The 57671-nt window shown below is 41.0% G+C and carries 58 protein-coding genes and 3 riboswitches (2 of these 61 cut by a window edge); of the genes, 14 read left to right on the top strand and 44 right to left on the bottom strand.

What is annotated here, in order from left to right; all coding sequences use genetic code 11:
- The 3 genes from MHB41_RS06720 to MHB41_RS06710 all read right to left on the bottom strand — a co-directional run.
- Positions 1-902, bottom strand: partial view of a chemotaxis protein gene (locus tag MHB41_RS06720; RefSeq protein ID WP_024424709.1) — the 5' portion only. Its footprint begins 7 nt before the window's first position; only the first 902 of its 909 coding nucleotides appear in the window; the start codon lies at positions 900-902; the stop codon falls past the left edge of the window.
- Between the two features lie 73 nt (positions 903-975).
- Positions 976-2286, bottom strand: a complete 1311-nt coding sequence (locus MHB41_RS06715) for an MFS transporter (protein WP_340898814.1) — start codon at positions 2284-2286, stop codon at positions 976-978.
- 119 nt (positions 2287-2405) lie between these two features.
- Positions 2406-2945: an RDD family protein gene (locus tag MHB41_RS06710; protein ID WP_024424707.1), complete on the bottom strand. Its 540-nt coding sequence runs from the start codon at positions 2943-2945 to the stop codon at positions 2406-2408.
- A 302-nt stretch (positions 2946-3247) separates the two neighbouring features.
- Here MHB41_RS06710 and MHB41_RS06705 point away from each other — a divergent pair, with 302 nt between their 5' ends.
- Positions 3248-3400 carry a hypothetical protein gene (locus MHB41_RS06705; RefSeq protein ID WP_162842519.1) on the top strand — a complete coding sequence of 51 codons (153 nt, stop codon included), beginning with the start codon at positions 3248-3250 and terminating at the stop codon, positions 3398-3400.
- A gap of 64 nt (positions 3401-3464) precedes the next feature.
- Here MHB41_RS06705 and MHB41_RS06700 read toward each other — a convergent pair whose 3' ends face one another.
- A complete protein-coding gene (locus MHB41_RS06700; protein WP_326134336.1) occupies positions 3465-4349 on the bottom strand; it encodes a cation diffusion facilitator family transporter in 885 nt (294 codons plus the stop codon).
- Positions 4350-4642: 293 nt separating this feature from the next.
- On the opposite strand from MHB41_RS06700, the gene MHB41_RS06695 reads away from it, so the two are divergent.
- On the top strand, positions 4643-5812 hold the full coding sequence (locus MHB41_RS06695; protein WP_024426854.1) for an aminotransferase A: 1170 nt from the start codon (positions 4643-4645) through the stop codon (positions 5810-5812).
- A 25-nt stretch (positions 5813-5837) separates the two neighbouring features.
- Here MHB41_RS06695 and MHB41_RS06690 read toward each other — a convergent pair whose 3' ends face one another.
- Together MHB41_RS06690 and MHB41_RS06685 are read right to left on the bottom strand one after the other, a co-directional pair.
- Positions 5838-7667 carry a PAS domain-containing sensor histidine kinase gene (locus tag MHB41_RS06690; protein ID WP_034281571.1) on the bottom strand — a complete coding sequence of 610 codons (1830 nt, stop codon included), beginning with the start codon at positions 7665-7667 and terminating at the stop codon, positions 5838-5840.
- A gap of 156 nt (positions 7668-7823) precedes the next feature.
- A complete protein-coding gene (locus tag MHB41_RS06685) occupies positions 7824-9950 on the bottom strand; it encodes a penicillin-binding protein 2 (RefSeq protein ID WP_340898820.1) in 2127 nt (708 codons plus the stop codon).
- A 337-nt stretch (positions 9951-10287) separates the two neighbouring features.
- Here MHB41_RS06685 and MHB41_RS06680 point away from each other — a divergent pair, with 337 nt between their 5' ends.
- Complete coding sequence (locus MHB41_RS06680) at positions 10288-11088, top strand: CAP domain-containing protein (protein ID WP_041108781.1); 801 nt, start codon at positions 10288-10290, stop codon at positions 11086-11088.
- Between the two features lie 61 nt (positions 11089-11149).
- Here MHB41_RS06680 and MHB41_RS06675 read toward each other — a convergent pair whose 3' ends face one another.
- From MHB41_RS06675 to MHB41_RS06630, 10 genes are all read right to left on the bottom strand, one after another.
- A complete protein-coding gene (locus MHB41_RS06675; RefSeq protein WP_340898823.1) occupies positions 11150-12022 on the bottom strand; it encodes an NAD(P)-dependent oxidoreductase in 873 nt (290 codons plus the stop codon).
- A 13-nt stretch (positions 12023-12035) separates the two neighbouring features.
- Positions 12036-12821 (bottom strand): SDR family oxidoreductase, encoded by a 786-nt coding sequence (locus tag MHB41_RS06670; protein WP_024424700.1) that lies wholly within the window; start codon positions 12819-12821, stop codon positions 12036-12038.
- Between the two features lie 73 nt (positions 12822-12894).
- Positions 12895-14856, bottom strand: coding sequence for a methyl-accepting chemotaxis protein (locus MHB41_RS06665; RefSeq protein WP_125586297.1), 1962 nt, complete (start codon positions 14854-14856; stop codon positions 12895-12897).
- Between the two features lie 113 nt (positions 14857-14969).
- Positions 14970-15998, bottom strand: coding sequence for a spore photoproduct lyase (splB, locus tag MHB41_RS06660; protein WP_024424698.1), 1029 nt, complete (start codon positions 15996-15998; stop codon positions 14970-14972).
- A gap of 82 nt (positions 15999-16080) precedes the next feature.
- On the bottom strand, positions 16081-16323 hold the full coding sequence (locus MHB41_RS06655) for a transcriptional regulator SplA domain-containing protein (protein ID WP_044331928.1): 243 nt from the start codon (positions 16321-16323) through the stop codon (positions 16081-16083).
- 100 nt (positions 16324-16423) lie between these two features.
- On the bottom strand, positions 16424-18142 hold the full coding sequence (gene ptsP, locus MHB41_RS06650) for a phosphoenolpyruvate--protein phosphotransferase (RefSeq protein ID WP_024426847.1): 1719 nt from the start codon (positions 18140-18142) through the stop codon (positions 16424-16426).
- Positions 18142-18408, bottom strand: coding sequence for a phosphocarrier protein HPr (locus MHB41_RS06645; protein WP_003211078.1), 267 nt, complete (start codon positions 18406-18408; stop codon positions 18142-18144). The genes ptsP and MHB41_RS06645 overlap by 1 nt, the downstream gene beginning before the upstream one ends.
- Before the next feature lie 93 nt (positions 18409-18501).
- Positions 18502-20601 carry a glucose-specific PTS transporter subunit IIBC gene (ptsG, locus tag MHB41_RS06640; RefSeq protein ID WP_340898829.1) on the bottom strand — a complete coding sequence of 700 codons (2100 nt, stop codon included), beginning with the start codon at positions 20599-20601 and terminating at the stop codon, positions 18502-18504.
- A 202-nt stretch (positions 20602-20803) separates the two neighbouring features.
- On the bottom strand, positions 20804-21658 hold the full coding sequence (locus MHB41_RS06635; RefSeq protein ID WP_024424695.1) for a transcription antiterminator: 855 nt from the start codon (positions 21656-21658) through the stop codon (positions 20804-20806).
- A 55-nt stretch (positions 21659-21713) separates the two neighbouring features.
- Positions 21714-22703: a LacI family DNA-binding transcriptional regulator gene (locus MHB41_RS06630; protein ID WP_034623345.1), complete on the bottom strand. Its 990-nt coding sequence runs from the start codon at positions 22701-22703 to the stop codon at positions 21714-21716.
- A 93-nt stretch (positions 22704-22796) separates the two neighbouring features.
- On the opposite strand from MHB41_RS06630, the gene MHB41_RS06625 reads away from it, so the two are divergent.
- Positions 22797-22940, top strand: coding sequence for a hypothetical protein (locus MHB41_RS06625; protein WP_162842493.1), 144 nt, complete (start codon positions 22797-22799; stop codon positions 22938-22940).
- A gap of 54 nt (positions 22941-22994) precedes the next feature.
- On the opposite strand, the gene MHB41_RS06620 is transcribed toward MHB41_RS06625, so the two are convergent.
- From MHB41_RS06620 to MHB41_RS06595, 6 genes are all read right to left on the bottom strand, one after another.
- Entirely contained in the window at positions 22995-24089 is a 1095-nt protein-coding gene (locus MHB41_RS06620) for a Xaa-Pro peptidase family protein (RefSeq protein ID WP_340898831.1), read from the bottom strand.
- Between the two features lie 104 nt (positions 24090-24193).
- Positions 24194-26113 (bottom strand): heavy metal translocating P-type ATPase, encoded by a 1920-nt coding sequence (locus MHB41_RS06615; RefSeq protein WP_340898833.1) that lies wholly within the window; start codon positions 26111-26113, stop codon positions 24194-24196.
- Positions 26114-26402: 289 nt separating this feature from the next.
- A complete protein-coding gene (gene stoA / locus MHB41_RS06610) occupies positions 26403-26891 on the bottom strand; it encodes an endospore biogenesis thiol-disulfide oxidoreductase StoA (protein ID WP_024426842.1) in 489 nt (162 codons plus the stop codon).
- Positions 26892-26945: 54 nt separating this feature from the next.
- On the bottom strand, positions 26946-28262 hold the full coding sequence (locus tag MHB41_RS06605) for a polysaccharide biosynthesis protein (RefSeq protein WP_024424690.1): 1317 nt from the start codon (positions 28260-28262) through the stop codon (positions 26946-26948).
- 113 nt (positions 28263-28375) lie between these two features.
- Positions 28376-29026: a cell wall hydrolase gene (locus MHB41_RS06600; protein ID WP_024424689.1), complete on the bottom strand. Its 651-nt coding sequence runs from the start codon at positions 29024-29026 to the stop codon at positions 28376-28378.
- Positions 29027-29333: 307 nt separating this feature from the next.
- Positions 29334-29528, bottom strand: a complete 195-nt coding sequence (locus MHB41_RS06595; RefSeq protein WP_326483656.1) for a hypothetical protein — start codon at positions 29526-29528, stop codon at positions 29334-29336.
- A gap of 167 nt (positions 29529-29695) precedes the next feature.
- Between MHB41_RS06595 and MHB41_RS06590 the strand changes: the two genes are divergently transcribed.
- Positions 29696-29884, top strand: a complete 189-nt coding sequence (locus MHB41_RS06590; protein WP_003211747.1) for a DUF2187 family protein — start codon at positions 29696-29698, stop codon at positions 29882-29884.
- A gap of 123 nt (positions 29885-30007) precedes the next feature.
- Here the strand turns inward: MHB41_RS06590 and MHB41_RS06585 are convergent, their stop codons facing one another.
- Both MHB41_RS06585 and MHB41_RS06580 read right to left on the bottom strand, forming a co-directional pair.
- Positions 30008-30226 (bottom strand): hypothetical protein, encoded by a 219-nt coding sequence (locus tag MHB41_RS06585; protein WP_024424687.1) that lies wholly within the window; start codon positions 30224-30226, stop codon positions 30008-30010.
- A 390-nt stretch (positions 30227-30616) separates the two neighbouring features.
- Positions 30617-31363 carry a glucose 1-dehydrogenase gene (locus MHB41_RS06580; RefSeq protein WP_041116458.1) on the bottom strand — a complete coding sequence of 249 codons (747 nt, stop codon included), beginning with the start codon at positions 31361-31363 and terminating at the stop codon, positions 30617-30619.
- 168 nt (positions 31364-31531) lie between these two features.
- Between MHB41_RS06580 and MHB41_RS06575 the strand changes: the two genes are divergently transcribed.
- Together MHB41_RS06575 and MHB41_RS06570 are read left to right on the top strand one after the other, a co-directional pair.
- Positions 31532-31888: a winged helix-turn-helix transcriptional regulator gene (locus tag MHB41_RS06575; protein WP_101677266.1), complete on the top strand. Its 357-nt coding sequence runs from the start codon at positions 31532-31534 to the stop codon at positions 31886-31888.
- Positions 31885-32103 (top strand): hypothetical protein, encoded by a 219-nt coding sequence (locus MHB41_RS06570; RefSeq protein ID WP_034281546.1) that lies wholly within the window; start codon positions 31885-31887, stop codon positions 32101-32103. The genes MHB41_RS06575 and MHB41_RS06570 overlap by 4 nt, the downstream gene beginning before the upstream one ends.
- Positions 32104-32365: 262 nt before the next feature.
- Here the strand turns inward: MHB41_RS06570 and queF are convergent, their stop codons facing one another.
- From queF to MHB41_RS06545, 5 genes are all read right to left on the bottom strand, one after another.
- On the bottom strand, positions 32366-32863 hold the full coding sequence (gene queF, locus MHB41_RS06565; RefSeq protein WP_024426839.1) for a preQ(1) synthase: 498 nt from the start codon (positions 32861-32863) through the stop codon (positions 32366-32368).
- 15 nt (positions 32864-32878) lie between these two features.
- Positions 32879-33610, bottom strand: a complete 732-nt coding sequence (queE, locus tag MHB41_RS06560) for a 7-carboxy-7-deazaguanine synthase QueE (RefSeq protein WP_056766298.1) — start codon at positions 33608-33610, stop codon at positions 32879-32881.
- A complete protein-coding gene (gene queD, locus MHB41_RS06555; protein ID WP_024424684.1) occupies positions 33603-34043 on the bottom strand; it encodes a 6-carboxytetrahydropterin synthase QueD in 441 nt (146 codons plus the stop codon). Before queD ends, queE begins: the two co-directional genes overlap by 8 nt.
- The gene (gene queC / locus MHB41_RS06550; protein WP_340900243.1) at positions 34044-34700 is read right to left on the bottom strand and encodes a 7-cyano-7-deazaguanine synthase QueC; all 657 of its coding nucleotides are present in this window, start codon (positions 34698-34700) and stop codon (positions 34044-34046) included.
- A 158-nt stretch (positions 34701-34858) separates the two neighbouring features.
- A riboswitch (PreQ1 riboswitch) is annotated at positions 34859-34903 on the bottom strand.
- Positions 34904-34974: 71 nt separating this feature from the next.
- Positions 34975-36018 (bottom strand): hypothetical protein, encoded by a 1044-nt coding sequence (locus tag MHB41_RS06545; protein ID WP_076840946.1) that lies wholly within the window; start codon positions 36016-36018, stop codon positions 34975-34977.
- 244 nt (positions 36019-36262) lie between these two features.
- On the opposite strand from MHB41_RS06545, the gene MHB41_RS06540 reads away from it, so the two are divergent.
- The 3 genes from MHB41_RS06540 to motB all read left to right on the top strand — a co-directional run bounded on the left by MHB41_RS06540 (position 36263) and on the right by motB (position 40300).
- Positions 36263-38365: an ATP-dependent Clp protease ATP-binding subunit gene (locus tag MHB41_RS06540; RefSeq protein ID WP_217008566.1), complete on the top strand. Its 2103-nt coding sequence runs from the start codon at positions 36263-36265 to the stop codon at positions 38363-38365.
- A gap of 377 nt (positions 38366-38742) precedes the next feature.
- On the top strand, positions 38743-39537 hold the full coding sequence (gene motA, locus MHB41_RS06535) for a flagellar motor stator protein MotA (protein ID WP_024424680.1): 795 nt from the start codon (positions 38743-38745) through the stop codon (positions 39535-39537).
- Positions 39530-40300, top strand: coding sequence for a flagellar motor protein MotB (gene motB / locus MHB41_RS06530; RefSeq protein WP_217008565.1), 771 nt, complete (start codon positions 39530-39532; stop codon positions 40298-40300). The genes motA and motB overlap by 8 nt, the downstream gene beginning before the upstream one ends.
- 193 nt (positions 40301-40493) lie before the next feature.
- On the opposite strand, the gene MHB41_RS06525 is transcribed toward motB, so the two are convergent.
- Positions 40494-40949 (bottom strand): MarR family transcriptional regulator, encoded by a 456-nt coding sequence (locus tag MHB41_RS06525; protein WP_034281539.1) that lies wholly within the window; start codon positions 40947-40949, stop codon positions 40494-40496.
- Between the two features lie 204 nt (positions 40950-41153).
- Between MHB41_RS06525 and MHB41_RS06520 the strand changes: the two genes are divergently transcribed.
- Positions 41154-42659, top strand: coding sequence for an ATP-binding protein (locus MHB41_RS06520; protein ID WP_034281538.1), 1506 nt, complete (start codon positions 41154-41156; stop codon positions 42657-42659).
- 46 nt (positions 42660-42705) lie between these two features.
- Here MHB41_RS06520 and MHB41_RS06515 read toward each other — a convergent pair whose 3' ends face one another.
- The 6 genes from MHB41_RS06515 to MHB41_RS06490 form a co-directional block, all read right to left on the bottom strand.
- The gene (locus tag MHB41_RS06515) at positions 42706-42948 is read right to left on the bottom strand and encodes an aspartyl-phosphate phosphatase Spo0E family protein (protein ID WP_217008564.1); all 243 of its coding nucleotides are present in this window, start codon (positions 42946-42948) and stop codon (positions 42706-42708) included.
- A 300-nt stretch (positions 42949-43248) separates the two neighbouring features.
- Positions 43249-43779, bottom strand: coding sequence for a cupin domain-containing protein (locus tag MHB41_RS06510; RefSeq protein WP_268480769.1), 531 nt, complete (start codon positions 43777-43779; stop codon positions 43249-43251).
- Between the two features lie 16 nt (positions 43780-43795).
- Positions 43796-44434 (bottom strand): methylthioribulose 1-phosphate dehydratase, encoded by a 639-nt coding sequence (locus MHB41_RS06505; RefSeq protein WP_034281536.1) that lies wholly within the window; start codon positions 44432-44434, stop codon positions 43796-43798.
- Positions 44398-45093 (bottom strand): 2-hydroxy-3-keto-5-methylthiopentenyl-1-phosphate phosphatase, encoded by a 696-nt coding sequence (locus MHB41_RS06500; protein WP_217008563.1) that lies wholly within the window; start codon positions 45091-45093, stop codon positions 44398-44400. The genes MHB41_RS06505 and MHB41_RS06500 overlap by 37 nt, the downstream gene beginning before the upstream one ends.
- Positions 45093-46343 carry a 2,3-diketo-5-methylthiopentyl-1-phosphate enolase gene (gene mtnW, locus MHB41_RS06495; protein WP_268480768.1) on the bottom strand — a complete coding sequence of 417 codons (1251 nt, stop codon included), beginning with the start codon at positions 46341-46343 and terminating at the stop codon, positions 45093-45095. The genes MHB41_RS06500 and mtnW overlap by 1 nt, the downstream gene beginning before the upstream one ends.
- Positions 46344-46415: 72 nt before the next feature.
- A riboswitch (SAM riboswitch) is annotated at positions 46416-46517 on the bottom strand.
- Positions 46518-46561: 44 nt separating this feature from the next.
- Positions 46562-47752, bottom strand: a complete 1191-nt coding sequence (locus MHB41_RS06490; protein WP_254001669.1) for a pyridoxal phosphate-dependent aminotransferase — start codon at positions 47750-47752, stop codon at positions 46562-46564.
- Between the two features lie 163 nt (positions 47753-47915).
- A riboswitch (SAM riboswitch) is annotated at positions 47916-48075 on the top strand.
- A 79-nt stretch (positions 48076-48154) separates the two neighbouring features.
- Here MHB41_RS06490 and mtnK point away from each other — a divergent pair.
- Together mtnK and mtnA are read left to right on the top strand one after the other, a co-directional pair.
- Positions 48155-49348: an S-methyl-5-thioribose kinase gene (gene mtnK, locus MHB41_RS06485; protein WP_041116443.1), complete on the top strand. Its 1194-nt coding sequence runs from the start codon at positions 48155-48157 to the stop codon at positions 49346-49348.
- A 6-nt stretch (positions 49349-49354) separates the two neighbouring features.
- Positions 49355-50416, top strand: coding sequence for an S-methyl-5-thioribose-1-phosphate isomerase (mtnA, locus tag MHB41_RS06480; protein WP_041116442.1), 1062 nt, complete (start codon positions 49355-49357; stop codon positions 50414-50416).
- Positions 50417-50440: 24 nt separating this feature from the next.
- Here the strand turns inward: mtnA and MHB41_RS06475 are convergent, their stop codons facing one another.
- The 3 genes from MHB41_RS06475 to MHB41_RS06465 all read right to left on the bottom strand — a co-directional run bounded on the left by MHB41_RS06475 (position 50441) and on the right by MHB41_RS06465 (position 53371).
- Positions 50441-50578: a hypothetical protein gene (locus MHB41_RS06475; RefSeq protein ID WP_162860203.1), complete on the bottom strand. Its 138-nt coding sequence runs from the start codon at positions 50576-50578 to the stop codon at positions 50441-50443.
- A gap of 89 nt (positions 50579-50667) precedes the next feature.
- Positions 50668-51159: a methylated-DNA--[protein]-cysteine S-methyltransferase gene (locus MHB41_RS06470; RefSeq protein WP_254001668.1), complete on the bottom strand. Its 492-nt coding sequence runs from the start codon at positions 51157-51159 to the stop codon at positions 50668-50670.
- A gap of 1 nt (position 51160) precedes the next feature.
- The gene (locus tag MHB41_RS06465; protein ID WP_034623371.1) at positions 51161-53371 is read right to left on the bottom strand and encodes a PAS domain-containing sensor histidine kinase; all 2211 of its coding nucleotides are present in this window, start codon (positions 53369-53371) and stop codon (positions 51161-51163) included.
- Positions 53372-53664: 293 nt separating this feature from the next.
- On the opposite strand from MHB41_RS06465, the gene MHB41_RS06460 reads away from it, so the two are divergent.
- The gene (locus tag MHB41_RS06460; RefSeq protein WP_024424667.1) at positions 53665-54684 is read left to right on the top strand and encodes an acyltransferase family protein; all 1020 of its coding nucleotides are present in this window, start codon (positions 53665-53667) and stop codon (positions 54682-54684) included.
- 222 nt (positions 54685-54906) lie between these two features.
- Here MHB41_RS06460 and MHB41_RS06455 read toward each other — a convergent pair whose 3' ends face one another.
- The 5 genes from MHB41_RS06455 to htpX all read right to left on the bottom strand — a co-directional run.
- On the bottom strand, positions 54907-55080 hold the full coding sequence (locus MHB41_RS06455; protein WP_170825835.1) for a hypothetical protein: 174 nt from the start codon (positions 55078-55080) through the stop codon (positions 54907-54909).
- The gene (locus MHB41_RS06450) at positions 55073-55237 is read right to left on the bottom strand and encodes a hypothetical protein (protein ID WP_087975542.1); all 165 of its coding nucleotides are present in this window, start codon (positions 55235-55237) and stop codon (positions 55073-55075) included. The genes MHB41_RS06455 and MHB41_RS06450 overlap by 8 nt, the downstream gene beginning before the upstream one ends.
- Positions 55238-55243: 6 nt before the next feature.
- On the bottom strand, positions 55244-55762 hold the full coding sequence (locus tag MHB41_RS06445) for a YetF domain-containing protein (RefSeq protein WP_046310749.1): 519 nt from the start codon (positions 55760-55762) through the stop codon (positions 55244-55246).
- 294 nt (positions 55763-56056) lie between these two features.
- Positions 56057-57403 carry a TrkH family potassium uptake protein gene (locus tag MHB41_RS06440; protein WP_080701186.1) on the bottom strand — a complete coding sequence of 449 codons (1347 nt, stop codon included), beginning with the start codon at positions 57401-57403 and terminating at the stop codon, positions 56057-56059.
- Between the two features lie 144 nt (positions 57404-57547).
- Positions 57548-57671 carry the end of a protease HtpX gene (htpX, locus tag MHB41_RS06435; RefSeq protein WP_041116432.1) on the bottom strand. It continues 776 nt past the right edge of the window, so only the last 124 of its 900 coding nucleotides appear in the window; its start codon lies off the right edge, out of view — the gene reads right to left on this strand; the stop codon is at positions 57548-57550.

Raw genomic sequence — 57671 nt, 5'->3', positions numbered from 1 at the left:
ATAAAATGATCGACTTTTTCAATCAGCTGATGAATTTCTGGTTTACTGATTTGATCATCTGCCCCGATCGTTTCCCCTTTATGACGCAAATCTTCAGTGATTAACGAAGAGAAAATAAGAATCGGAATGGAATTTGTTAAAGGATTGTCCTTCAGCAGTTTTGTTAGCCGGTGGCCATCCATTTTAGGCATTTCAATATCCGTAATAATCATATCAATTTCTTCTGTGACACTGATTCCTTTGCTGACAAGGTCCATGACATGATCATATGCCTGTTTGCCATCTTCAAAGGTCACAATGTTTTTATAGCCTGCTTCGGTTAATTCATTTGTTAATAAACGCATGAGAAGCGGAGAATCTTCAACGACATACAGCTTCTTCCCTGTTCTTCTCTCGTCTTTCTCACCGTCAAACATATGATACGTATCAACACCAGAAGCGGATTCAATATCATAAATGATTTTTTCGTAATCTGGAAGGAAAATCATTTTTTCATCAAGCTTAATGATGCCCGTTAAATGACGGTCCATCCCTTGATTGAGTGCAGTCGGCTTCTCAATCTCTTCCCAGCTGACGCGGTGAATTTGTGATACCGTTCCTGTATGGAACACAAATTTCCGTTGGTTGAATTCAGTCACAATATATTTCTCTTGTTCTGACTGATCTGACTCGACATTAAAAAAGGAAAATAGATTGATGACTGGTAAAATCTCGCCTCGTAAACTAATCATCCCTTCTACATCTTGGTGAGAGTGCGGTACAACCGTCACCTCAACCGGCTGAATGATTTCTCTTACTTTCATGACGTTAATGCCGAATTGATTTGCACCAATTTCAAACTTCACAATTTCCAATTCATTGGTACCAGAGTCAAGTAAAATTTCTTGTTTGTTTAAAGCCACGGAAATCCCTCTATTCTTCAATATAAGATTGTACTTTTTATATCGGCAGCATAGGTAAAAAGTTGACGTTTCTTTACGCTTTCTCTCGAACGAATTGATGAATCACAAGTCCTATCGCTGTAAGGATGAGCAAAGACCCTAGTGCAAGGCGGCTTGCGAGATTTCCGTGCTCTGCAAACAGCAGGGTAACTGAGCCATAAATGATCGGCCCGATAATGGAAGATACCTTCCCTGAGAATGCAAAGAGGCCAAAAAACTGTCCCCTTTTTTCCTTCGGTGTCAGTTCAATAATCAAGATTCGTGATGCCCCCCAGCTTGCGCCAAGTGAAATCCCGAATAAACTGCCCGCTATCCAGAAGACCCATTCGGTTGCCGCTGTCACAGCCAGAATCAGCGCCACAATCAAAATGACATACACAACTGTAATCGATCGCTTTGCCCCTATCGCTTTTGTGATATATCCAAACAGAAAGGAGCCAATGATACTTGAAATGGTCGACACAAGATAGAGCAAAATAAATTGCCCAGCTGTAAAGCCAATGATGATTTTGGCATAAACAGCCATCATCGCAATCGCTGTTTGTAAAGCATCATTCATAAAAAAGAAAGCAATCATAAAGATAAAAGCTGGCTTGTACTTTTTCATCTCTTTAAACGTGTGAATAATCTCTTTATACCCGCTGAAAAAAGACGCCTTTTTCTCTCGCTGTGGCAGCGGATGAGGATCTTTTACAAAAAAGAGAAAGGGTAGAAAAAAGAGAAGGAATAAAAGAGCTGTCGGAATAAATGCTTCATGAAACTGGTCATTGCCGACAAGTAAATAAACAGAGAGGCCGACAAGTGTTCCTAAATAGCCAACAGCGATACCAAATCCAGAAATAAGCGGGATTTCTTCCTTTGTCCCAAGATCGGGCAAAATGGTGTCATAGAAAACAAGACTAGAATGATAAAAAAACTTTGCGATCACAAACAAGGTGACCACGACCAATAAAGAAACAGGCAGCCCAAACCATTCACTTGAGAAATCAATCCCAGCAAAAATCCCCATCAAAAGCGTACAAGCAATACATATGAACGTAAACACCGTAATGTAGCGTTTCTTTTTTCCTGTACGATCAATCAGCACTCCGTATAAAGGTGTAAAAATGACGAGAAAAAAGCTGGCTAGTGCGTTTGCATAAGAAATAAAGGTGCTGGCGATCTGGTCCATTCTCGCACTGTCCCCGATCGTTTCCTGTAAGTAAAACGGGAAGAAAATGGTGATCATGTTTGATGAAAAGATCGTATTTGCAAAATCATACAACGCCCAGGCTAACACAGGTGCTGTCAAAAACAGCCCAAAGCCTGCCCCTTTTTTCTGTGCGGTTTTTTTTCCTGTTCTCAATCGATTGTCTCCCTTCCTCATTTTCACTATCATTCTATTTTATGTGCTGTTTCCCTCATCCATACAAGCGATCTATGAAAAAAAGCACCTCTTACCATATAGAAGAGGTGCTTTTTTCATTATTTCTTCACAACAATGGTACTTGCAATCAAATCGTGAAGTGCTTGTTTTTTTTCTGTGAAAAAAGCAATGATATAGCCAATATATAAGATCGGAGACAAAAAGCCTTTTGCAAAGAAGCGGCCAGTTGCACGTCCGAATGTGACCTTTTCGCCTGTGACTTTTGTTACTTTGATGCCGAGAGCCATCTTTCCAAGTGTTCCTTGCAATTTTGATGATTCCATGATGGCGTAATAAAGCCATGTCACCACGGTACCCATCAAGATTGCCCCTATATAGAAAAAGATCAGTCCCATAATAGCTTCCCATTCCTCATCCGTTATGACGGTTGAAGAATAGTAATAACTGTCGTCATCCATCATCATTGCTGCCTCTGGGCTTGAGATAAAAAAGACTGACGCCAAAATAAACATGATAAATGCAATTGGTACACCGATAATGATACCGTCCAAAAGGTGTGCAAGAAAACGATAGCCTACACCTGCTAGCTCAGGATGCTTCTTTTCTTGAATGTGTGGTTCTGTTATGTTGGTTTCCATCCTATTTCTCCTTTATTATGTATGTTTTCTATAAATTTCTTATAATCATTCGTTATTATATCCTATGAATATAGCAAGATCAATGGAGCTTTACACTTTTACATACATTTTAGATCAGTTTGATCTAAGCGATTTATGTGAATAAATACTGAAAATTTGTGAAAATCATGGCACTTCTAGTTCTTTTACCTCCTGATTTTTTAACATTTTGTGATATTTTCGTCTTGTTTCCATTCTTCTGTTGACAATGATTCTTCAAATGGTACAATAGTCAAGGATTTTTTTAAAGAAAGGTGTTCATGATGGGAACTGTCGTATTATTAAAGAACAACGAAATGACTGTAATTGAAGATATTTGCGAGGCTGATTTTTTAGATATGAAGCATGGTTTGTCAAATGATGACACAGCTTATATCTCTTGGTATGAAGACTACGATACTGCTTATGGATATTGATTTCATTTCATAGATGAAGCGTAAAAAAAGGCGATACAACCTGAGAATAGGTTGATCGCCTTTTTTACGTTTGTACGCTTCTTTCACTTTCAGGTTCCACATGAATAAAGATTTGTGCATGCGGAAATTCCAGCTGAATCTTCTCTTCAATTCGATCACATAATTGGTGAACATCTTCAATCGTTGTCTTTCCATCTACAATCAAATGAAAATCAATATATTCCTCGGCACCAGACCGCCTTGTTCGAAAGTCATGATATTCAATAAATTCTTGACTAAATCCTTGAATGATCGCTTCGATCGATTGTTCTTCCTCTGGTGTTAACCGAGCATCAACAAGCGGCGGAAAGGCTTCCTTCATGAGTTTAAACGCTTCACGCATAATAAAGAGGGCCAGAACCATTCCAATGATCGGATCTAGGAAATACCAGTCGGTTAATGCCACAAGCAATAAACTAAATGCCACCCCTAATGACGTAAACACATCCGTTAAAAGATGCAGTGCATTTGATTTCATGGCAACTGAATGTACTCGCTCAGCCTCTTTGTTCACAACCCTCGATACAACAAAATTGATGAGCGCGCCTAGCAGCATGACCACAATGCCAAGCACAGGCAGCTTGACTGGCTCTGGATGCATTAATTTGTGAACACATTCGTATATAATCCAAATGCCAGCAACGAAAATCAGCAGGGTCTCAATCGTTCCAGAAATATTTTCGACTTTTCCATGTCCATAAGGATGTTTAGAATCTGCTGGCTTTCTTGAAATACGAACAGAAATAAATGCAATAAACGACGCCATTAAATCGAGAAACGAATGAATGGCTTCTGATAAAACCGCAACAGATCCGGTTAAAAGACCCACAATGATTTTTAAGATGACCACAAATGTGTTGCTCAGCACGGATAGGAACGCGATTTTCGATGTCTTCGCTGATTGTTCCATCTATCGTCCTCCTTTAGGAGATCGTATGTCTATGAAAGCCATTCCCATGACCCTGATTCTCATGTTCTTTCAGTTTACGCAGTTTTGCCGTTTTCTAATCATCTTCATCACAGCCTGTATTTTCTCTTGAGGTTACGCTATAATAAATGTTGCTCTTTCTTCAATATATCACTCATGCGGTGATGGATAGGAGAATAGACTACATATAACGATATCCAGTGCCTTTCGCAGGTGACATTTATGCAGTGAATGGTAAAATAGGATAAAAACATAAATTTTTAAGGTGATGAGAAATGGAGCATTTGCTGAATCCAAGAGTAAAGGATATTGAAATTTCAGGCATTCGAACATTTTCAAATCTCGTATCGTCATATGAGGATGTCGTTTCATTGACGATAGGCCAGCCCGATTTTTATACGCCGCATCATGTCAAAACAGCTGCCAAAGCAGCCATTGACGAGAATTTCACCTCATACACTCACAATGCTGGTTTCCTAGAGCTAAGACAAGCGATCCAGCATTATATCAAGAAGAAAGTGAATCTTGATTATGATGCAGAGTCAGAAATCATTGTGACGACAGGTGCAAGTCAAGCAATTGATGCTGCGTTTCGAACCATTTTAACAGAAGGCGATGAGGTCATTTTACCTGGACCTGTATACCCCGGATATGAACCGATCATTCGAATGTGCGGTGCCATGCCCGTACATATTGACACAACGAATGCCGGCTTTAAATTGAATGCCAAGCTGATTGAGGATGCGTTAACGGAAAAGACAAAGTGTGTGGTTCTTCCTTACCCTTCAAACCCGACTGGGGTCACGCTTTCAGAAGAAGAATTGAAAGAAATTGCCCAGCTCCTTGAAGGAAAAGACATCTTTATTTTATCCGATGAAATCTACAGCGAGCTGACATTTGACCGGCCGCATCATTCAATTGCCTCTTTCTTAAAAGAACAGACCATTGTCATCAATGGACTGTCTAAATCTCATAGCATGACTGGATGGAGAATTGGATTTTTATTTGCTTCAGCTCCAATTGCTAAACATGTATTAAAAGTACATCAATATAACGTGTCTTGTGCCTCAGCTGTCTCACAAAAGGCGGCACTTGAAGCTGTGACAAATGGTGTGGATGATGCACTGATCATGAGAGAGCAATATAAGAAAAGACTCGATTATGTATATGATCGGCTCATTTCTATGGGGCTTCCGGTAATTAAACCTTCTGGCGCTTTTTATATTTTTCCATCCATTGAATCGTTTGGGATGAGTTCCTTTGATTTTTGCATGGAGCTGTTAGAAAGTACAAGACTTGCGGTCGTACCAGGCTCAGCCTTCTCTCCACTCGGCGAAGGGTACGTGCGCCTGTCTTATGCTTATTCACTTGAAACGCTGAAAGAAGGACTTGACCGGCTAGAACAATTTGTACTTGAAAAACGTTCCATTCATTCGCTAGATTGAAACAACGGCTCTCTTGCCGTTGTTTTTATTTTGCAGGAAACATGATGTGAAATACGGTGCCCTTTTCAGGCTGACTATCCACACGGATCGTCCCGTTATGATTTTCTAAAATATTAAATGTGACCATGAGGCCAAGTCCGGTTCCTTTTTCCTTTGTGGTTAAAAAGGGCTCTCCAATCCGCTTCATCACCGATTCAGGAATGCCAACCCCTTCATCACGAATGGTGACAAGTATTCCATCACCTTCTGCTTTGGCTGTGATGTCTACCTTTCCTCCGTCCGGCATGGATTCTACGGCATTTTTGATTAAATTGATAAACACTTGCTTGAGCTGATTTTGATCCCCGTTCATCAGGAGACCCTCCTCTATCTCACTTGTGTTCATTAAAATGCCATTTAAGTTCGCTTGTGTTTCTAACAAGGCTGTGACTTCGCTGATGATTTTTTTCAAATCAAGCGTCTGCATTGAGGACGTTTGCTGCGGTTTCGCCAGCATTAGCAGCTCACTCAAGATAATTTCTATTCGGCTCAGCTCAGAGAAAACAATCTCGAAGTATTGATCGCGGTCTTTTGTTTTCGGTTTAATGAGCTGTAAAAAGCCTTTGATGGCGGTCAATGGATTTCTGATTTCATGTGCAATACCAGCCGCCAATTGACCTGCGATCGATAATTTTTCAGAGCGGAGCATGAGCTCTTCTGTCTGCTTACGTTCGGAGATATCTCTTAAAATAATTTGAACCGCTGTTTCTCCAAAAAATGTAGTTGGGATACAGACCATTTCTGTATAAATCAGCTTATGTTTAAAAGTATGACAGCTCATTGTGACAATCTCAGAATCTGATGCTCTTTCAATAATACGTGATAAGCTCTTTTTGACCTTCTGCTGATCACAGGAATGGATTTGATGAAAGATATCCTTACCTATTAATTTATCGTAATGCTCGGCTTCAAATAATTTAATGCCTGATTCATTCATAAATACCCACTTGTGATCATGGATGACCGCAATCGTATCAATGGAGTTTTGAATGAGCAGCTGATACCTCTCCCGGCTTTTTTGAAGAACGGTTTGGAATTTTTTACGGGATGAGATGTCCACGAGCAGTAAAAGCTCTGCCCGCTGATTTTGATAAATCGTCGGTGATGACTTTACCTCAATATGAATACTGCTCCCATCTTGACGCTTCCATATCTGTTCAATCATTCCGACTGGAAGGCCTTGCTGCAGCCTTGTTATTCGGCTTCTGACAATGTCATGGTACTCTTCAGCAATAAAATCAAACGCGGACTTGCCGATCATGTCATCTCTTGCACTTACCCCCATTAATTGCAGCATCGCATCATTCGCATACACAATTTTCCCTAAAGTCGTAATACATAACGGATTTGGCAGCATGGCAATCAATTGTTCAGCTTCACCGACATTTTGGAAAGCCGGCAGACTGCCTAACGACTGTTCTGCTACTTTTGATGTTGTTTGAAATGCTGCTTTTTGGGGCTCAGTATCCAGCACCCTCATTTTCAGGATCATTTCTCTACTTACTTCGCTACCTAACCCATCACAAGCAACAAAATCAATGCTTGCTTCGATCCATACAGCTGTCAGATCACTTCTTAGCAGTCTAAAGTGGCAAACCTCTAGCATGTGCTGATTGTAAAAATAACTTTCGACGAGAAATTGATCTTCGGTATGAACAAAGTCTTTCAAAAAACACCCTAGTAAATCCTTTTGTTCATAGAGCAAAAGCTGCTTACAGTTGGAAGAAATGTAGAGAAAGCGGCCATTAGAAGAAAGAACGGCATGTAAATCGATGTTCGAATACAATTGATTCGAATCTTTCATTTGTTGTTCCATCGTCGTCCGACCCTCCTTTTCATTTTTTAGGGTTGTCCTTAGATTGATGTATAAAAAAGATTCGCTAGAAAACCCGTATTTTCCTTCTGTCATCGAGGGAAACGTCCATAAATTCAGCAAAAAGGGAGCACTTTCTGCTGCTGTGCTCCCTGCGGTTTATTGTTTTTCATATTTCTTTTGCAATTCAACGTACTTATCCACAATTTTACTTGGGATGTTTTTGATGACAGGATCTTTATCTGAAACATAAGGTGTCACGACACTAAAGGCTACCTCTGGATTAGAAGAAGGATAATATCCTCCAAAGGTTAAGTTGTATGTTGAATTTCCCCACCAGCTGCGGTTGGCGCCATAGTAGAAGGTTTGTGCTGTACCCGTTTTTCCTGCGACATCATGCTGACCAAACCGGCCAGCGGCAGTTCCGCCTGTTGATGTGACCATTTTCAGTCCCGTTTTTACGCGGTCAATATCTGCTTTCGAGTTGTTAATCGTATTCAGCACCTTCGGCTCATATTTTTTTACGACTGGGCCTACTTCATCATTCTTCGTTGGAAGATGAACACTTTTCACTACTCTTGGCTGAATACGGCTGCCTCCATTGGCGATCGTCGACATGTATTGCGCCACTTGAAGCGGTGTATACGTGTCATACTGACCAATTGCTTCATCAAGCAAGAGTCCGCCGACCGTCTTAGGATGCGTCTGCATCCCGCTTGATTCCTGCGGCAGATCGATCCCCGTTTTCACGCCAAGACCGAATTGCGCATAGTAGTTTCTCATTTTTTGTAAGTGCTCAGGCCTTGCAGGTAACGGACCATCCTTTTGATAGGTGATGCCCGCCATTCTCATCGCTACTTGGAACATGTAGACGTTGGAACTTTTTTGGAGTGCCTGAATGTCGTTAACCCACCCAAGAACTTTGTAAGACTGTTTCGCCTTTCCATTACTTCCTGCAAAATAGAGCGGTGTATCCATATAGGCTTGGTTGTGTGACATCCCATCCTGATAACCGCCAAGTACTGTGGCTCCTTTGACAACAGAGCCCATTTCGTACTGGGTCGTAAATGTTCCGATCGCATAATCTGTAACGTCTCTGCCGTCCATTTTCTTGCCCGACATGGCGAGAACATCCCCTGTGTGAGGGTCCATCATGACGACAAAGGCCCGGTCCATCATATAGTTTCTCGCGCTGGCAGATCTAAGCTCTGATTCAACAATTTTGTCGACTTCCTTTTGCAGCTCCATATCAAATGTCAGCGCAAGATCAAGTCCTCTTCGTCCTTCTGTCCGCTTGATTTCATCGAGCAGCTTCCCGCCAACCTGTGTATATTGAACGGTCGCTTTCTCTGGGTTTAGAAAATCCTCGTATTGATATTCTAAATAGCTCTTCCCTACCCGGTCATTTCGCGAGTAGCCTCTTGCCATATAGTAATCTTCACGTTCTTTAATAATTCCTTGCTCTGGTGTCGTCACACCGCCAAGTACATTATAAAGGGTCTTTTCATACGGATATTTTCTTGTCCAGTCGTTGATGACGTTCACACCAGGCAGTTCATCAAGATGCTCTGAGACAAGTGAAATCTCTTCATATGTCAGGCTTACGGATGAAGTCTGTTTTGATTCTTTCGTTTCATCGAGTAAAGCAACTTTTTCGTCCCCTTTTTTCTCTTCGTTTGGGTCCATTGCCTTCACGATTTGGGGCTCAAAGGCATATCCGCCTGTAAATCTACGGTAGATCGCTGCAACAGCTTTTTCCTCTGCATCCTTTTCGATGGCCTTGACTTCTCTCTTTGGGACACGCTCTACTTGAAGCGGATAGACATCCTTTGCATCGATATCTTTTTTCTCCGCTTTTGAAATGAGTTTATCCGCTTCTTTCGGATGGCTCGCCAGCCAAAAATCCCGAATGTCACGCTCTCTCAAAAAATCAGTATCCATTTTTATATAAGTCGCAAGTTTTCTTGCTACCTTAATCTTATCCTCCGCTTTCACACCGCTTTCTGATGTATAAACGATGGCAGGCACACTTTCGTTATCAACGACGACTCTTCCTCTCGCGTCATACATTTTTCCTCTTGGAGACGGGTATGATGCTGTTTTGACCTCTGTTCGGTTGGCTTGCTTTTTATAATCTTCACCATTGACGATTTGCAGCACACCAAGCTTGATCACAAGTCCAGCAAATAAACTAAATACAGCGAAGAAAAAGAGATTAATTCTCCAGGCGTTCCGGCGCTTTATTCTTTTTTGCTCGGCAGCACCTTGATGCTGTTTCTCTCCCACTTATGTAGCTCCTCTCATCCTTTTCAATCTTTTACAATTACCACTCATTATTGTAACACTTTTGTAATAGTTGTTACAGCGAAACGAGTGAAAAAAAGCTGTCAATCCCTAATCTGCAAAAAAATATACTAACACTTTAAAATATTGGTATGTTTATGTCGTTTTCTTTAAATGGAAGAATTCCCTATCCTTTGATATGAAGCGGCTCTTACGATGACTTTAACAAAAATGACAAACTGGCATTGTCAATGGAGGATGCTGGTACGTTTATAACAAAAAGTCCATGTTATGATTTTTTGTGAGAAAACAAAACAAAGATTTTAGGAGGAGTTACAATATGAAGAAGAAATCATTCTTTTTTTCAGCGCTGACAGCTGCTGCACTCATCACGTTCACTGGAGGACATTCAGCTGATGCGAAGGAGCTTAACCTGAAACAAGTAATAAATGTACAGCATCAAGCCATTGATCTTCATACACTAGCAGCAAAATTACATATCTCTTCAGATGTAAACAAGCTAAGCAAGTCGAATCAAAAAGAGATCGAAGCTCTATTAAACAAACTGATCAAAAGCGGTCAACCTGTTACAGGAACAAAAGTAGTAAAAGAAGTAAACAAAGCAAAACAAGAACAAAAACAAGAATCAGTGAAAAAACCAACTGCTTCTAAACCAAGCACTCCAGCAAAAGAAAATACAAACAACAACAGCAACACAAAAGCTGACCAAAAAGACACAACCGCATCAAAAGCAGACAGCAGCTTAAATGCATTTGAAAAAGAAGTGGTTGAACTTACAAATAAAGAGCGTGCAAAACAAGGCTTAAAGGCCCTTTCTGTTGATTCTAAATTAAGCAAATCTGCTCGCGCAAAATCTCAAGATATGAAAGATAAAAACTATTTCTCTCATACAAGCCCAACTTATGGATCTCCATTTGATCAAATGAAGCAATTCGGTATCACTTACAAATCAGCAGGTGAAAACATTGCCCAAGGTCAAAAATCTCCTCAAGAAGTTGTGACAGCATGGATGAACAGTGAAGGCCACAGAGCGAACATTTTAAACAAAAGCTACACACATATCGGTGTTGGTTATGTGAAATCTGGCAACTACTGGACGCAGCAATTCATCGGAAAATAATATCAAAAAAACCTGTCCCTATTTGGGACAGGTTTTTAGTTTGTTTTGAGAGTGCTGCAAACTATTTGACCCATAATTTATAGATGCTCTGGGTACCGCTGTTTTCTTCGCCCTGTTCGCTCAGCTTTTCATAAAGGGACTTCGCAAGTGAGAGCCCTGGCATTTCTCCCCCCATCAGCTCTGCTTCTTCAAGTGCAATGCCCATATCTTTGATAAAATGCTTCACATAAAACCCTGGCTCGAAATCGCCTTTCAGCATTCTTGGTGCAAGGTTTGACAAAGACCAGCTGCCGGCTGCACCTGTTGTGATGCTTTTGAGCACCTGCTCTGGATCAAGCCCTGATTTTTCGGCATAGGCCATTGCCTCTGCGACACCGACCATTCCTGCTGCAATGGCAATTTGGTTACACATTTTTGTATGCTGACCGCTTCCTGCCGGTCCTTGATATTGAATGTTTTCACCCATTTGCTCAAATAGCGGCAGACAGGCTTCATAGGCTGACCTTTCTCCACCGATCATAATGGCCAGCGTGCCATTTTGGGCTCCTATGTCTCCGCCTGATACAGGTGCATCTAATGTAAATATACCTCTTTCCTTCGCTTTCAACTCAATTTCTTTTGCAAGCTGAGGCTTCGATGTTGTCATATCAATGAGATATGTACCTGGCGCAGCATGTGCCACAAGCCCATCTTCACCTAAATAGATCTCTTCTACATCAGATGGATATCCCACCATTGTAATGACGGCATCTGCACTTTCTGCAATCTCCTTTACTGCCGGCTTCCATGATGCGCCTTTTTGAATCAATGCGTCTGCTTTTGCTTTCGTTCTTGTATAAACGATCACTTCATAGCCTGCATCCATTAAATGTCCTGCCATACTGCGACCCATTACACCGATTCCTATAAAACCAACTGTTTTGATTTTTGCCATCACTTGTTCCTCCTTAAAGAGACTTTGTCAATCCACCATCAATGATCAGTGTTTGACCTGTCATATATGTATTGGCTTCTGATAAAAGAAACACTGCATATGCTGCAAATTCCTCTGGCTGGCCGTAACGGCCAAGCGGGATCGCTCGTTCAGCCTGTGCTTTGATTTCTTCAACCGTTCGATTCTCTCTTTGTGCGCGGTGCTTTTCCAGCTGTTTCACACGGTCTGTTTCAATTTTTCCCGGTGCTAACGTATTGATCAAAATACCATCCTTTGCAAACTCCAGAGCGGCTGTTTTTGTCCAGCCGGCTATGGCCGGTCTAAATGTATTCGACAGCATCAAGCCCGGGATCGGTTCTTTCACTGACATTGACGCAATATTTAACACACGTGCGCCGCGTTTTTTCAAATAAGGCAATGCCTCTTTTAATAATCGAATATAGCTGAGTAAATGAAGCTGAAATGATTCGATCCAATCTTCATCTGTTAAGGTGTCGAGCGTTCCTGTTTTAGGCCCGCCTGTATTGTTCACAAGAATGTCTAGACACTTCTCATCACCAGCCGCCGCTTGAACAAGCGCCTTGATTTGCCCGGCGTCAGATACATCACATACTTGATAAGTCAGCTGTCCTTTGACAAGCGGAGACAGCTCGTTGACTGTTTCTTTCAGCTTCTGTTCATGTCTTCCCGAGAGCATCACATCTGCTCCCTCTTTTGCTAGAGCAAAGGCAATCGCTTTTCCGATACCTTGACTGCTTGCAGCTACCAATGCTTTTTTTCCAGTTAGATTGACATCCATGTCAACACCTCCTCTAGTTTATTTTATCATACAAAAAGAACCTTGCTCACATCGCAAGGTTCCTTTCCGCTCATTACACCTTAAATCGGTCAACCGCCTGACGCAGTGCCTGGCTTGATTCGTTCAGCATTTCAGTTGAGGTTTTCGTTCTTTCTAACACTTGAACTTGTTCATCTGTAGACGCATGCACTTCCTCAGCTGAGGCAGCAGATTCTTCTGAAATGGCAGCAATACTTTGAATGGAGTCACTCATCTTCTGCTGCTCTTCTGTCATTTCATTAATCTGTGTATGAATGCTGTCGATTGAACCGACAAGTGCCTGCATTTCCATTGTGATACTGCTAAGTGCCTCACCGGTTGCATTGATGGCGGCACCTTGTTCCTCATTCATTTTACTTGCTGTTGTCATCGCTTCAGCCGCCTTCTTCGATTCATCTTGAATGAGTTTGACGGTTTCACTAATGTGTTTTGTTGACTGCGCAGATTGTTCAGCAAGCTTTCTCACTTCTTCTGCAACTACAGCAAATCCTCGTCCACTTTCTCCTGCTCTCGCTGCTTCAATGCTTGCATTCAGTGCAAGTAAATTCGTTTGATCCGAGATTTCAGAGATGGCGGTCACGACATTTTCAATATTTTTCGTTTTATGCTCAAGGTCTAGCAGCATTTGCTCAACCTTTTTCGATTCTTCACTCGCTTGTGTTGATTTTTGGACGAGCAAACCAAGTGCGTCAAGCCCTTTATAGCTTGCATCTTCAGATGATTTTGAGTTGGTTTGCATTTGCGTGGCAAGCTCACCCATATGGCGCACTTTCTCATACAAATACTCTGATTTTTCATTAATCGTTTCTGCATCTGATGCCTGCTTAGTCGCTCCTGTTGCCACCTCTTGAATGGCCGTTGCAATCTGTTCGCTAGACAGCAAAGTCTCATTTGAAATGTGGGTCACTTCATCCGCTGATTTCACAACTTGATCTGAAGCCCCTTTCACTTTTTCAATTAACTCCCTGATATCCTCGGTCATTTGATTAATGCTTTTCGTGAGGGAACCAATTTCATCTTGGGATTTCACTGCAAGCGTACTTGTTAAATCGCCTTCTGACACCTTACGCACATGCTCTATTAGACGCTTGATTGGCGTTGTAATGCTTCTTGCCAATAAGAAGCTGAGGATCATCGCAAGAATAATGGCAATGACGGAAATAATGATGCTTGTCTGATTCATTTGTTCTGTGATCCAAAGCAGTTTCTTTTTCTCAAAGCTGACACCAATCGTCCAATCAGCTTCTTTGATTTTAGATATGACCGTCAGTTCTTTTCTGTCATCAATACCTGAATTGTCGATCGCTTTTTTCACAGAAGCTACTTTTGATATGTTTTTTCCTTGCTCTGTTGGATGTGCTAAAATGGTTCCTTTGCCGTCAACTAAGAAAGCGGTACCCATATAAGGAATCTTTTGTTCCTTTATATAAGATTGAATGGAGGATAATTTCAAATCAAGTCCAGCGACCCCAACGACCTTTCCGTTTCTGACAATCGCCTTTGTGGCTGAGACGACCATTTCATTTGTTGCTTTATCGATATATGGATCAGTCCAAATGACTTCGTCAGGCTTTTCAGCTGATTGGATAAACCAATCTCGTTTAGATGGGTCATACCCTTCACCAAAATCGGACTCTGGGAAGGCGAACATTTTGCCGTCACTTGTTCCAATATAGGCAAGTGAAATAAGTTCATCCTGCTCCTGCAAGCCTTTTAGTTCATCGTTTTCGAAGACTAATGTTTGTTTTGTTTGTTTTTGCGCAAAATCTTCAGTAAGTGTACTAGTTGCCAGTTTATTAATTGTATCACTGTAATTATCAAGCTTTTGTGCAATGATGTCTCTCATGCTCTCTGCCGTTGCTGCTGTGGTGGTTTTTGCATCTCGTTCAATAAGTGGTGTTAATACTATGTTAGAACCCACTTGAACGGCCACGACGGTTAAAATTAAAATAACTGAGATGAAAACAGCTATTCTCACTTGAAGTTTCTTAAACATCTCATCACCCCTACATCTACTTTCACACCTTAATTTATATATCGGCAAAATGATACCGCATTCAATAGTTGTAAGAAAATTTAAATAGAAAAAACAAGCCGTATAGGCTTGTTTCAAGTAAAATATTCAATTTTTGCAGAAGGAAAGTACTGATCTATATATGACTCTAAAGTCTTTCTTAGTTCTTGTTCCTCATCTTTTTGATAGATATATTTTCCTATTCCGTATCTTCCCCACTTGTATCTTCTTTTTTCTTCGTCCAACTCTAATTTTGATTTTGGGTAGTTTTTTTGAATCACACGCTTTGCTGGTTTTGTAAAGCGATGCTGAATCATCTCAAAGGTGATATCGTCTCTCACATCTTCAGGAAGAGCTGCATCAAGCTTTTCAAAAAGAACTTTATATCCTTCCTGCCAGCCTTCATGGATATAGATTGGAGCAACAATAAAGCCTAGAGGATAGCCTGCCTTTGCGACCTTAACAGCCGCTTCAATCCGCTGATCTAGCGGTGATGTTCCGGGCTCAAAATATTTAATGACATAATCGGCATTGATACTAAAACGGAATCTTGTCCGGCCATTATGCTTTGCGTCTAACAGATGATCAACATGATGGAACTTCGTGACAAAGCGAAGCTTTCCTAAGTCGGTCTGCCCAAAGTATTCAATCGCTCGTTTGAGTGTATGTGTCAAATGGTCAATTCCTACGATGTCTGAAGTACATGATGCTTCAAATCTCGTGATATCCGGCGCCCGCTCGTTCATGTATTGCTCTGCCTGATCTAATATTTCTTCTACATTGACGTACGTTCGAATGTACGGCTTACTTCCCATTGTTGTTTGCAAATAGCAATAATGACAATGTCCCATACACCCTGTTGCAAATGGGATTGCATACTCTGCAGATGGTTTAGACGAGTCAAACTTCAATGTCTTCCTCACACCAATAACAAGCGTTGACTTCGCATTACGATACTTTTGCAAGTCATTTTTTCCCGGAATATTTCTGACCTGGTTGTGTGAAGTCGTTTCTCTTATTTCGATTCCCATACCCTCAAACTTTTCCTTCAGCTCTCGTCCTAACGGGTACTCTAACGCCCGGGGTTCAATGTAAACAAGCTGGGGAACGAAAGGTTTGATCATATTAAGCACATCCTTACCTTTAAGGTTTTCATACCGTTACTTTAACCGCACAGGATGGCTTTTATCCTTTCTAAAATCTCCCTTATTCAAACAAGTCTTGATAAAGAGCTTCTGCTTCTTCATATGTTGGAAACACAGCATCATCAGGTGCTAGTGGATGATACGTTTCAAGTAAAAAGAGGGCAAGCTCTTCTTCGTTGTATGGATGTGAAACAATTTCTGCTTCTTTAATTTGTGCTACGTTTGCAGCATGTGGATTTCGATAAATCACATATACTTGATCACCCGGTTTGTAGTCTGAGAAAGGCAATCTGGTCACCTCCATTTTTTAATTATAGGGTGCCCTTCTCACTGCCCAATATGACTCAATATGATAAAATTCGACAAAAAAACCAGACAGTTTCACCTGTCTGGTTTTCATTCACTTAGTTCTGTTGAAACGTCTTCTTGACGAAATCAACCACTTCTTCTGTTGTGCTAAGTGATAAAATATGCTCTTTAAATGATGCAGCTTCTTCTTTAGAAAGCTTGCTTAGCTGCGTTCTAGCTGGAAGAATGGATGTTGCACTCATTGAGAATTCATCTAATCCTAATCCAAGTAGAAGTGGGATTGCGATTTCATCTCCTGCCATCTCTCCGCACATACCGACCCATTTACCCTCTTTATGCGCTGCTTCGATCACAAGCGTAATAAGACGTAAAATCGCTGGGTTGTAAGGCTGATAAAGGTAAGACACTCGTTCGTTCATTCGATCAGCAGCCATTGTGTATTGAATCAAATCATTCGTTCCAATACTGAAGAAATCTACTTCTTTTGCAAATTGGTCTGCGATGACAGCTGTTGATGGAATTTCTACCATCATTCCGATTTCAATGGAATCAGAAACGTCTGTACCAGCGGCAACCAATGCTTCTTTTTCTTCAAGTAAAATGGCTTTTGCTTCTCTAAATTCTGATAACGTCGCGATCATAGGGAACATGATTTTCAAGTTTCCATATGTACTTGCACGAAGTAAGGCGCGTAGTTGTGTTCTGAAAATCTCCTGCTCTTCCAGGCAAAGGCGAATGGCTCTATAGCCAAGGAACGGGTTCATTTCTTTTGGAAGCTGCAAGTAAGGAAGTTCTTTATCGCCACCAATATCTAGTGTGCGGACAACCACTGCTTTCCCTTCCATCTTCTCTAAAACTGTTTTATACGCATCGAACTGCTCTTCTTCTGTAGGAAGCTGGTCTCTGCCCATGTATAAAAATTCAGTACGGTACAATCCGACTGCTTCGCCGCCATTTTCAAGTACACCTTTTACATCTTCAGGTGTTCCGATATTTGCAGCTAGCTCTACGTGAACGCCGTCTTTTGTAACCGTTGGCTGGTCAACAAGTTTCGCCCATTCTGCTTTTTGAGCTAAGTAGTCTTCATGCTTTTTTTGATACGCTTTCACTTCATCTTCAGAAGGCTGAATGATGACGTCGCCGCTAATACCATCCACAATGATCAGATCATCGTTTTTCACCGTTTTTGTTGCTTCTTTTGTCCCAACAACTGCTGGAATCTCCATAGATCTTGCCATGATCGCTGAGTGAGAAGTACGACCGCCGATATCTGTTGCAAAGCCTTTGACAAATTGTCTGTTCAGCTGAGCAGTATCAGAAGGTGTTAAATCTTCAGCAATGATGATGACTTCTTCAGAAATCATGCTTGGGTTTGGAATGTCAACGCCTAGCAAATGTCCAGTCACACGTTTCGTTACGTCGCGAATATCCGCTGCACGTTCCTTCATGTATTCATTGTCCATTGCTTCGAACATTGTGACAAACATTGTCGCTGTTTCTTTTAAAGCAAACTCAGCATTTACTTTATCAGATTTGATTTTATCCTTTACTGGGTTTAGCAGTTCAGGATCACTTAACACAAGAAGATGGGCAGAAAAGATATCTGCTTTGTCTTGGCCTAGCTCTTTTAGCGCATGCTCTTTAATTGCTTCAAGTTCTTGTTTAGAAACATGAATTGCTTCTTCAAAACGCTTCACTTCTGTCTCTGGATCATTGATGTCTTTTTGGTGAACTGTTAAATCTGGTTCTTCCAGACGATACGCTTTTGCAATCGCAACGCCTGCTGAAGCACCGATTCCTTTCAGTTGTTGCATTACTCGCCTAGGCCTTCACTTTTCATTGTGTCTTTAAGCGCAGCAAGTGCATCATTTTCATCAGAACCAGAAGCAGAGATTGTGATTGTAGCACCTTTCGCAATTCCTAGAGACATTACACCCATAATAGATTTCAGGTTCACTGTTTTACCATTATATTCTAAGTTGATATCAGCATCATATTTACTAGCAGTTTGTACAAGAACTGTTGCAGGACGTGCGTGAATTCCAGAATCTGCAGTTACTTTGAATGTTTGTTGAGCCATTTTTATCAATCTCCTTTTTATACAATTAATACATCCACAATATTATATCATACTGCCGAGCTTGTCATCTAACAAGAACGGCAGTTATGAAAATTATTTTGAAATTTTCATGATGTTTTCTTGTCCAGCCTTGATTTCACCGGATGCTTGAAGGTCAATAAATTGTCCTTCACTTAAGTTGGTAAATACAATTGGAGTCATCAAAGATGGTACTTCAGACTTAATTTTATCAATATCAACCTCTAAAAGTTTTTGACCGATTTCTACTTGATCTCCCTCTTGTACAAATGCTTCAAACCCTTCTCCTTTGAGGCCGACCGTATCAATTCCGAAGTGGATCAAAATTTCAAGTCCACCATCAGATTGCAGGCCAATGGCGTGTTTCGTCGGGAACACATTTAAGATCTTCCCTCTTACCGGTGAAACAACCGTTCCATCTGTTGGCAAGATGGCGAAACCGTCACCCATCATTTTCCCTGAGAATACTTGATCTGGTACAACTGTAATTGGATGAAGCTCCCCTGTAATTGGTGAAGCAAAAATTTCTTCCCCTTGCTCATTTTGAAGCGGTTTTGCAATAACTTCTTCAACCTGCTGGCTGACTTCTTCTTTTGCAGAAGGGTCTTTCGCTGGACGAGGCGTGCGGCCTGCAATGATGTCCTGCATTTGTGTTTTTAAGTTATCAGAGCGAGGGCCGAAAATGGCCTGAATGTTGTTCCCTACTTCGAGTACACCAGAAGCGCCAAGCTTTTTCAAACGGTCTTTATCCACTTTCTTCTGATCATTCACAGTGACACGTAAACGCGTGATACAAGCATCCAGGTGCTTAATGTTTTCTTGATCACCCATTGCTTCAAGGATTTCATAAGGCAAGTCATTACCTTTTTCAGACTTCGCCTCACTTGCTCCATCTGCTGCTTCATCCTCGCGACCTGGTGTTTTCAGATTAAATTTGCGAATAGCGAATCTAAATCCGAAGTAGTAAATGACAGCAAGTACGAGACCTACTGGAATGACGAGCCACCAAGCGGTTCTATTTGGCAGGATACCAAATAGGAAGAAGTCGATTAACCCTCCTGAGAAGGTCATCCCGATTTTCACGTTTAGAATATCCATTATCATAAAGGATAATCCAGCGAATACACAGTGAATCGCAAATAATACTGGTGCAACAAACAAGAATGAGAATTCAAGCGGTTCAGTGATCCCTGTAAGGAAAGAAGTAAGGGCCGCTGATCCCATAATTCCTGCTACTAGCTTTTTATTCTTTGGTTTTGCTTCATGGTAAATCGCAAGTGCTGCTGCTGGAAGACCGAACATCATGAACGGATATTTCCCTGTCATGAATGTACCAGCTGTCAGCTGTACACCATCTTTGATTTGCGCCATGAAAATACGCTGGTCACCACGGACAAGCTCTCCTGATAAGCTCTTGTAGCTAAAGAACTCATACCAGAATGGTGAGTAGAAAATGTGGTGCAGACCAAACGGAATTAATGATCGTTCAATGACACCGAATACAAAGGCAGCCAGCGGCTCATTCGCTGCGAGCAGTCCTGTTGAAAATGAGTTCAGTGCACCTTGGATTGGCGGCCAAATGACTAGCATCAATAGCCCTAAAATAAGTGCTGAAATAGAAGTAACGATTGGAACAAAACGCTTACCAGCAAAGAAGCCAAGATATTGCGGGAGCTCAATTTTGTAAAATTTATTATACATATAAGCTGCTAATACCCCGACGATAATCCCGCCAAAAACGCCGGTAGACAAGGTCGGTATGCCGAGCATATTAATATATGCTGGATGGCTTTCCTTGAAGAACTTAGCCAGTTTGAGTGAATCGGATGGAATGGATCCGTTAGCCATTAATACGGCACTCATCGTGACGTTCATGACAAGGTAACCGATGATAGCGGCAATCCCTGCCACTCCGTCTCCATTGGCAAGACCGATGGCAACCCCTACAGCAAATAATAGCGGAAGATTCGAGAAGACGATGTTCCCCGCATTCTCCATGACACTTGCAACAAGCTGAATTGTATCATTGCTTAAAAATTGAGCTACATCAATCAGCTGCGGATTTTGCATCGCATTCCCAAGTGCCAGTAAAATACCAGCAGCAGGAAGGATCGCAACTGGAAGCATGAGTGCTCGTCCAATTTTTTGCAACACACCAAAAAGTGATTTAAACACTGGTTGAACCTCCTTTTGTTTTCGCTTACAACATACATTTGGGATGCTCCCTGACGTGCATTTCATAATTAACCGTTTACATTTCACTTTCAAACGCAAAAAAAGGCATGGTGATATAAGGTTGCGCAAATAACAGGATCTTATCCTGTATTTACCTTAAGTCACTCATGCCTGATCGAATCAGTTACACGTTTCAAGGAAACTATGAAATTTTATTTGTCAATCTGTACAGATGAAGTGTCAGGTAGACGGCCTCAGCATCCTGTACAGGCTTTTTCAATGCATGCTGCAAAATTTTGATCATTTTCCAAGCAGTATTGTAGCATAAAGGATATTCATTTTTCAATAGATGAAGCAATTTTTCTGGCTCCTCTAATGATTCTCCCCGTTTAATACGCTCAATTGAAAACGTAATATGGCGTAATAAGCGTAAATAATGAATACTTTCTCTGTCTACTTTCATATGAAATGAATCTTCAATGACTTGGACCATTTGTGTAATGAGCTGCGAATGACGGTTCACTTCAGATAATGGCCGATTCGTCAAAGCTGAATGGATATGGAGCGCTATAAAGCCAATTTCTCCTTCTGGCAGCTTCGTTTCGACATCTGGCCGCTCGTTGATCAGTTCAACAACTTCCTTTGCAACCTCGTATTCTTTCGGGTAAAGCGATTGTGTCTCAAGCATAAAAGGGTTCGTGATATCATAGCCTTGCTGCACCCGCTTAAAACTAAACGCAATATGGTCGGTCAGTGCAACATGTATATGCTCATTCAATCGTTGTCCCATTTTTTCTCGTATATGATAAATGACGTCATTGGCAAGCTCGATCATGTTCTCATCAATATGATGAAGCAGTTGTTTATATTCTGTTTGTTCCTTCGTGTTTTTTAACACAAACATTTTTTCAAACACGTCTTGATCGAGAAGATCCCCCGATTTTTTACCGAAGCCGATCCCTTTCCCAATCAGAACCACTTCGCCCAAAGAAGGGTGTCTTGCGATGATGACATTATTATTTAACGCTTTATCAACGGTGAAGGATTCCATGAACATCCCCACCTCCTTCTTATTCAATCCCTCTTATCGTACAAAACAGATGAAACGTGCGTCAACGATTGTTTTTCAAAACGGTTGTTGTTCGCTCAATCAGGCGAAATGGCAGCATTCTTTTTTCTGATTTCTCTCCCTTTAATGCCCGGTCAAACAAGTCAAACGCTTCCTGTCCCATTTGTTTGAGGGGAATATGAATGCTGGAAATCCCCAAAGCCTCACTCAATTGGTTATTTTGAAAGCTGAGTATGGCTGGTGATTCTCCTACTTTTATGTCATGACGCTGCGCCTCTAATAAAAAGCCGGCAGAGACTTCGTCATTTGTAATAAATAAAGCTGTAGGACGATTTTTCATTTCCTGCCATTCTGCAAATAATTGCTTCCCATCAAGCAGGGATAACTTCCCTTCGATGATCCACTTCTCATCAATGGTCTGCCCGAGCGATTGCATCATGTCTTGATAAGCCTGAAGTCGCGACTCGCTATTCGCTCCTTCTGTTCTGGCGAGAACGATCGCAATTCGTTGATGGCCGCATGCCGCCAAATGATGCAGGCCTTCCTTAAATGCTTGATCATGCGCAATCGACACGGTTGAGCATTGATCGTGCGGTGCAGGATGACAAAATATAATCGGCCCTGATTCCTGCCACTTTAAAATGTGACCATCACTTAACGCATTTGAACAAAATATTAAACCATCTACACGGCGCTCTTTTAAACTCATTAACGCTTCTTTTTCTTTTAATGGGTCATATCCTGTTTGAAATAAAGCAAAATGCATGCCGCGCGCCTGTGCTTTTTCTGCAATACCTGTGACGAGTGCGCTGAAATAAGAGTGTTCAATGTTTGGAAGGACGATGCCAAGCATATTCGAATAGCCCTTCGCTAAATGAACCGCCTGGATGTTTCTCGTATACTTGAGCTCTTTCATCGCTTGTAGAACACGTTCCCTTTTTTCTTCTTTAACATAAGGATGCTCATTCAACACACGTGATACGGTTGTCACAGATACGCCCGCTCTTTTCGCAATCTCCCTTATGTTTGCCATTTTTTCTCCTACTTTCTCTTGATATGGTAAGCGTTTCATACTTTAAGATGTATGTGAGCTGAACAAATCACTGGATGGAAAGGGGAATTCAAGATGGGTTTCATCATATGGATTATATTATGTATGACTGTTTTGTTTTCTGCTCGTTTTGCATTACATCCTTTAGGAAAAGAACATAAAATCAAACCGTTTCAATCAATTGATGATTTTTTTGTTGATAAGGATCGAGAAGAGTGATAAAAAATCACGATGACACTTCCAAGACCTGGACGTTCATCGTGATTTTTTTCATTACTTGATGATCGTCAGCTCTTTCGGATAATTGGTTAAGGTGACTGAACCATCTGCCGTAATGAGAACATCATCTTCAATTCTTACGCCGCCGACTCCTGGGACATAAATTCCTGGTTCAATCGTATACACCATACCTTCTTGCAGAAGGTCGTCATTTGCCTGACTCATAGAAGGAAACTCATGAACAGAAACCCCTAACCCATGTCCAAGGCGATGAGGGAAATATTCACCATATCCCGCTTCTGTGATCAGCCCGCGGGCTTTTAAATCAAGATCACCGATTCTCACGCCGGGCTTACTCATTTCAAGTGCTGCCATTTCTGCATTTAAGACGGTTTGATAGATGTCCTTTTGCTTTTCAGAAGCTTCCTGATAGATGAATGTTCTTGTGATATCTGAGCAATATCCATCGACAATGACGCCAAGGTCAAATAACACAAAATCACCTTTTTTTAAGGCTGCCTGTCCCGGATTTCCATGAGGCTCGCCTGATTTTTCACCAAAGAGAACCATAGTTGAAAAGGACATACCTTGAATGCCTTTTTTCTTTAGTTCATATTCTATGACAGCGAGCACTTCTGTTTCTGTGACTCCTTCTTTTAAGGCGTTAACCCCAATTTTTACACCTTCATCTGCCAATTGAGCCGCTTTTTTGAGTGTAGCAATTTCAGATTCATCTTTAATCAGTCTGAGCTGATTGAGCGCATCTTCAGCCCGGACGAACGTTTCTGCCCCGGTAACAGCTTGGAGCTGTTCAGCTCTTTGAAGCGGAATCGATTCTTTTTCAATCGCAAGACGCGCCGTTTGAATGCCGCGTTTTTCTATCGCTGATTGAATGAAATCAAATGGATTCTCATGATCTTCATATCCAATAATATCGCCGAACCATCCTGCATTTTTTGCCTGCTCGACTTCCATTTTAGGCAAAATAAAAAATGGTTCTGCCTCTTGGAACACAAACAGCCCCATCACTCTTTCATGCGGCTCTGTGAAGTATCCAGATAGATAAAACACATTTTCCTTTGTATGTATAAATGCACCTTGAATGTCTTCTTTCTTAAGCCAAGAAGACAAGCTCTTCATTCGGTTCATCATGATCCTCCTCACACGTTTTACTACTGGTCTATTGTATCAGTTTTTGCTTTATTTCGCACAAAAGCGCACTGGCATGAATCCAGTGCGCCCTGATGATTGATTTAAGATGCACGAAGCAGACGCAGACCATTTAAAATGACCAAAATCGTACTTCCTTCATGCCCGATGACGCCAAAAGGCAAATCAAGCACTTGTAAGAAATTCGCACAAATTAACAGACAGATCACCGTTAATGAGAAAATAATGTTTTGCTTAATGATTCGATTCATTTTTCTTGAAAGACGGATCATCTTTGTTAGGTTATTTAAATTGTTCTTCATTAAGATGAGATCCGCTGTTTCTAAGGCAACATCTGTGCCTCCGCCCATCGCAACCCCAACATCTGCTGTGGCAAGCGCTGGTGCATCATTGATTCCGTCTCCTACCATGATGATTGAATTACCTTGTTTTTTTAATTGATTGACCTCATGTACCTTTTCATCTGGAAGACATTCAGCCACTACGGTTTGGATGCCGGCTTCCTGCGCAATCGCTTCAGCCGTTTTTTGCTGATCTCCTGTCAGCATGACGGTCTGGATGCCTAAATCATTTAGTTCTTGAATCATTTTTTTGGCTTCAGGTCTGATTTGATCCTTAAGGCCAAGACAGCCAACAACTTTTTCATCCTTTTGAACGTAGACCACTGTGTATCCTTGCGCTGAAAGGTCATCACCTGTCTCTTCAATCTCGCGGTCGATTGACGCCTTACCCGCAAAGTCTTTCTTCCCAATCCGCCACGTTTCTCCATTTAATTGTGCTTTCACACCAAATCCAGAGGTTTCTTCAATGGTGACATGGACTGTTCTTTCTGCTTGATGCTCTTTTGCCATATCAGAAATTGCTTTCGCTAATGGGTGGTTTGATTGACTCTCAATTTGATAGAGTGCCTGGTAAAAAGCAGATTCATCCTGCCCTTTCGTCATGATGACTTGTTCTACGGCTGGCTTCCCGCTTGTAATCGTCCCCGTTTTATCAAAAGCAATCATACTGCTTGTGCCTAGTTTTTCTAAAAAGACACTTCCTTTGACAAGCATTCCATTTCTTGCGCCATTTGAGATCAATGACAGTGCGGCTGGCATAATGGATGCAACAAGAGCACAAGGTGAAGCAACGACCATAAACACCATTGCCCGGTAGAAGGTTTCACTCATACTCCAGCCGAGGACAAAATGAGGCAGAACCATTAATACCGCAACGGTGATCAGCACACCTTTTACATAGGCCCCCTCAAATTTCTCGATAAATGCCTGGCTTGGCGAAACACTTTCTTGAGCGGATTCAACAAGTTTAATAATTTTATGGAATAACGTTTCTTCATTATGTTTCGTGACTTCCACTGTTAAGGAACCATTTAAATTCACTGTTCCTGCAAATACGTCTTCCCCCTGCCCTTTTTCCTGTGGAATAGATTCGCCTGTGAGGGCAGATTCATCCACACTTGTTCTCCCGCTTAAAATGACACCATCTGCTGCAATGCGTTCCCCAGCTTTGATCATAATACGGTCACCTGGTGTCAATGATGAAGCAGCGATTTGAATGGTCGTACCATCTTCTTCAATTAAAGTTGCTTCATCTGGTGCAATGCTCATTAATGCTGTTAAATCTTTCTTGCTTTTATTTGACGTATACGTTTCAAGCGCACCACTCAGTGAGAAAATAAAAATTAAGATAGCGCCTTCTGCCCAATAGCCGATTAGAGCTGAGCCTATTGCTGCGAAAATCATTAAAAGTTCCACATTCAAGGTCTTCGACGAAATCGTTTCTTCAATTCCTTCCTTCGCCTTTGCAAAACCTCCAATAACAAATGCTAGGATGAAAAGAGGAATGCTCCACATGCTCTGATCTTTTAGAATCCATCCAATTAAAATGAGAATCCCCGAGATACCTGCTGCAATTAATTCTCCGTGCTGTGCCCATTTATGTAAGGACCATTTCGATTCCTTTTGATTTGTCGTTTGGTAAAGTGCTGTATTCTCATTCATAATTGTTTTCTCCTCTCTAATTGATAATCGTTTTCACATTATCAATCGTTACCCGTTTCTTTTTCCATCTATATTTTCTGCTATTTCAAGCTTTTTATTGGTCTGTAACTCATTATAACAGGTTCTGATCAATTTTCAATTAATAATTATTATAATTTCTTTTTGATAATAATTATCATTATTGATATAGATCGTTCCGTCTTCTTCTGAGCACAGTGTATTCAGATGAAAAGCAAACGAACACAAAAAAGAACCAACAGAATTGGTTCTTTCACATAAAGGATTTGTTCTACGAATTTGTCCACTCTTTGATTTGTTTTTTTGTCAGTGGACCTACATGATTTTTCACCACTTCTCCTTTTTCGTTAATCAAAAAGGTCGTTGGGATGGTGATGATTTGATATTTCTTCATCATTTCTCCGTGTTCATCTAGGATGATCGGGAATGTAAACCTTCTGTCTTTCACAAATTGGGCAACAGCATGTTTACTTTGTTCAGCACCTAGTAAATTCACGGTCAATATGTCAACATCACTCTGATTTTCTTTCACAATCTGTTCAAATTCGGGCAGCTCCATTTTGCAGGACGGGCACCATGTTGTCCAAAAATGCAAAATGGTCTTTTTCCCTTTTTCGGGAACCATCTGCATGTCACCATTTAATGTCGGCGCCTCTATCCTTGGCGCCATCACAGGCTCTTTTGCTTCTGCTGCTGCGCTCATGAGAAATAGAAGCATGCTCATCATCAGAAGACTGGCGGGTAGATGTTTACGATTCATCAGGATCTTCCTTCCCAGTTTTCTTATAGCTTGCCCTCTCGATGACGATGACATTCAAGCTTTTTTCAATGTAAGAAACATTGAAACGCCGAGCTCCTTACAAATCGTCGCATAATGCAGCGCAGTCAACAGTAGCATGCCTGTGTTCATCCCTAAAATGACCCCCATCATATTCAAGCTTTCAATTGAACCAAGGAAATACACCATAGAAAAAGAGACGACATGCACCCATATATTATGTAGGAACACATCTTTGATGAGCCCCATTCCGATTAAACATGCTTGAAACGGCATCACAAACAGATGGCATAAAAAGTATGGCCAAAGCAGCTGTAAATAGACAGCAGCTTGCGGTGAATCAAAAAAAAGCTGTGTGAGCGGGTAAGCAAAATAATACATCACCATCACTGCCGGCACCCCATATCCAAACGTTATGAGAATCGCCTGTCTAACACGTTTTTTCACAAGATCATACTGACCTAAAGCATAGGCTTCAGAGACACTCGGAATCATCACAATCATGATGGAATGAGCGATAAACGCCGGGAAAAAACCGATCGACATTGCGACACCAGCCAGCATGCCGTAATGATCAACAGCAAGTGTTCCAGAAATGCCTGCTGCCACGAGCGCTCCTTTGATTAAAAATGGTTCAACCGCATTGGCAATCGCATGAAAGATGCGCATGCCCGTTGTCGGAATGGAAACGGCTAATAGGCGCTTTCGCACATCACTTCCTCTTAATTCAACAGACCTGACATTCACAGCATTTTTTGCCATGACGTATTGGGAGTATAAATAAATAAAGACAACAAGATCACTCGCAACAATGACACCAATGGCGATGAGTACTGCTGTTTCAATATCAAACGAATACCAATGAAAAAACAAAAACAAGCAGATAAGCTGGATCGTTTTCTTCAGCATATTGGCTAAAGCAATTCTGCCCATTTGCTGCTTTCCCATAAAATAGCCGCGGGCAATGGAGGTAAACGCAATAATCGGGATAAGTGACAGCACCAAGCCTTTCATAAGCGGATGATACGACTGAAACACTGGAATGAAAGGCAGTACAATGGCTGCTATAGCTGTTGTTGTACTTGTCACCACAAGTGTCATTTTAAAGGCATGACGGAGCATGCTTTTGTGGAGACGCTCATGTGATTCTGCAATGAATTTAGAAATGGAGACTGGCAGCTCTAAACTGGCGATCACAAGGACAAGCATGATGATTGGAAGGATACTCATATATAAACCCATTCCATGTTCTCCAAGCTCTCTCGCTAAAATCATATTGACTAAAAACTCTATACACTCCGCAATAAAAGCTGCGACAGATAGCAGAATGACCCCTTTTACAAATCGATTCATGTAGCCTCCCCTTGTCTAAAGCAAATTCTTTTCACATTCTATGAGACAAGTCCAAAAAATATTTTAATAATTGAAGACAAAAAAAGAGCAATCTCATTGATCGCTCTTTTTCTTTATACGGCAAACACGTGACGTCCGATGCGTTCTACAATTTTGCGGGAACGAATCCAATGATCTGTTGCCGTTTTTGGATTATAAAAATAGATAGCCTTTGTTGTTCTGTCATGCTCTTTTACTACCTGCTTCACCGCTTTAATGGAATCTTGATCTGCCTTATCATGAATGCTTCCATTTGATACTGGCTGGAAGGCGTTTCGCTGATAAATCACACCTTTAACGCTGTCAGGAAAAGAACGATGCTCCACCCTGTTTAAAACAACGCTTGCCACCGCTTTTTTCCCTTCGTAAGATTCACCTTTCGCTTCAGCATGTACCAATCGAGAAAGCAAATCCATTTCTTCATTAGAATACTGTTTGCCGCTTGCCTTATTCGTCGTTTCAGATTTTACTTTTTTCTTTTGCTTCGGTTTTGAAGACTTTTCTTCTGTTGACGTACTTAGCAATTTCACTTTTGGCTGACGCTTTTCTTCAGAAAATGCTGGGATGACTTGATCGTGGTCTTGATCTATATATGAAAGCTGATGTTTAACAGGTGCTTGTGAAAGTTCGTGACTTAATGTGCCTTGCTGCTCTTGTATATTGTCCATCTTCATTGCTGCAACGAGCATAAGGATGACAAAAAGAGCTGTATGAATTTTAATCATTCGCCTTTTTCCTCCTTTAATCAAAAGTAGGCTGTAAGATACTTGTCCACTCTAACAAGAGCTCATTCTATTTTCACGCACAAAGATTTACATGCCTGTCCAAATTCCGTCATTAAATGGCATGTCCTAGTTGAGCGCACATAAAATGGAATTGTTAGCGCTTAAAAAGGTCCCTTTTTCACCTATCATCATCCTTATGCTCCTGATTATGGGTTATTACATTTTCTTTTCATATGTATCAGAGTGGTTTGAAGTGTGACAAAAGAACGAAAATAAAAAAGCTTTCTCTCATCAATGAGAAAAAGCTTTAGCTTCTTGCTTCTGTAAGATATTCAAAAATAACATCTCCACCATGTTTGGCGATCCCGCGAAAATGTTTAAAATCATCTTGATTCACCAAAACAGAACGAAACGTTAAAAAGTCATCTTTTTGGATGGTCACCTGTTTTTCTGTCCCCTTCCGTAAAGATTCGAGGATGGTGAGGATTTGTTCTTCAGTCAAAAAAACCGCTCCTTTTCAGCCATGATCAATTATTAAATATACCATTCGTTAGAAGAGCATACAACGAAAACAAAACAAAAACGTCTTTATCCTTTACATTGGTATGAAAATATTGCAAAATACTTTTTAATAGGGAATGAAATCTGTTTTTAAAGGAGAGGGATCGGTTGAAGATTGCAAAAATTGGAAATGTGATCGAATTTAGAAATGGTTTAACAGGTGTAGTTGAAAAAGTGAATGAAAACTCTGTCATTGTGGATGTCACCATTATGGACAACTATAGAGATTTAGAACTGGATTCACTAACAGTCGTTAATCATAAAAACTATAAAATCATCAAAGACTCCGTACATTAATTTGCAATCCTCAATTCAGACGATCGGTACATACGTATATATAAAGCAAATTTGGCTCGTTTGACAACTTTGCTCTATTTGAACAATCACATATGAAAAAGACTGATACCACTTAAAGAGGGGTCAGTCTTTTTGCGTATGAAAGGTTTGCATTTCCGCCTTCGTCTTGTACATCTCGACTTCCTCGGGTGTGATCACTCCTTTATCAATCAAGAGGGCAATCACTCCAAGCAATGTGGAGGCACTCCATTTATACCGTTCTTTGTTTTGATGTTCAAGCATTTGAAGCTCTTCCTTTAGTTCCATTAGCAGCTGCTCTGCCCGCTCTTCTTTGTTTGCCAACTCAAACGCCTCCGTTTCTCATTCATTGCCTCTATTTTATCTTACATCAAATGAGATAAGCAAAAAAGCATGATCCCTCTTTACAAACATACGTTCTGTCATGTATAATATATTTACGAGCTGGTAGCCCCCAGCCGTCCTAGCAAGTTCTATTCCCATTCGTATGAGAAGAGTGACATGACTCTTCTCTTTTTTTATGGTTGATTCGCAAAAAAAGACATGCACCCGGCATGTCTTTTCCTTTTTTCTCATTTTACATATCCATCACCAAACTTAGTTTGCAGCATTTGTGGTTACTCAAGGACATAAGGAAAACGACTTTTTTATGCGACTCAAGTAAATCCCCATTAACTTTTTTTGGGGACGATTTGCAATCCCTTCGCAGTGACATTATACCTGTGCTAGCCCGCCATCTACGAACAATTCAACACCCGTCAAGTAACTGCTTTCGTCTGATGCAAGGAAAGATACAGCGTTTGCTACTTCTTCAGGTGTCCCAACTTTTCCAGCTGGAACAGTATTTCTGGCATTTTCCATCGCTCCTTCAAGTGCATCACCAAAAAGCTCATCGTATGCAGGTGTAAGAATCACTCCTGGACTTACCACATTTACACGAATTTCAGTACCTTTTAGGTCAAGAATCCAGTTGCGAACTAGTGCTCTTAATGCTGCTTTAGATGCTCCATATACACTAAATGCTGGGTTGCCAATTGATCCAGCAGTAGAGCCCGTTACAATAATAGAACCTACTTTGTCCGGGAATAGTGATAGCGCTTTTTGAACAGTAAAAATGGTTCCTTTCACGTTAATGTCGAACGTTCTATCAACCTGCTCTTCAGTAATTTCACCTAATGGAAGGAAGTTGCCGATGCCTGCATTAGCAAAAAGGATGTCCAACTTTCCTTTTTCCTGCTTTATCATGTCATATAGTTTGTCTAAGTCTTCAAGCTTAGAAATATCACCTTGAACACCGGTTACGTTCTTGCCAATTTGGTTAACAGCTTTATCAAGTTCGTTTTGTCTACGTCCCGTGATATACACATATGCACCTTCGTTTACAAATTTTTGTGCAGCAGCAAGACCAATCCCACTTGTTCCACCCGTTACAAGCGCTATTTTACCTTCAAATTTACCCATACTTAACACTCCTTTAGAATTCATATTATTTTATGTCTAGTACCTTTAAGTACTTGAAGAACAACTTACAAGATATAGTATCCTCCAGCAAGCACATTATCGGAAGTACCCACTTTTTTGTGATATAGTAACTAAAAAGTAATAAATGTGGAATGGAGAGCTTTAGACATGAAAAAATTTAGCTGTGGGTTTGAAGTGACAAAGGAAGTGATTGGCAGAAAATGGAAAGGCCTTGTATTATACTTTTTAATGAATGGACCAAAGAGAACGAGTGAATTAAAGCGCATTATCCCAAATATCACGCAGAAAATGCTGATTCAAACACTTAGAGAGCTTGAGGCCAGTGGACTTGTGACCAGAAAGATGTATAATCAAGTACCGCCGAAGGTTGAGTATTCATCCACTGAACTTGGAGAATCTCTTAAACCTATCTTGCAGGAACTCTGTCAATGGGGGAGCCAATATGCGGAGCAAGAGTATGCAGAAGGTGAATATGAAATTGTACAACCAGAACAACTAAAGTGAGGATTGAAGTAGCTGCTGAAGTAAATGCTAAACAACATCAATACCATCACCTAACAGATGAAGAACAGTCAGAAATAAATGAGATAGTCAATTTTGAAAGTGAAGTTCTAATCAGAAGTGTCATGGACTATATTCAGGAGAACTTTGATGAAATTCAAAAAAGAGCTGTTTCAAATGTTAAAGAGAAGGTTCAGAAACTTAACTTTAAACAATAAATGAAGATATGATCATAATATTTAATGCCTATGATCTCTAAATAGGCATTTTTTCTTTCGGATAAAAAAGAAAAGACGTACAAATTGTACGCCTTCATCTGCTTCTGAACTATCAATTGTTCTCTGCATAAAAGTCACAGTTCAGGTTGCACCTCAGGTCACACTTTATCATACAATTCCCATGAGTATTTTCAGGTGTGACTTTTTCCATTTTTATTGTGACCCCAGTTCGTTTCACACTCCGTCTCACACAGCGAAATAATTACCGATTATCAATCGTCTCCGGATACATATCATGGTTCATCATACGGTATTCTGCCATTTCCTCATATTTCGTGCCGGGTTTTCCGTAGTTCGTATACGGGTCAATGGAAATACCGCCTCTTGGCGTAAATTTGCCCCAAACTTCAATATACCTTGGGTCCATCAATTCAATCAGGTCGTTCATAATAATGTTCATACAGTCCTCATGGAAGTCACCATGGTTACGGAAGCTGAACAAATATAATTTTAGCGATTTACTTTCGACCATGATTTCATTTGGGATATAGCTGATATAAACTGTCGCAAAATCAGGCTGTCCTGTTTGCGGACATAGTGATGTAAATTCTGGGCAGTTGAATTTCACAAAGTAATCTCTATTTGTATGTTTATTTGGAAACGTTTCAAGCACTTGTGGTGCATAATCAAACAAATAATTGGTTCCTTGGTTTCCTAGTAACGTGACACCTTCTAATTCTTCTGGTTTTCTTGTCGTCATGTCATCTCTTCCTTTCTATACGCCTCGTTTATTTCCCCACAATAACGTGTGCAGCTGCGGCAGCACTCTTACGCGGTTTAAGTCTGGATCTTGTGCGACTTGATCGACAAGCGCTTCATATTTCTTTAATAAATGCGTCAATAAGTACGCATCATCACCTGTCGTCGTGTCATCATTTCCTACCTGCAAATAAAACGGAAGCTCAGGGTATTTCGCATGAACATCCTTCGCATACGCTAGATCACGATCGTCAAAAATCACGACCTTCAGGCTAGCATGCTGCAATCTATTCCCGCTTTTCAGCTCATCTATGATACGTGTTAGTTTCGTAAAATCTGTTTTCATATTCGAGCTTGGAGGCTTAGGAGAAATGGTTAAATCATCAATTTTCAAAAACCATTCCTGATACATCGTCCCTTGTGTTTCAAGCGCTGTATCAATTCCTTCTTCATGCAGTAAATCAATAAGGGATTCCATTTGTTTTAAAAGCGCCGGGTTTCCCCCTGAAATGGTGACATGAGAAAAAGCCTGTCCGCCTATTCTTTTTAATTCTTTGACAATGTCTTCTGCCTCAAGCCACTGAATGTCATGCTTCGCTGAGCCATCCCATGTAAAAGAGGAATCACACCAGCTGCACGAGTAGTCACAGCCAGCCGTTCTGACAAACATGGTTTTTTGTCCAATGACCATTCCCTCTCCTTGAATGGTTGGACCAAAGATTTCTAATACGGGAATCGCTTTAGCCATTTATCTCAACTCGTTTCGGACGGTAAATGCAATAGCTTGTTGGTGTCTCTCTGACAAAGACTTGAACACATGTCGGCTTGTTCGCTAAAGTTGATAAATACGCTGCAACTTTGTCATGTACGGTCTTTGCCACCACCTCAGTGGTTGGCATCGCGTATCGATCGTTTGATGAGAATTCCTCATGATCATTGAGCAGCGTGTGATCGTACTGCCCATGAATGAGCTTCTTCAATGTACTGAAATTGACAAGGAAACCCGATTCATCTAGCTCGTCTCCCGCAATCGTGATATTGATGGTGTACGTATGACCATGAACACGGCTGCATGCGCCCGCATCTTCCCGCGGGATGAAATGGGCAGCTGATACATGCATGTCTTTATTTAATTCAAATGAAAATGGATGATCGGTTTGTGGATAGATTTGAGAAAGCATTTATTTTGCCTCCTTCATTTCCATATAAGTGTCATAACCGTTTTTCCGCAGCTTACACGCAGGACATTCCCCGCAGCCATCAGAGATGATGCCGTTATAGCAAGTGAGCGTTTCATTTTTCACAAAATCCAGCGCATTGAGCTCATCTGCCAGCTTCCATGTTTCTGCTTTATTCAGCCACATCAGTGGTGTATGAATCACAAATGGTTTTTCCATTGCTAAATTCACTGTGACGTTGCAAGATTTCACAAACTCGTCACGGCAATCTGGATAGCCGCTAAAGTCTGTCTCACAAACACCTGTGATAATATGTCTTGCTCCAATTTGATACGCTAATATAGAGGAGAAGGATAAGAACACTAAGTTTCTTCCTGGTACAAATGTGGAAGGAAGCTCCCCTTCTTTTTCCTCAATGTCAATGTCATCTCTTGTTAAAGCATTAGGTGCCAGTTGATTTAAAAGTGACATATCTAATAGATGATTCTTCACACCTAATTTGTCAGCGATTCTTTTGGCGACATCAATTTCTTCTTGATGACGCTGATTATAATGAAAGGTCACTGTTTCTACCTCTTCAAATTGTTGAAGTGCCCATAATAAACAGGTCGTACTGTCCTGTCCCCCGCTAAAGACAACAACTGCTTTTTCATTTTTCATTTTCTGTTCTCCTCCTTTTGCAGATGGTACAACCGTACAACACTGCATCTGAAAGGCTCCTAAAAACCCCTATTTTTCTCAAAAGAAAAGACACCTTTACATGTGTATGAGGTGTCCCAGCCATAAAAAATAAAAAATGCCACATCCAAGGATACGGCAAGTCCTTAGTTTTTTATAGAGGGTTTTGCTAGAACCTCTCCCGTCTTCACGGATTTTTGTTCAATTTTCACAGAGGATAGTGTACCACATATTTTTCATGCAGGCTATCCCTTCTTTACTTATCAAGCGATGCAGGGACTTTTTTTAGAAAAAGAAAGAGGATAAAAAAGATGCTGACATAGCCAAAAACCGGATAAACCGTTGAAATCAGTGTACCGTAACCAATTTTACTAATCACATAGCAGCATATGAGAATAAGGGATATCGTAAAGATGCTGTTCATTCGGATATATGCCCTCACTTGTCTCTCTAGCCCGTATAAATTGCCTATGACGGATGTAAAAACTTCACCGAAGATGACAAATAGATAAATGAGATGAATGGAGTTTGCAACTTGATACACCACCTGGGCCATTGGAATATCAAACGCCTCCAGCATATCTAATGAAGAAAGAGATAAGAAACAAGCAAGCAAAATGAGTGTCAGCATGACGCCCCCAAGCACGGCTCCCTTTTTAATGACCGTCTCAGAGGTCATTTCATTTGCGACGGGTACTAACACTGCCTGTGACAGTGCTAAATTAAAGGCACCATATGACACTGCTGATAATATCCACTCGCCCTCACCCATTTGCAGCGCAAGAACATAACTTTCACTGCTGCTAAACACAAATGAATCAAGAAACACGATCATTGAAAAGAAAATCAGCATTGGAACGACAAGGACGTTGACTCCAAATAGCCCTTTTGAACCTTTAAAAAGTACAATGACGCTCAGAATGATCGTCAAAAAGATCCCATACTCCTTCGATATACCAAGCTGTTCTTCAAAAATAGCCCCTGCGCCTGAAATCATGACTGAGGTGACACCAAGTAAAATAAAAAACATGACAATATTAATATATCGACTCGCAGCTGCGCCAAATAAAAAACGGTTCATATCTTGATAAGATTCTGCTTCGATTCGTTTCGAAATCAGCATCATTTTTGCCCCAAGGCCAGTAAAAATAACACCGCTAATCAGGATTCCGAATAGTCCAATCCAGCCAAAACGAACAAAAAATTCTACGATTTCTTTCCCTGTCGCAAACCCAGCTCCAACCACTGTTCCTACATAAACAAAGGCAAGCTGAAAAGCGGATTCATTTGAACGTTTCATGTGACCCCTCCGCACCCATCACTTTCGATTGTTCCTTTTTTATCCTATGAGACAAGTTCCTTGAAAAGAAGGACAAACCATGATTAAATGCAAAAAAGGATTTTTATTTCCCTTTGAGCAAAACAGTTGAAAGTCAAAATAGGTCAGAGTATACTATAGTCAAAGATGGTCAAACAATAGACCATTTTCTTTAACATTCATTGGTCAAATAAAGTCAAACTTTATTTTAAGGAGGTCATGGCAAATGCGTTGTCAACATTGTCAAGTAAATGAAGCAACTATTCGCCTGAATATGCAAGTAAATTCGTCCCGGAGCCAAATGGTTTTATGTGAAGACTGCTATACCTCTTTGATGGAGCAGTCAAAAATGAAAATGGGACCTCAGCTTTTTGGAGGAAGTTCATTCTTCTCTCAGACAGCAAGTCATGCCCCAAACATGGAGCAGCCAAAGCAAAAAGGCTTACTCGATGAGCTTGGCCGTAACTTAACAGATGGAGCAAATGCTGGTTTAATTGATCCAGTCATTGGCCGAGATGAAGAAGTCGCAAGAGTCATTGAGATTTTAAATAGAAGAAATAAAAATAACCCTGTTCTTATTGGTGAACCAGGTGTTGGGAAAACAGCGATCGCAGAAGGACTCGCGCTCAAAATTGCGAGCGGCGATGTGCCAAATAAATTAAAGAACAAACAAATCTATTTATTAGATGTCTCCTCACTTGTCGCAAACACAGGTGTACGCGGTCAATTTGAGGAAAGAATGAAGCAGTTAATCAAAGAACTGCAAAGCCGTAAAAATATCATCTTATTTGTAGATGAAATCCACCTTCTTGTGGGCGCAGGATCTGCAGAAGGATCAATGGATGCTGGAAACATTTTAAAACCAGCCCTTGCAAGAGGCGAGCTGCAGCTAGTAGGTGCGACGACATTAAAAGAATATCGCCAAATTGAAAAAGATGCTGCACTCGAACGGCGCTTCCAGCCCGTTATCGTAGATGAGCCAACACAAGATGAAGCAATCGACATCTTAAAAGGCATTCAAGATAAATACGAGGCCTATCATGGTGTCACCTATTCAGATGAAGCAATCAAAGCGTGCGTTCAATTATCTTCGCGGTATATTCAAGACCGTCATTTGCCGGATAAAGCCATTGATTTAATGGATGAAGCTGGTTCAAAAGCGAACCTCTCCATTGATGCAGCAAGTGAAGATGAGCTGACAAACCGACTAGCGCAAATTGCCGCAGAAAAACAAGCTGCGCTAAAAGAAGAACAATATGAAAAAGCAGCGAAGCTTCGCGATGAAGAAGAAGCCATTGAAGCAAGACTTCAAAACAAAACAACTGACAAAGAGCATATCGTTACAGCAGAGGACATTCAGGCCATTGTAGAACAAAAAACAGGCATTCCTGTCGGGAAACTCCAAGCAGACGAACAAACCAAAATGAAAGAAATTGACGTCCGTCTAAAAGCACGAGTGATTGGACAGGAACATGCGGTTGATAAAGTGGCGAAAGCCGTGAAAAGAAGCAGAGCTGGTTTAAAATCGAAACATAGACCAACAGGCTCCTTCCTTTTCGTTGGACCAACAGGTGTCGGGAAAACCGAATTGTCTAAAACGTTAGCTGAAGAATTATTCGGTTCAAGAGATGCGATCATTCGTTTAGATATGAGTGAGTACATGGAAAAACACTCTGTGTCCAAACTCATCGGTTCTCCTCCTGGTTACGTTGGACATGATGAAGCTGGCCAGCTGACTGAAAAAGTGCGCAGAAAACCATACAGCATCATTTTGCTGGATGAAATCGAAAAAGCACACCCAGATGTACAGCACATGTTCCTGCAAATCATGGAAGATGGCCGCTTAACAGACAGCCAAGGCAGAACGGTCAGCTTTAAAGATACAGTCATCATCATGACAAGTAACGCAGGCAGCGCAGATAAAACGGTCAAGGTCGGCTTCCAGTCTGATCAGGAAGAAGCGATTGAGGAACAATCACTCATTGATTCACTAAGCAGCTACTTCAAACCAGAATTTTTGAACCGTTTTGACAGCATCATTCGGTTTGAATCATTAGACAGAGATGATTTAGTGAAGATTGTTGATCTTCTGCTCAATGAGCTGTCAGAGCAATTAAAAGAGCAGAATTTAACAGTCCATGTCACAAATGAAGCGAAAGAAAAAATCGCAGAGCTTGGATATCACCCTGCATTTGGCGCTCGTCCACTTCGAAGAACCATCCAAGAGCACGTTGAAGACCAAATGACGGAGATCCTGCTTGAAGAGGAGCAGCTTTCTGGATTTACTGTGGATGTTGAACATGACGAAATCGTCGTAAAAAAAGGATAACTACATCTTCAGGATGATATGCATCTCCATCATGTTGCGGCGTCTAAGTTCCATCTGAACGACGACGCTCCCCCGCCTCTTTTCCTTTACGATAAAAGAAAAAGAGGTGGATCACATGATGAATTGGAGCTACGATCTTGTTAAAATCATGTATGAAGAAAAATTAAAAGAGCTGCTTCGTTTAGATGAACCCGCTCAAAACGATTAAATGGAGACTCCCTTTATATGAGAGGGAGTTTTCTTTTTACGCAGATAGAAAGCGCTTTCGTCAAAAATTCTTCACAGAAAGTGTCTTAATTTTATATTCTGACTAAAACCCTTCTGGAACACACCGATATTAACTATAGAAAAAGATAGTTAAAGGATTTGGTGAGATAATGGACAAAACATCGTTAATTGGTATTATTTTAGCATTTATTGCACTTGGTGTCGGTATGGTTTTGAAAGGTGTGAGTCTAACTGCTCTTCTCAACCCGGCGGCTATATTAATCATCATTGTTGGGACGGTTGCAGCTGTTGTCATCGCATTCCCTTCTAGTGAAATTAAGAAAACACCAAAATTGTTCGGCAAAATTTTCAAAGACAGCCAGCTTCCAACGATTCAAGAAATGATCCCTCTATTTTCAAACTGGGCACAAATTGCGCGTCGTGAAGGTCTTTTGGCATTAGAAGCAAGTCTTGAGGAAGTCGATGATGATTTTCTAAAGAACGGGTTAAGCATGGCAGTTGACGGTCAAAGTGCTGAATTTATTCGAGACGTCTTAACAGAAGAAGTTGACGCCATGTCTGAACGACATCAGTCAGGTGCATTAATCTTTACACAAGCTGGTACATACGCTCCGACGCTAGGGGTACTTGGCGCCGTTGTCGGACTTATTGCCGCACTTGCCAACATGGGAGATATTGAAGCACTTGGACATGCGATCAGTGCTGCCTTTGTCGCCACACTGCTTGGGATTTTTACCGGATATGTGTTATGGCATCCATTTGCCAACAAGCTGAAGCGTAAATCAAAGGAAGAAGTAAAGCTTCGTCTGATTATGATCGAAGGTATTCTTTCTGTTCTTGAAGGTCAATCTCCAAAAGTCATTGAACAAAAACTTCTTATGTACTTACCAGCAAAAGAACGTGCAAATCTTGTCATTGAAGAAGGAGAAAATCAAAATGGCTAGGAAACGTAAAAACCATGATCATGAAGACCATGTAGATGAATCTTGGCTTATCCCTTATGCCGATCTACTAACGCTTCTTCTCGCCCTCTTCATTGTGCTCTTTGCATCTAGTTCAATTGATGCGGCAAAATATGAACAGATGGCTAAGTCTTTTAATGTAGTTTTTACTGGCGGTACTGGTGTTATGGATCAATCCAGCATGCAAAGCACGGAAGAAACTGAAAACAGCAACCAAGTCAAGAAAGCAGCCGAGGAAGAGAAAGATGAAGAAGCCAAAGCAAAGGCTAGGGACCAAGCGGTTCTCACAAAGGTCAAAAAGCAGGTCGATTCATTCATTGCAAATAAAAAACTTGGTTCAAAGCTCGAAACAAAGCTTACGGATGAAGGTCTTCTCATTACGATTGAGGACAGTATCTTCTTTGACTCTGGACGGGCAGTTATTCGCCCTCAGGATGTCCCGTTAGCAAAAGAAATCTCAAAACTGCTCGTCATTAATCCTGCTCGTGACATTGTCATTAGCGGACATACAGATAATGTACCGATCAGAAATTCAGAATTTGAATCAAACTGGTATTTAAGCGCCATACGCGCTGTGAACTTTTTAAATATTATTCTTGAAAACAGCAATCTAAACCAAGAGAACTTTAGTACAAAAGGATACGGCGAATTCAAACCGATTGCCTCAAACGATACAGCAGAAGGCAGAAGTAAAAACCGGCGTGTAGAAGTACTCATTTTACCGATTGAGAAAAAAGCGAAATAAAAAAAGAAGCCAGCGGCTTCTTTACAGATTGTTGACAAAGGGCTAAAATGATCTCTATTTTAGCCCTTTGTCTTCTTTTCAGCGTGATAGAAAACCTTTGCAGTCTAGGAATGAGCACCGGCACGCAGGACTGACAACTGAATGCGAGGGATTGCTTGCGCGCTGAAAAGGAAGCCAGCGGCTTCCTTTTTATTTATTCTTGATGATCATATAAATGCTTTGCACGCAGCCCTACATGTTTGAGCATATCGATGCAGGCATCTTTCTCTTCTTCACTGAGGACACTGATCATCTCATGAATTTCTTTCGCATGATCTGGGAAGATGTCATCAAGCAAAGCTCGTCCCTGCTTGGTAATATGCGCAAATGTCACCCTGCGGTCTTCTGCACAAGCCTTGCGGCTGAGGAGTTCTTTCTTCTCCAATTTATCAACCACATACGTGATGCTGCCGCTTGCAAGTAAAATCTTATCACCGATTTGCTGAAGCGGCTGATCACCTTTATGATACAGCAATTCTAGCACAGCAAATTCAGTTGGATTCAGCCCGTGCTTCACAATATGTTTGTTCATGTGATGATTAATTGAGCGATAGGCACGTGATAATACAATAAATAGTTTCAATGATTTTTCAACATTATGATTTTCCATTTTTTATCATCCTTTATGAAATGCAACCCACTAATGTGACATTAATAAACAATAAGTAAAATGTCAACATTTTGATCCATCTTTAGCACGAAAATGAGACCAGAACGAATCACCTAATTTTTTAAAAATCACACAAGTCATCGTAATAAAGATAGGTTCAATGCTATAATAAGTCTATTAGGTAATACGTTGGAGCGATGAATGATGAGTATACTGAAAGGGTTTTGGAAGAAGATCAGGCTTTACCTTATTTTGGTCATGCTTCCAACCCTAATCATTAGTTATTTTATCTACGAAAAAGAAACTGAAAAAATCGATTTAAAGAACAAACAAACCGCTACACTTATGTTAAATATTCACAAAAATCAAATGAATTATTTAATAAGTGAAACAGAAGCGAGATTAACTTCCCTCGCCATGGGATTTGACCAGCCGCTTGAGACGAAAAAAGTACAAAACATTCTAGAGAAAATCTATAAACAAGAACCTCGTTTTTCAGGTCTGTATCTCCTAGACAAAAAAGGAAATGTAACAGCAAGCACCACCCCGTTAAAGGAAAAAATTAACCTATCATTCAGAGATTACTTTAAACGCATTCAAGTGACCAAGCAGACCGTGATCACAGACAACTATGTAAGCCGAATTACAAAACAGCGGATTCTCTCCATTTGTGTGCCTGTTCTCGATGAAAACGAAGAGGTCACCAATGTACTGATTGCCGCCATTCAAATTGATTATTTAAGAAATATTATGAATGTATTGAACCCTGATCTTCATTTTAAGATGCTGAATCAAAATGGACATGTCGTCTTTACAAGCGGTCCACAGCCAGTACCCGAGGGCGGCAGCACCGTATCTACATATTTAGATGAAAACAGCTGGAAGCTGGAGGTCTTTCCGCAGCGTGCTTCAACAAGTGAAGTGCTGTCTGTGATGCTCATCCCTTTATCCAGTGCGTTTATATTATTAAATATTTTATTCACACTCGTCCAATATATCGTGTTAAGGCGGCAAACTCAGCAGGAGCGTCATCAAAATGAAGCGCAAAAGCTTGAATTGATCGGAACACTCGCAGCAAGTACAGCACACGAAATTCGCAACCCATTAACAGGGATTAGCGGATTTATCCAGCTATTGCAAAAGAAGTATCATTCAGAAGAAGATCAGCTCTATTTTTCTGTCATCGAGGAAGAAATTAAACGGATCAACCAAATCGTCAGTGAATTTCTTGTATTAGGAAAACCAACGGCAGAAAAATGGCAGAATAACTCTGTAAAAGAAATTGTAAGTGAGATCATGCCGATCGTTTTCTCTGAGGCAAATCTTTATAATGTTGAAGTGGATTTGCAAATCAATACGATTCAAGATGTGGGCGTGTATTGCACAAAGGATCATATTAAACAAGTTGTTTTAAATGTAGCAAAGAACTCTTTAGAAGCGATGCCAAACGGCGGTCATTTGAAGATTGTGATCGAAGCTGAAAAAGAACATGTCATCATTAAAGTAGAGGATACAGGTGAAGGCATACCAGAAGAGATGTTAAAGCACATCTTCCTCCCCTTTATTACATCGAAGGAAAAAGGCACAGGTCTTGGGCTTGTCGTGTGTAAACGAATCATTTCGATGTATGGCGGAACAATTGATATTCATAGCGAAGTGAATAAAGGAACGACTGTTATGATCATGCTTCCTTCTGCTCACTCAGCATAACTGAAGTTGTCAGCCGGTTTTGCTTATGCAAGACCGGTTTTTCATGTCAATAAGAGGGGCGGTTCACAGATAAAAGACTCATTTGAGACACAAGATCATGAAAGGAGGGGGCAGATTGTTTCTCATGACAAAGAAGATGCTGATACTCATTCATCAGGTTGTCCAGTTCTTGACTATATTTAATTGTCTTCTCACCAGTGTAACCTTCCACTTGAGCAGCTTCTACCATTTGTTTTCTCTTCTCATCAATGGACATCAGCAATTGTTCTTTCCTTACGTAAATATTCATGATCTCAGCTCCCGCAATGATTTCGACTGTCTATGCTCAAAATGATCCGACACCAAAATTATACTTTATTTGTAAATTAAATTAAATATGCTTATTTTATTTAATTTTTTACAGCCTAAAGACCTTTTACCCAATCAAATTTGGGGGTAAACTTCAAATTTGGACAGGACTGACACATTGATTAAACAGAATTTTATCCTATGCAGAAGATCAAAATCAACTATTTTCTTTCTCATTTTATGTCTAATTTCCTAAAAAAAAGCTGATCTTCCACCTCATGCGGAATGATCAGCTCTATCATTAAACCGTTTCTTCCTCGTAAATCGGCACCCAGCCCTCAGTTGTGACAAATATGCGAACTGCGACCACTTTGCGATCCTCTTGAAGTGTAAAGTAATGACGAATGTTTGGCGGAACAGAAATTAAATCACCTGGATTCAATCTCACATCAAAAAAGACGCCATCCTTGCCTTGAATAGCAAAGATTCCGTGCCCGCTCACAATAAAGCGTACTTCGTCATCTGTATGGTGATGCTCACGTTTAAAGTTTTGGAGCAGCTCATCAAGATTTGGCGTGGCATCAGATAATGAAATGACATCCTGCGCTTTGTACCCTCTTTTTTCAGAAATACTTTGGATTTCCTTTTGGAAAACAGTCAAAATCTCTTCCTTTTCCTCATCGGTTAAATCATACTTTTCTGATAAACGGTTTGGCAGCTTTTCAATATCCCAATGCTCATAAATGACCCCTTGGTTTTCCAAATATGATGCTACCTCTTGCTCGCTTTCAAGTAATGTGTTCTCTTCATTATGAATAAAAATCGTCGCCATGTGTTTTTCCTCCTTTTTATCTTACAAGCTGCTGTTGATAAAGCGCTAATTTTAAGTGATAGCTAAATAAAAATTCATATGCTTCTAATACTCGTTTTGCTTCAAAGGCTGTTTTTCCCCAGACCGTAATGCCATGATTGCGAATGAGTACAGCACCAGATGACGCCTCTAGTGTCAGATGTTTGGCAAATTGCTCTGCAAGCTGCGGAATATGAGCTGGATTTTCAATAATCGGAATCGACACTTCTGCATCCTCTTCCCAATAACCAAGCGCTTTGATGATTTCGTTGCCTTTAAAACGAATCTCTCCCTTATCCCCATACAGCTCTGACATCACATTATTATCGATTGTATGGACATGGAGGCAGCAGCCTGCTTTCGTCCGTTCATATACGTACGTGTGAAGCAGTGTTTCAGCTGATGGTCTAAGCGGCTCGTTCGGATCATGGGGCTGGCCTGCCGCATTTACTAGCACAAAATCTTCGTTTGTTTCTTTTCGTTTATCTTTGCCGCTTGCCGTCACCAAAAACGTGATTGGATCATCCGACACCTTGATCGATAAATTACCGCTTGTTCCGAAAAACCAATCTCTTTGAGCCAGTTCACGTTTAACGTCTGCTAGCTCCTGCCAGCGTTTGCTCTTTGCGTCTGCCATTCCTTCACTTCCTTTATTTGAACAAATTGCGCTTGTAGATCAATAAATGTGTCATATTCCTTGTGTACGAGCCCGAGCTCTTGACATTCATTGAGCAAGTAGTCGCGCGCAAACGTAATATCCGCATGCTTCGCCGCCTCCACATCAGTCACTGAATCTCCGATCATGATGATGAAGTCATCCTCATGAGCCAGCTTTCGAATGATTGAGGGCTTGCAGCATCCGCAGCCATTTTGACATTGCGTATCGCAGGCATGCGGCCATTCAATCTGAATATGGTCTTCCACAAATGATGCATGGTTGCAATAAATATCGTCTCGATCGACAATGCCTTCGAGGATGGGGTAGACAAAAAAGTCCATCCCCCCGCTAAGTACATAGAAAGGAATATCTGCTTTTTTTACCTCATCGACAAATTGCTTAAATCCTTCTCGAATCTCTGTATCCTCTAAAATAAATGATTGAATGGCATCCTTCTGATCACTTTTCAGTAATTGAAACATCTGCCCGACGCCTTCTTGAATGGTGATTTCCTTTGACAGGACACCATCCTTCAGCTTCGTCCATTCACTTGGTGCAAACTGTTTCATGATGCGGATGATATTATCATTTTTTGTAATTGTTCCATCAAAATCACAGCATACAATTGGTTTTTTCATTATTCTGCTACCCTTCCCCAAAGATCAAGTGCCGCTTTTAAGTCTTGGCAGGAAGCCGCCTTATCTCGGATGGACTCTTCGTGAATCACTGCATCAATGATCGAACGAAATGCCTTCCCTCCGCCAATGGCTCCCCCCGGATGTCCGTGAATGCCTCCACCTGCATTTATCACATGATCAATTCCAAAATCTTTGATCAATACTGGAACCATTCCTGGATGAATGCCTGCTGACGGGACAGGGAATGTTTTTTGAACCGTATCCTCTTTCACGCAAGCTTCATAGATTCCAATGGCATCTTTTTTCGGAAGTGCAACCGATCCATAAGGTGAGGGAAAGAGGCTCAAATCAGCGCCAGCATATCGATTTAATTTGCCTAAAAGAAGAGAATGCGAGAATCCATATTCAGGAGAGGATGTCAAAGCACCACTCACAGCGGGATGCGCCATAATCGGCAGTGGAATGTCTGGGTCCTCAGCTAGGCTTTGCATGACATCAAGGCCGTATGCAAAGACATTGAATAAGAGCGCATCTGCCCCAAGTTCAGCGGCCTTTCTCGCTCGATCCTTCAGGTCAAAGGTTCTGCCCGTTAAATTGACAGCATACAGTGTGCGGTGTCCTGTTTCTTCATAGGTTTCTTTTAAAATCGCTTTTCCTTCTTTGATTCGCTCTTCAAAAGGAGCTAATGGACTTTCAAATAAAATTTCATCGTCTTTGATGAAGTCAACCCCGCCCAATGCCTGTAAACGGAGCTGCTCTTTTAAATCCTGCATATCACGGCCGATAACGCCTTTAAAAATACTCATCAATAATGGACGATCAAACACATTTACCTTTTTTCGTATGCCATCAATTCCAAATACGGGTCCTGGCAGGCTTTTTTTAAATTCTTCAGAAAATTGGATATCGACTAGCTTCACTTTTCCGTCTAGTGAAAGCTTTCCAAAAATGGTCGTGAAAACAGCTGGTAAATCAGCTGAAAAGTTTGCCTCAGGATAAGCAATGGTCACCTCTGATTGATAAAGGCCATTTTCGGCTGGAACAGCCTTTTCTAATACTTTTTCAACTCGGCCTTTATGCTTTTGAAGCTGCTCCTTTTTGAGCTGCGGCAAATCCGTCCATGATCCAACTGTTAAACCAAGCGCGATCTGCTCTGCTTTTCGATTTATTTGTTCATCCTCTCGATGTGTTAATACGTATGTTGCCAGTAATTCACTCACTAGGAATCCCCTTTCGATTGCGTCATGCATATGTTCAATAAAAAAACCTCTTCAAGTGCTTCATGAGCGCCTTAAAGAGGTTGTTTCGTGTCATTCATCCGAATCTTATCTCTCAGCGCTTGCTGCAAGAATTAGCACCGTGCTTCATGGAAGTCGGTTGCCGGGCTTCATTGGGCTAGTCCCTCTGCCTACTCTTGATAAGAATATTCAATTTTCTTAAATATTGCCTGAATTATCGCACCATTTTTTTATGTTGTCAATGGCTTTTTTTCAAACAGCTTCAAAGCAGCGATACGCTGAGCGGCTTCTTGTAACCGCTCCTCACTTGTTAGAAGCCCTACTCGCACGTACCCTTCACCGTGAGCACCAAAGCCATTGCCTGGCGCAACAACAACATGTGCCTTCTCTAATAATAAGTCAGAAAAGGCTTCAGATGTATATCCTTCCGGCACCTTTAACCAAGCAAAAAATGAACCCTTTGGTGCACTGACTTCCCAGCCAATTTCTTTGCAGGCAGCCATCCATACATTCCGCCTTTTCTCATATCGATCATTTTGCACCTGTACGCACGTTTGATCGCTTAATAGGGCTTCCGCTGCTGCATCTTGAGTGGCTTTAAACAGGGAGACAAACAGATGATCCTGATAAAGCTCAATGGCTTCAATAACAGATGAATTTCCAGCTGCAAATCCTACTCTCCACCCTGCCATATTGTACGTTTTAGATAATGTGTAAATTTCTATTCCCGTCTCTTTCGCTCCCTCTACTTGCAGAAAGCTGAGCGGCTTTTCCCCATCAAATCCAATGCCGCCATATGCAAAATCATGGACTACACATAGCTCGTGATCTTTCGCAAACGTAACGGTTTCTTCAAAAAATGCACGGCTTGCCGTAGCCCCCGTCGGATTGTTGGGGTAATTTAAATACATTAATTTTGCCTTTTTCTTATCATCTTCAGGCAGCAAATCGTAGTCAGGTAAAAAATCATTTTTTTCAAGAAGTGGCATGGTTACCATATGCGCTCCAGCAAGCACAGCGCCTGACCAATAATCAGGATAACCAGGATCAGGGACAAGAAGCGTATCACCCGGATTCAGCAGACATTGCGGCAGCTCAACAAGCCCTGCTTTCCCGCCAAATAAAATCGCAATCTCCGTTTTTGGATCAAGTGTGACGCCATATTCTCTTTCATAAAAAGCGGCAGCAGCCTTTTTTAATTTCGCTGTTCCACGGAATGAGGAGTATTGATGATTTTCAGGTTTTGCTACCGCTTCCTGCATGGCTTTTACAATGTGCGGAGGAGTTGGCTGATCAGGATTTCCCTGCCCCAAATTAATGATATCTGCCCCTTCCCGCACTTTTTTCTGCACCTTTTGGACAAGGGACGCAAAAAATTGTTTCGGTAATTGTTTCAACACATCTGATTGCTGGAATTCCATTTCTTCACCTTCTATTCAAGTTACGTGACAATACAATCACTGTAATGGATTGTTTTATGAATTGTAAAGCAATTTTGAAAAAAGATTGACATGTAAAGCGCAGCTCTGATAATATCTTGAATTAAGAAATGCAAACAGACACGAAACAATTACATATTGATTTCTCTTATCGAGAGTTGGGCGAGGGATTTGGCCTTTTGACCCCAACAGCAACCGACCGTTAATACCACTGTGAAGTGGGGCGCAGCAAATAAAGCGCCAAGACAATTGTCTTATAGGGCACGGTGCTAATTCCATCAGACGTATGTGCTGAGAGATAAGAGAGGCTTTGGGCATACACACCATCAAGCCTCTTTCTCTCAGGAGAAAGAGGCTTTTTTATATGATTTGGAGGGGAAGCAATTGGTTACACTTACGGCATCATATGAAGAACTAACAGAAAGCTCGGCAGTTGCACTCGCAATTAGACTTGGCTTGATCCAAGAAAGCAGTCATTTGACATGTACTGAAATTGGGGACGGGAATTTAAATTACGTCTTTCATATTTATGATCACAAACAAGAAAAAGGTTTGATCATCAAGCAGGCGCTGCCTTATGCAAAGGTGGTAGGGGAGAGCTGGCCGCTTACATTAGACCGGGCAAGAATTGAAAGTGCCGCCCTGATCAAGCAGTCAGAATATGCGCCTCACCTCGTACCAGCAGTCTATTATTCAGATACAGCTCTTGCAGTGACAGCCATGGAGGATCTCTCCCACTTAGAAATCGTCAGAAAAGGGCTAATTGCCGGAAAACAATACCCGCATTTATCTGATCATGTTGGAGAATTTTTAGGAAAAACACTTTTTTACACATCTGACTTTGCTACAAATCCTAAAATCAAAAAACAATTTGTGAAGCAATTTACGAACCCTGACCTGTGTGATATTACAGAAAAACTCGTCTTCACAGACCCTTTCTTCGATAGTGAAACAAATGACTTCGAAGAAGAATTAAGAGAATCAGCAGAAGCGCTTTGGGCAGATCTTGAAGTGCAAGCTAGGGCAGCAGAATTAAAGCGTATCTTCCTGACATCAGCTGAAACATTGGTTCATGGAGATCTTCATACAGGCAGTATTTTTGCAAATGAAACTGAAACGAAAATCATTGATCCAGAATTCGCGTTTTACGGTCCCTTTGGATTCGATATCGGCCACTTTATCGCCAATTTGTTCCTGAATGCTTTATCTCGCGAGAATGAACACGAGCAGCAGCACCTTTTTAACCATGTCGTCAATGTATGGGCAACCTTCAAAGAAGTGTTCACAAAAGCTTGGAAAGAGGATAGCATTGAAGCGTTTAGTGTATCGGACAGCTTTTTAGAAACAACGTTTGACCGGATTTTAAAAGAAGCAACAGGCTTTGCCGGCTGTGAGCTTGTCCGCCGAACAATTGGTCTTGCTCATGCCGCTGACCTTGATGCAATTCCATCACCAACTAGACGGATTCAGCAGAAAAAAGCAGCACTGACACTTGGAAAAACATTTATCAAACAATATCATGCAGTGGAAACAGCGTCTGACCTCGTCGCATTATTCCAGCCATCTGTAAAGGAGTGACGGGTTTTGTCAAAAGAATTTGAAGTCCCCCGTTCTGTCGAATGGGAAGAAAACCGTATTAACATTTTAAATCAGCAAAAATTACCAACCGAAACCGTATTTGAGCATTTATATACGAAAGAAGATGTGTATGATGCGATTGTGTCATTAAAAGTACGCGGAGCGCCTGCGATTGGCATTACAGCAGCTTTTGGGCTGGCGCTTAGTGCACAAGCAATTGAAACAGAAGAATTGGATGTTTTTAAACAAGAAGTCATTCGAATCAAAGAATATTTAAACAGTGCTCGTCCAACCGCTGTGAACCTCGCCTGGGCATTAGACCGGCTGCTGCAGCGCATTCAGCGTGCAGCATCAGTGAATGCAGCCAAAACAGACCTTGTGCATGAAGCCATTCAAATTCAAATAGAAGATGAAGAAACATGCAGACAAATCGGTCAAAATGCACTTCAGCTCTTTAAATCAGGTGACCGTATCATGACCATTTGTAATGCAGGCTCCATCGCAACGAGCCGGTATGGAACAGCCCTTGCTCCCTTTTATTTAGCCAAAAAGAAAAATCTTGATCTTCACATTTATGCATGTGAAACACGCCCTGTTCTTCAAGGCGCTCGTCTGACAACATGGGAGCTCATGCAAGGCGGCGTGGATGTGACGCTCATTACAGATAACATGGCAGCCCATACGATGAAGGAAAAGCAAATTTCTGCTGTCATTGTTGGAGCTGACCGTATCGCCCGTAATGGAGATACAGCGAATAAGATTGGAACGTTAGGTCTTGCTGTTCTAGCCAAGCATTTTAACATTCCGTTTTTTGTAGCAGCACCGCTTTCAACCTTTGATGTATCCACCCGCGACGGGTCAGATATTCCAATTGAAGAGCGCGACCCGCTGGAAGTAAAGGAATTAAACGGCGTCCCCATTGCACCGCCTGATGTTCAGGTATTCAATCCCGCCTTTGATGTCACTCCTCATCATCTTATTTCAGGCATCATTACAGAAAAGGGAATTATCACATCGAACTATGCAGAAGAGATTGATGCTCTTTTCGCCGAAAGCATCTCTCAATAATCGCAAAAAAGCGCCGTGTTCTTGTCATTTAAGAGCACCGCGCTTTTTTGTTTCTTGATTCGTTTTTGTTAAGATTTCTTTTTTTTGTTCTTCTGTCAAAACGTTCATTTTGACACATAGTGACGTAACGGCATACATTTTGCCTTTTTTGCCCCAAAACATGCCAGCGCCCTCCTTTTTCCCTCAACCAACTTTTTTAGCTTAATAAAAGGATATGTCGCTTGACAAACATTTGGAACAGGTCAATCGATTTATTTTTGAACAAATGGGATGCCTTCTAATTCAAGCAGGACCGCTTTCATGTCTGTCTTCGATCCTGCATAGCCCGTCAGAGACCGGTCTTTTCCAATCACCCTGTGACATGGGATAAAAATAGGTAATGCATTTCGTCTGTTAGCTTGTCCGATGGCTCTTACAGCCTTTGGATTGCCAATCACTTCTGCAATGTCTGCATAGCTTTTTGATTCACCATATGGAATGGCCGATAATGCTCCCCACACCTGCTCTTGGAACGGAGAACCTGTTTGCTTGAGCGGGAGATCGAATACTTGCCGCTCACCTTTGAAATATTCATCTAGCTGCTTTTTCGCTTCTTGTAAGACAGGCGTATCTGCTTGCTTTAGATTCGCTGCCTGCTTTTTTGCTAAAAACGGTTCATCATCAAACATCACCTCGATGATGGCACCGTCCTTTTCTAGTATGTATAATTCCCCGATGGGTGCGTGATAGACGGTATAATACACGTTACTGCTCTCCTTCTTGTTTCTGCTGCCTAAGTGGCAGCGTGAGATGGAAGACGGTTCCTACGCCTTCCTCACTTTCTACCTCAATGGTTCCTTGATGCTCTTCAATAATTTTATAACTAACCATTAAGCCAAGTCCAGTTCCTCTTTCTTTCGTTGTATAAAAAGGCTCACCTAGACGCTTTAGCTTATCCTCTGCCATTCCGCAGCCTTCATCACGCAGTGAAATGACAATATGCTCCTCGCCCTTCCGCTGAATGCTCACATAGACATTTCCTTTGCGCGGCATGACTTCAATTGCATTTTTTAAAATGTTAATAAAGACCTGCTTTAATTGGTTTTGTTCACAATAAATGAGCGGAATCTCATCCAGCACATTGAGATGCATTTGAACATTGCCAAGATTCGCCTGTGCGTGCAGAAGATCCATCGTGTCTTTCACAATCTGCACCACATTTTTTTCTTCATATACAATGGCTTGCGGTTTCGCTAAAATCAAAAATTCGGTGATGATGGATTCAATTCTTTTCAGCTCTGATGTGATGACATTGAAATAGAGCGAATACTCCCCTTCTATATTTCCTTTTAACAGCTGAATGAAGCCTTTTAAGGCTGTCATCGGGTTTCTAATTTCATGAGCAATTCCAGCGGCAAGCTCTCCGACCACATGAAGGGTATCTGATTTTCTCACCCGCTCTTCTAATTCCTTCCGCTCTGTCACATCTCTAAAGATCGCCAAATTCATATTATGGATAATGTTGCGTTTAAAAGAGAATTCCAGGATACGCTGATCTGGATGATTCAGTACAAACGGAACCTCATTATCCATTTCATCTAATGACATCGCCTCGGCGGGCTGAGCCAAATTTTCTATTTGATAAGGGGCAAGGATGTGGAAAAGATTCATTTCTGTTAAATGATCGTCCTTCAATTGAAGCAGCTCGCTGGCAGATGGATTGACTTCAATGATTCGATATTGATTATCAAAAAGAACAATGCCGTCCATTGATCCATTAAATACTTTGCGGAATTTAAGCTCACTTTCGCGCAGCTCCTGCTCCATTCTTTTTCGATCACTTACATTACGTAAAATGGTTAAGTGCTGTCCTTCTAATACCGCATGCTTTGATGTAAACTCAAGCTCTTTATACTGTCCATTTGCCATTTTGAACAATAGCTCTTCCCTTATTTCATGATTCCGGATATAGCGTCTTCTTGTTGGTCTATATCTCTTATCAGATTTGACGAGAAAGTCGGTAAGTTTTTTGCCAATCAGCGAGTGCATTGGTAATTCAAAAATTCGGCAGGCTGATTCATTGGCTCTCACAATCTCTCCATCGTCCGCCCATATGATGATGGCATCCATTGCATTTTCGAAAATTTCTCTAAAGCGTTCTTCACTTTTTAACAGCTTCTCTTCCATCAGCCTTTTTTCTGTAATATCCCGCATGATGGACATATAAAAACCACTCATCACATTTGATGTAATGGTGAGTTCAAATAATTTGTGCTGGCCAGATTGTAGAGTAACAGGAAGCTCTCCTTTTGCTTTTCCTGTTTCTTTAAGTGACGTCAAAAGGTGCTGCAAGGCGGGAAGATTTTCTTCTTCGACAAATTCATGTAAATAGCGATCGGTTAAATCAGTCTTTTGCAGCTCAAAGCTCTGACAAAAAGAATGATTCGCATCAATCATGCAGCCATCCTGATCAAAAATGACCATCCCATCAATCGCTCGGTCAAACAAATCTTTGAACAGCTGCTCATTCATGGAGCGTTCTCGTTCTAATATTTTCTTTGATGAAATATCTCGCATAACCACTATATATTGCTGATTCATGGTGTCGTGCTCTGCGACAAATTCAATGTATTTTGTTTCGCCATTTTCCAGCTGAATGGAGATTTCTCTTTTTAACGTACCTTTTCGAAAAAATAGATCGAGTGAGCATTCAACTTTATCTTTCGGGATGCCGTATAGGAAATCTAGAACGGATTTATTGAGGAGGTCTTCTTTCGGTGTCTGGACAAGCCTGCATGTTGCTTCGTTGGCTTGGATGATGTTGAGGTGCTGATCAAATATAAAAATGGCATCGAGCGTCTTATTTAACAGCATTTTTTGCTGCATCAACTCAGTTCGCAAATATTCGTTCTCTTTTTCTAATTTTCTGATATCTCCCGCAGGGGTTAACCTATTGCCATCGAGCGTTTCAGTCATTCTCTTACACTCCTTTTCCAGCCTCATTCCTCTACAATATTTCTACAATATTTTCATTGTTCCTTCATTCGACTCATAAAAAAAGATAACTTTTTACACGAAGACTGTCTCATTTATTTCATTTGGATGACAGGATTGTATAACGATTCACTTTTCTTACGCTTCTTTTACAACCGTTCTACAATTTCACATCAAATAGCGAATTAAGCCAAAATGTATTTTAGAATGAGGCAAATAAGGGAACAGTGCACTTAGAACATTTATGTTCGAAAACGAGCAGGAAAGGTGATGTTATGGCATCTTCACGAGATAGTTATTTTGATAATGCGAAATTCCTTCTGATTTTTCTAGTTGTTTTTGGTCATTTGTTACGATCATTCATTCATGATAATGACTGGATGCTCTATTTATACAAGTTTATTTATACCTTTCACATGCCCGCCTTTATTTTAGTTTCTGGCTTTTTTGCAAAAGGGTTTAGAAAACCGGGCTTTATGAAAAAAGTCGCCGTTAAGCTGATCATCCCATATTTAATCTTTCAGGTGATCTATTCGGTTTACTATTATCTATTACAGGATCAAAGCATGGCCAATTTAAATCCAATTGATCCGCAATGGTCCTTATGGTTTTTAATTAGTTTATTCTTTTGGAACTTGCTGCTCATTCCTTTTTCAAAACTGCCGTTCCACTGGGCGATGATTGTCAGTTTATCGATTGCATTACTTGTCGGTTATGTGGACAGCATCAGCGATACACTCAGCTTATCACGTACGTTTGTCTTTTTGCCTATGTTTTTAGCTGGATTCTATTTAAAAAAGCAGCATTTTGAATTCATCCGTACAAGCAAAGGGAAGCTTGCAGCACTTTTTGTATTAATGGCTGTGTTCCTGTTTTGCTACTTCTATGAATTTGATTATTCCTTCTTATTTGGCTCAAAGTCGTATGCTTCTCTTGGAGATGAAGGAATGATTGCGGCGATGAAACGAATGGCATGGTATTTGCTTGCATTTGGCGCTACATTCAGCTTCTTTGCATTAGTTCCAACACGCCGTTTCTTCTTTACAAAATGGGGAACAAGAACGTTATATGTTTATTTATTACATGGCTTTGTAATCAAACTGCTAAGAACCACTTGGTTTGATGACTGGGCGCTAAATGCAGCAAGTGTACTCATTTTATTGCTGCTGACCATTTTGTTAACCTTTACCCTGTCTAGCACTTTTGTCAAAACCGTTGCACAGCCAGTGATTGAGCTTAAAATGAACAACTTCATGCGAACGATCACTGGCAGGCAGGGGAGTTATATCAAATAAAAAACGATCCTTCATGGATCGTTTCAGATTGTTGACAAAGGGCTAAAATGATCTTTATTTTAGCCCTTCGTCTTCCTTTCAGCGTGATAGAAAACCTTTGCAGTCTAGGAAGGGCGAGTACCGGAGCGGAGCGAATTTGACATTCGTGAGCACCGGAGCGCAGAACTGCGGGCGAATGCGAGGGTTTGTCTACACGCTGAAAACGATCCTTCATGGATCGTTCTATTTCTTATTCTGCTGACATGCATCATCTTTCTTTGGCTTTACCAACGTATCAATCCATTTGCTGCTGTTAATATCTCCAAGCTCACTGCCAAATTCCTCTTCTAAAATATCTGGGTCCATTGGCTTTTTATGGTCCTTCATCTCTTTGCTCTTCATATGCTTCTTAGTCACGAGATGCTCCCCCTTGTTTCCCTTTATGAGAATTTCGGTTTGCCTGACGATCTCTTGATTGTTCGTCAAATTGAGTTTGTCCTTGATCATGTGCCATACTTTCTGTCGGCGTCATATTATTTGTTAATGCTTCATTTTTCGCTGCTTTTCTTTTCATCTGAATTCAGTCCTTTTTTGACAGGTTTAGTTCTTCTCTTAATTGGTCAAGGAGTTCTTTCATTTGCTTGACCGTCACTGGCTTTTCCTCAGGTTTTAACTCATAGCCAATTTGCCCATTGGCTTCTAGCGTGGCTTTTTTGAGACAGCTGATGTCAGTGATGCCTTGCTGCTTTAAACGCATTTTAAATTCGTCCCTTGTGAGCCTTGTTTTCTTCAGCTTATGATCAAGCATTTGGCCATCCTGTAAAATCACGACCGATTTGCCTGAAAGCAATTTTTCAAAAAAATCCGATTGAATCGACAGCTTCTCCATAATGACAAGTGCCACAATAAAGATGGTAGCTGCATAAATGGTTTCAAGTAAATTATGCTCAATAAAGGGTTGGATAATAATCGATCCGATTGAAATCATGATGACTGTTTGTTGTACAGTTAATTGACTAATCGATTTAGGCCCTGCTATTCTCAGCAGCAAGGTACCAACTAGCAGCATGACAATTGCTTTCCATAACACATCCAGCACGTCTCGTTCACCTCTTACCTATAGATTGCGAACATCCCATGTGATTTAGCCAGTTAGATAATGGAAATAAAAAAACAGCATTCGAATTGAATGCTGTAAGATGTTGACAAAGGGCCAAAATGAAGATCATTTTGGCCCTTTGTTTTCATTTCAGCGTGATAGAAAACCTTTGAAGTCTAGGAAGGACGAGCACCGGAACGGAGCGAATTTGACATTCGTGAGTACCGGAGCGCAGAACTGCGGGCGAATGCGAGGGTTTGTTTACACGCTGACAGCATTCAAATTGAATGCTGTTTAGCCAATAATGACGCGCTCTTTCGGATAATGATAATTTGCTTCGCTTTCTCTTCGGCCTATTAAATATAAAAAGCTTGGAATACCGATCCGGCCAATAAACATGACCACCATGATGATACATTTACCAAACACAGTGAGATCTGAGGTGATCCCAAGCGACAGCCCCGTTGTTCCGAAAGCAGAGCAGACTTCAAATAAATTTTCAAGAAGTGTATTATGCTCTGTTAAGGATAACAGGAACGTAGCGCCAAAGACCAAAATAAAGGCCATCATGGTTACCATAAGGGATTTATTAATATCCGCTTGATGAAGCTCTCTCTTGAAGATTTTAATGGACTTATTTCCCCTAGCAAAATGAAACAAGGCGAGTAAATTAAGAGCAAACGTAGTTGTCCGAATGCCGCCCCCCACAGAGCTTGGGGAAGCCCCGATAAACATGAGCATACATAAAAATAAAAGCGTCGGTTCCGTCAGCTGCGTAATATCTAACGTTGTCAGCCCCCCGCTTCTTGTTGCAGTCGATTGAAACAAAGAATAGAACAAGATTTCATGCCAGCTTTTCCCTACAAAGCTAAACCCTGCTTCAAGTGCATAGATTCCAATCGCTCCAACAACCACAAGGCCGCCGAACGTGAGCGTTGTGATTTTTGTAAACAGTGAGAATGATGCATGCTTTCGGTCCTGATTGAACAAATAATCCTTCACTTCCACGAGCACAGGAAAACCAATCGCTCCAAAGATGATCAGCAGCATCGTAATAAACTGGACGAAATAATCATCTTTGTAAGGAATAAGAGAACTCCCTGTAATATCGAAGCCCCCATTAGTTGTCGCACTAATACTTGAGAAGAAGCCATGTAAGAAAGCGCCTTGCACATCGTAATACTTGAGAAAATACATGCTTAAAATCAGCCCGCCGACAAACTCAATCAGCAAAATTAAATATAAGACCTGCTTCATTAGTTTCACAATTCCAGATAAATTGCTTTGGTTTTGATCTGCCATGATAAGCTTTCTTTCTTTAATTCCAATTCTTTTTCGCATAACTAGCCATACGAAAGTACCGAGCGTCATAATGCCGATGCCTCCGATTTGCAGAACAAATGCAAGGATCCACATCCCTGCCACACTAAATGTTTGTGAGGTGTCGACAACAGTCAGTCCTGTAACACTTACAGCACTCACCGCTGTAAACAAGGCATCAATGAATGTCCATTTGACTCCCTCTTGATGAGCCACTGGCAGGCTGAGTAGAATAAACGACACGGTCACAGCAAGAAAATAATAAAGGGCAATCAACTGAAAAGCTGACAGCCGGTCAATTAGCTTTTTTATAGGATTCATTGTCATTCCTTCTTTTATCTATCTTTTCGAATACCTTTATCATTTTAATGAAAAGAGACATGATTTTAAAGCTATTTTATGCTTTATTTTCTTTTTCATCAAAAAGAAAAGACATCCTGTAAAAGAATGTCTTTTTCCTCTTTCTTATTTTGCTTCTAGTCTTCTGATTCTTTCGTTTAAATCAGGGTGTGTTGAGAAAAGAGAAGCTTTTCGTTTACCGCTGATTTTAAGTGTAGCGACTGCTGTTTGATCATCATCTTTGATTCTT

This window comes from Bacillus sp. FSL H7-0578 (genome assembly GCF_038630855.1).
In the GTDB taxonomy this organism is placed as follows: Bacteria; Bacillota; Bacilli; order Bacillales; family Bacillaceae; genus Bacillus; species Bacillus safensis.
The sequence above is the reverse complement of the archived record's forward strand: the minus strand, read 5'-3'. Positions and strand labels throughout refer to the sequence as shown.

Coding starts and splice junctions, on each gene's coding strand:
- MHB41_RS06710 (WP_024424707.1), bottom strand. CDS start 2,945: ATGGAAACCAACATAACAGAACCACACATTCAAGAAAAGAAGCATCCT.
- MHB41_RS06705 (WP_162842519.1), top strand. CDS start 3,248: ATGGGAACTGTCGTATTATTAAAGAACAACGAAATGACTGTAATTGAA.
- MHB41_RS06700 (WP_326134336.1), bottom strand. CDS start 4,349: ATGGAACAATCAGCGAAGACATCGAAAATCGCGTTCCTATCCGTGCTG.
- MHB41_RS06695 (WP_024426854.1), top strand. CDS start 4,643: ATGGAGCATTTGCTGAATCCAAGAGTAAAGGATATTGAAATTTCAGGC.
- MHB41_RS06690 (WP_034281571.1), bottom strand. CDS start 7,667: ATGGAACAACAAATGAAAGATTCGAATCAATTGTATTCGAACATCGAT.
- MHB41_RS06680 (WP_041108781.1), top strand. CDS start 10,288: ATGAAGAAGAAATCATTCTTTTTTTCAGCGCTGACAGCTGCTGCACTC.
- MHB41_RS06675 (WP_340898823.1), bottom strand. CDS start 12,022: ATGGCAAAAATCAAAACAGTTGGTTTTATAGGAATCGGTGTAATGGGT.
- MHB41_RS06670 (WP_024424700.1), bottom strand. CDS start 12,821: ATGGATGTCAATCTAACTGGAAAAAAAGCATTGGTAGCTGCAAGCAGT.
- MHB41_RS06665 (WP_125586297.1), bottom strand. CDS start 14,856: ATGTTTAAGAAACTTCAAGTGAGAATAGCTGTTTTCATCTCAGTTATT.
- splB (WP_024424698.1), bottom strand. CDS start 15,998: ATGATCAAACCTTTCGTTCCCCAGCTTGTTTACATTGAACCCCGGGCG.
- MHB41_RS06655 (WP_044331928.1), bottom strand. CDS start 16,323: ATGGAGGTGACCAGATTGCCTTTCTCAGACTACAAACCGGGTGATCAA.
- ptsP (WP_024426847.1), bottom strand. CDS start 18,142: ATGCAACAACTGAAAGGAATCGGTGCTTCAGCAGGCGTTGCGATTGCA.
- MHB41_RS06645 (WP_003211078.1), bottom strand. CDS start 18,408: ATGGCTCAACAAACATTCAAAGTAACTGCAGATTCTGGAATTCACGCA.
- MHB41_RS06635 (WP_024424695.1), bottom strand. CDS start 21,658: ATGTTCATGGAATCCTTCACCGTTGATAAAGCGTTAAATAATAATGTC.
- MHB41_RS06630 (WP_034623345.1), bottom strand. CDS start 22,703: ATGGCAAACATAAGGGAGATTGCGAAAAGAGCGGGCGTATCTGTGACA.
- MHB41_RS06625 (WP_162842493.1), top strand. CDS start 22,797: ATGGGTTTCATCATATGGATTATATTATGTATGACTGTTTTGTTTTCT.
- MHB41_RS06620 (WP_340898831.1), bottom strand. CDS start 24,089: ATGAACCGAATGAAGAGCTTGTCTTCTTGGCTTAAGAAAGAAGACATT.
- MHB41_RS06615 (WP_340898833.1), bottom strand. CDS start 26,113: ATGAATGAGAATACAGCACTTTACCAAACGACAAATCAAAAGGAATCG.
- stoA (WP_024426842.1), bottom strand. CDS start 26,891: ATGAATCGTAAACATCTACCCGCCAGTCTTCTGATGATGAGCATGCTT.
- MHB41_RS06605 (WP_024424690.1), bottom strand. CDS start 28,262: ATGAATCGATTTGTAAAAGGGGTCATTCTGCTATCTGTCGCAGCTTTT.
- MHB41_RS06600 (WP_024424689.1), bottom strand. CDS start 29,026: ATGATTAAAATTCATACAGCTCTTTTTGTCATCCTTATGCTCGTTGCA.
- MHB41_RS06580 (WP_041116458.1), bottom strand. CDS start 31,363: ATGGGTAAATTTGAAGGTAAAATAGCGCTTGTAACGGGTGGAACAAGT.
- MHB41_RS06575 (WP_101677266.1), top strand. CDS start 31,532: ATGAAAAAATTTAGCTGTGGGTTTGAAGTGACAAAGGAAGTGATTGGC.
- queF (WP_024426839.1), bottom strand. CDS start 32,863: ATGACGACAAGAAAACCAGAAGAATTAGAAGGTGTCACGTTACTAGGA.
- queE (WP_056766298.1), bottom strand. CDS start 33,610: ATGGCTAAAGCGATTCCCGTATTAGAAATCTTTGGTCCAACCATTCAA.
- queD (WP_024424684.1), bottom strand. CDS start 34,043: ATGCTTTCTCAAATCTATCCACAAACCGATCATCCATTTTCATTTGAA.
- queC (WP_340900243.1), bottom strand. CDS start 34,700: ATGAAAAATGAAAAAGCAGTTGTTGTCTTTAGCGGGGGACAGGACAGT.
- MHB41_RS06545 (WP_076840946.1), bottom strand. CDS start 36,018: ATGAAACGTTCAAATGAATCCGCTTTTCAGCTTGCCTTTGTTTATGTA.
- MHB41_RS06540 (WP_217008566.1), top strand. CDS start 36,263: ATGCGTTGTCAACATTGTCAAGTAAATGAAGCAACTATTCGCCTGAAT.
- motA (WP_024424680.1), top strand. CDS start 38,743: ATGGACAAAACATCGTTAATTGGTATTATTTTAGCATTTATTGCACTT.
- motB (WP_217008565.1), top strand. CDS start 39,530: ATGGCTAGGAAACGTAAAAACCATGATCATGAAGACCATGTAGATGAA.
- MHB41_RS06525 (WP_034281539.1), bottom strand. CDS start 40,949: ATGGAAAATCATAATGTTGAAAAATCATTGAAACTATTTATTGTATTA.
- MHB41_RS06520 (WP_034281538.1), top strand. CDS start 41,154: ATGAGTATACTGAAAGGGTTTTGGAAGAAGATCAGGCTTTACCTTATT.
- MHB41_RS06515 (WP_217008564.1), bottom strand. CDS start 42,948: ATGAATATTTACGTAAGGAAAGAACAATTGCTGATGTCCATTGATGAG.
- MHB41_RS06510 (WP_268480769.1), bottom strand. CDS start 43,779: ATGGCGACGATTTTTATTCATAATGAAGAGAACACATTACTTGAAAGC.
- MHB41_RS06505 (WP_034281536.1), bottom strand. CDS start 44,434: ATGGCAGACGCAAAGAGCAAACGCTGGCAGGAGCTAGCAGACGTTAAA.
- MHB41_RS06500 (WP_217008563.1), bottom strand. CDS start 45,093: ATGAAAAAACCAATTGTATGCTGTGATTTTGATGGAACAATTACAAAA.
- mtnW (WP_268480768.1), bottom strand. CDS start 46,343: ATGCATGACGCAATCGAAAGGGGATTCCTAGTGAGTGAATTACTGGCA.
- MHB41_RS06490 (WP_254001669.1), bottom strand. CDS start 47,752: ATGGAATTCCAGCAATCAGATGTGTTGAAACAATTACCGAAACAATTT.
- MHB41_RS06475 (WP_162860203.1), bottom strand. CDS start 50,578: ATGTTTTGGGGCAAAAAAGGCAAAATGTATGCCGTTACGTCACTATGT.
- MHB41_RS06465 (WP_034623371.1), bottom strand. CDS start 53,371: ATGACTGAAACGCTCGATGGCAATAGGTTAACCCCTGCGGGAGATATC.
- MHB41_RS06460 (WP_024424667.1), top strand. CDS start 53,665: ATGGCATCTTCACGAGATAGTTATTTTGATAATGCGAAATTCCTTCTG.
- MHB41_RS06450 (WP_087975542.1), bottom strand. CDS start 55,237: ATGAAAAGAAAAGCAGCGAAAAATGAAGCATTAACAAATAATATGACG.
- MHB41_RS06440 (WP_080701186.1), bottom strand. CDS start 57,403: ATGAATCCTATAAAAAAGCTAATTGACCGGCTGTCAGCTTTTCAGTTG.